The organism is Halomonas sp. HP20-15 (genome assembly GCF_033446685.1).
Classification (GTDB): domain Bacteria; phylum Pseudomonadota; class Gammaproteobacteria; order Pseudomonadales; family Halomonadaceae; genus Modicisalibacter.
The window spans coordinates 55274-110869 of the sequence record NZ_JAWQLY010000010.1; the positions used below are offsets into that span (position 1 = coordinate 55274).

A 55596-nucleotide genomic window follows, 5' to 3' on the forward strand; every position below is an offset into this window, starting at 1 on the left:
CACACGGCACGAACAAACGCACCACCTTGCCGGTGCGCTGTCTGGCGGCGTTGGTCATGGCCGTCGCGATAACCGGCATGCATTACATCGGCATGGCGGCCGCGGACGTCGCGATGGTACCGGCGCCGTCGAGCGAGCCGGCATTTTCGTCGGTCGCGTTTTCCGTGGCGATCGCGACCGTCGTAGCGTCGATTCTGCTGCTGGCGTTGCTGATGGCGATCTACGATGGCCACTTGGCGACGAAGAACGCGTTGTTGGCCGCGTCCCTTAAGGAAGCCAACCACGAGCTGCAGTCGTTGGTGACGCTGGACGTGTTGACCCGGCTACCCAACCGGTTGTTTCTGGAGCAGCGCCTGCAGGAGGTGCTCGGGCGTTCGGAGCGCAATCAGCAGCCATTCTCCGTGTTGTTCGTCAATCTCGACCGCTTCAAGACGGTCAACGACTCGCTGGGTCATCATATCGGCGACACGCTGATCAAGCGCGCGGCGCAGCGGCTTGCCGATGCGGTGCGCAATCAGGATGCTGCGGCCCGGGTGGGAGGCGACGAATTCATGATCGTGACCGGCGAGGGCACCTGCCGGCGGGGCAGCGAGACGCTGGCGCAACGCATCGTCAGTTCGCTGGGCGAACCCTTCCAGCTCGGCGAGCAGATCGTGTGTATTTCGTGCAGCGTCGGCATCAGTTGCTACCCGGGGCATGGCGACACGCCTCACGAACTGATGACCCATGCCGATGCTGCCATGCATCACGCCAAGAGCCTGGGACGCAACAATTACCAATGCTACGAGCCGGGGTTGAGCTCCGTCGCCGAGCGTCGCAACCACCTCGAACGTCGTCTGCGTCTGGCGCTCGTCAACGACAGCCTGAGCCTCGCCTACCAGCCCAAGGTCGATGTGCTCAGCGGTGAGGTCACCGGGGTAGAGGCGCTGCTGCGCTGGAACGACGAGGAACTGGGTCAGGTGACGCCGGACGAGATCATCCCCGTCGCCGAGGAGACCGGCTTGATCCTGCCGGTGGGTGAGTGGGTGCTGCGCACCGCCTGCCAGCAGGTGCAGCGCTGGCATGCCAAGGGCATGGCGATGCTGCCGGTGGCCGTCAACCTGTCGGCCATTCAACTCAACAACCAGCATTTCGTCGGCATGGTCGAGAAAATTCTGCTCGAGACGCAACTGCCTGCGGGCTATCTCGAGTTCGAGCTCACCGAGAGCGCGATCATGCAGAATCCCGACAATGCATTGCGCATCCTGCTGCGCTTGCGCAAGTTGGGCGTGATGTTGTCGATCGACGACTTCGGTACCGGCTATTCGAACCTTTCGCAGCTCAAGCGGTTCCCGATCAACCGCTTGAAGATCGACCGTTCGTTCACCGCGGGCGTGACCAGCGACCCGCAGGATGCCGCCATCGTCAAGGCGGTCAGCATGCTGGCGCACTCGCTCGATCTGGACATCGTGGCCGAGGGCGTCGAGACGGACGAACAGTTGGCCTTCATCCGTGAACTCAAGGGGCACCAGTACCAGGGCTACCTGTGCAGCAAGGCGCTACCGGCGACGCAACTGGAGCGCTTCCTGCAGGCACGCGTGGCACTGCCCGCCTGAGACGGCGGCGACCCCGCATTGCGCCAGGGCCTGGCGCAATGCGGGGCGAGAGCGCCGGCCACGACCCTGGCTACCACAAGGCCGGTCATGCGCGCTATGCTGCGCCCCGGCCGAGTGCCGTGGCGTGGCGTGGCGACTCGCACGCTGGCGCCAAGCCGTCTCCGGTACTCCAACACCTTGTGGCCCCGACCGGCCCCGCCTCAGGAGGCTTCATGCTGGAAATCTCCCGCCAGGTCAGCCTGGCCGACAGTGAATTCGAGGTTCAAGCCGTGCGCGCCCAGGGCGCGGGTGGCCAGAATGTCAACAAGGTCGCTTCGGCGGTGCACTTACGCTTCGACATCCGGGCCTCGTCGCTGCCCGACCTCTACAAGGAACGCTTGTTGGCGCTGGCCGATCAACGCGTCACCCAGCAGGGCGTGATCGTGATCAAGGCGCAGCGCTACCGGACCCAGGAACAAAACCGTGAGGATGCCCGGGCGCGGCTGCGCGAGCTCATTCGTAGCGTGGCGCGCGAGCAGCGCAAAAGAGTACCCACCCGCCCCAGCAAGGCGGCCAAACGCCGGCGCATGGACGCCAAGACGCGCAAGGGCAAGCACAAGGCGCTGCGCGGCAAGGTCAAGGGCGAGTGAATGATCGTTGCTTACTAGGCGATGTTGAATTTTCGGTCTACTCAATTAGTGAATTCGTCTTGCTCATCGGGCCGTTCATGGCCATGGTAAATCGGTACGCAGCCGAACATAGGAGATGATTCATGGCCGAAACACCGTCGGAGCAGCCCCAGAATACGCCTCAGAGCCCTTTCAAGGATAACCGGGTACGCATCGTGGTGGTGGTCGCGGTCATCGCGGTGATCGTGGCTATCTTCGTGGCATCCAACGCCAGCTCGCAGAAGGAGGAGTGGCAGGCCCAGCGAGAGTCGATGCAGGCGCAGATCGCCCAGTTGCAGAACGAGCGGCAATCGCTGCAACAGCGCAACGCCGATTTCGAGGAGGCCTATTCCAGCGTCGAGGCGGCCCAGCAAGAACAGCAGTCGCTCGAGAAACAGAACAGTCAGTCGCAGGAGCAGCTCAGTCAGTTGCAATCGCAGATCAAGGACGTGCAGGCCCAGCTCGAGGAGCAACAGACTCAGCTGGCACAGCGCACCCAGCAGCTGAATGCCCTGCAGGATCAGGTCGGTCAGGCCCAGACCAAGCTCGAGGATCTCAACGGCCAGGCCCAGCAGGCCGAGGAGCGGCTCGACAGCGCCCAGTCCGAGCTGCAGCAGGCGCAGCAGGAAGTCGCGGATGCCGAAGGCCGTCACGCCGAGCTCGAGGAAAAGGTCAAGGCGCAGCAGTCACGGCTCGAGGAGTTGGGCGAGCAGGTCGATACGCGGCAATCGGAACTCGCCGATATCCAGGGCGAGACGGCCACCGCCAAGGAAAACCTCGAGCAGGCCAAGCAATCGCTGGCCGAAGCGCAGCAGCGCGAACAGTCGATAAGCGCTCAGGTCGAGTCCGCGGAGCAGCGTCTAGGCGAGCTGCAAGCGCAGATTCAGACGCGCATCCAGCGTCTGGGCAGCCTCCAGGCCCACATCGCCAACGTCCAGCAGGAGCTTTCCAGCATCGCCGCGATGCAGAAGACGCTGAACGAACTCTCCCAGCGCATCGGTTCCGCTACGTCAGCCGAGGGCGAGGCGTCCTCATCAGGCGCGCAGGACGCTTCGGGCCAACCGCAGAGCGGCTCCGGCTCCGGGCAGACCGATGGCGGCCAGCAAAGCAATGGCGGCCAGAGCGGCGATTCGCAAGGCTCGCAAGGCCAGGCTCAGCCCTCCGACCAAGGGGGCCCGCAGCAGGGCGATCAGCCACAGGGCGGTTCCGGGAGCCAGAGCGAACAGGGTGAGGAAGCATCCACGCAACCCTGATCATGCCTCACGCCGCTGATCTCATTTCGCCCGGCCAATGGCCGGGCGTTCTCGTCGATGCCTGCCGAAGCGCAAGCTAGACGCCGAACGGATAGGTCTCGGGGATGAGTTCCGGACGCCATAGTTCGCTTTGTTCGAAGGGCTCGACGGCACTGCTGGTGTCGACGTGGAAGACGGCATCGAACTGGCGCGGTAGCGAGGCCTGGAAGTAATGACTATGGCGTTCGCTTTCGGGGCGATAGATCACGCCGATCGCGCGTTCGAGCCGCAACTCCTGAAGGGGTGCTACCCGTTCGCTATCGAGCGGCAAGTAGAAGCGTTCCAGACCGCTGTCGTGGAACAGTCGCTCGTAACTGCCTTCCAGCGAGGGACGCACCCAGCGCTGCTCGACGGGTTCGTTCCAGTCGTAGGCGGCTGAGACGTGGCCGGTGTGCGTCGTGAAACCGACCAGTAACGCCGCATCGTTGCCGAAGCGTTCGCGAACCAGCTGGCCGATGTTGTGCTGATGCCGGTGCCAGCCCATTTCGGCCCCGCGTGCGTCGCCGAGATGCGAGTTGTGTGCCGACCTGCTTGATCAGCCGGTCGTAGTCGCCGGGCTGGCCTTCCAGGCGCGAAGCCAGCGCTTGCACGCAATCCAGGGGCGTCATGATGGGTCACCTCCTGCTCTCCTGATGCCGATACGTTGACTGTAGCCAAGCCGTGCCCGAGGCGCATGGGCAGCGCAGCGGCCGATTGGGAGCGAGAAGGGCGGCAGCGTGTACTAGGCTGGTTGCAAAGTCATCGCGCCAATGGGCAGGGAGATAGCCACCATGCAACACGACGAATATCGTCACCACCTCGCGCCGCTGGCCGGCAGCGAGTGTGCCTTCGAGGAAGCGGAGCTACAGCGGCGGCAGGACGCCGTCGTCAAGGCGATGAGGGGCGCCGACATCGATGCGCTGCTGCTGACCGCGCCGGCCGACATCTTCTACCTGACCGGTTACAGCACCTTCGAGGTTTCGGTCCATTCGGCGCTGGTGGTGACCGCCGATCATTTGATGCTGCAGGTGCCCTCGATCGAAGTGGGGCCGGCGGTGACCTGCACCCGCATCGAGGATATTCGCAGCTACCGCTGGGAGGGCCTCGCCGAGGTGCTCGATCCATTGACCGAGGTGCTGGGCGAGGTGGGCGAACACATCGGCATCGATCCATGGCATGGCTCGATGCGCCAGGGCGTGCTCGATGCGCTGCGCCAGCGGCTGCCGAATCATGAGTTCGTCGATGCCTCGTCGCTCCTGCACGGCATCAGAATCGTCAAATCGTCGGCCGAGATCGAGTGCCTGACCGAGAGCGCGCGGGTCACCGGGCTGGGCATCGCGGCGGCGGCCGACGCGGTACGTGCCGGTGCCACCGATAGCGAGGTCGCCGCGGTAGGCGCGCAGGCCCTGCATCAGGCGGGCAGCGAATTCATGAGCATGCAGCCGATCGTGGTGGCCGGCGCGCGCAGTAGCGTCGGTCATCTCAATCATCGCCGCCGGACGATCGCCGCCGACGAGTCGGTGTTCCTCGAATTCGGCTCGGCCTGGAATCGCTACACCGCGCCGATGATGCGCACCGTGGTCGCCGGTCGGCCATCGTCGCGGATGGTCGAGGTGTTCGATAACTGCCGGCGTATCTACGATGCGCTGCTGTCCGCGATGCGCCCCGGCGTCAGCTTCGACAGTGCGGCCCGCGACGCCGAGGCGGCCTTCGATGCGCTGGCCGGGCGGGCCTATTTCTCCGGGGTGTTCGGTTACGCGGTGGGCGCCCAGTTCCCGCCGTCCTGGGTCGAGGGCTCGGGGTTCATCGCCCGCGGCCAGAGCCGCTGCTTCGAGGAAGACATGGTCTTCCACCTGCCGCTGTGCCTGCGCCTGCCCGGCGAGTGGGGTATCGGTTGCAGCGACACGGTGCGGGTCACCGCCGATGGCGGCGTGCCGTTGACCGCCAACCCGTGGTCGCTGACCGTCCGCTAGATGGTCGGTATTGGGCGCGTCGCACGCTTGGTTATCACCGCTCGGCGCGCGTTATACTGCGGGCAAGCTGGACGCCGGCCGAACCCGGTGTCGAGACATTAAAGGAAAGGAGTCAGCCGTGATCGAGGGTGTGAAGCATATCGTGGCCGTTGCGTCGGGCAAGGGCGGAGTCGGCAAATCCACCGTGACCGCCAACCTGGCCCTGGCGATGGCCGCCGAAGGCTACCGGGTAGGCCTGCTGGATGCCGACATCTATGGCCCCAGCCAGGCGCAGATGCTGGGCATCCCTGAGGGCACGCGTCCCGAGGTGGTCAGTGAAAACAGCTTCAAGCCGATCATCGCCCATGGCCTGCAGGCGATGTCGATGGCGCTGATGGTCGATGTTAACGAGCCCATGGTGTGGCGCGGCCCGATGGTTACCGGGGCCTTCCAGCAGCTGCTCAACCAGACGCTGTGGGACGACCTGGATTATCTGTTCATCGACATGCCGCCGGGTACCGGCGACATTCAATTGACGCTGGCGCAGAAGGTGCCGGTTTCCGGCGCAGTGATCGTCACCACACCCCAGGACATCGCGCTGCTCGATGCGCGTAAGGGCATCGAGATGTTCCGCAAGGTCAATGTACCGGTGCTGGGCGTGGTCGAGAACATGAGCCTGCATATCTGCTCCAATTGCGGGCACAGCGAGCCGATCTTCGGTGCCGGTGGCGGCGAGCGGATCGCCGAGCAGTACGACACTCGCCTGCTGGGGCAATTGCCGCTGCAACTGTCGATTCGCGAGCAGGCCGACGGCGGCCGGCCCAGCGTGGTCGCCGAGCCCGATGGCGGGATCGCCGCGACGTTCCGTGAAGTGGCGCGGGCCGTGGCCGAAGGCGTCGAGGGCCAGAGCGAGGAGGGGCCGAGCATTTCATTCGGCGAATGACGCGCTGTCGAAAGCGACGCGCTTTTGAAACGCTGCGGGGGCCGTTATGATGACGGCCCCTTTTTATCGATCCCGAACATGATCGCGTTTCGATCCCGATCACGATCGCGTTTCGACCCCAACCATGATCGCGTTTGGATTCATTTTACGATCGCGTGAACCCGAGGACGCCCGATGAGCATCAAATCCGATAACTGGATTCGCCGCATGGCCGAGCAGCAAGGCATGATCGAGCCATTCGAGTTCGATCAGGTCCGTCACGTCGACGGGCAGCGGGTGATCTCCTACGGCACGTCCAGCTACGGTTACGATGTGCGTTGCGCCGACGAGTTCAAGGTGTTCACCAACATCCATTCGGCGGTGGTCGATCCCAAGAGCTTCGACGAGAAGAGCTTCGTCGACGTCAAGGGCGATGCCTGCGTGATCCCACCCAACTCCTTCGCGCTGGCGCGCACCGTCGAGTACTTCCGCATCCCGCGCAGCGTGCTGACCATCTGCCTGGGCAAGTCGACCTATGCGCGCTGCGGAATCATCGTCAACGTCACCCCGCTGGAACCGGAATGGGAAGGTCACGTGACCCTGGAGTTCTCCAACACCACCAACCTGCCGGCGCGCATCTACGCCAACGAGGGGGTGGCGCAGATGCTGTTCCTGGAATCCGACGAGGAGTGCGCGATCTCCTACAAGGACCGCGGCGGCAAGTACATGGGCCAGCGCGGCGTGACCCTGCCGCGGACCTGAGGCGGGCAAGTACCGGAGGCGCGCCGCTGCATTCACGGCCGAGCCAGTAGGGCTCGGCCGTGTCGTTTCAGCTTGATGAACGCTACGCTCGTACGCCAAAGCAGGTTAGCGTCGACTACGCTGGGAAGACATGGCTCGGTTGGTCGGATGCCATGTCCCTGTCGATCCTGCGAGGCGCTGAGTCATGGCCAACTCTTCCGCAACCCATCGGCCCGTTATCGGGGCAACCCATCGTATGCGCTATTGGCCGGTCATCCTGACCGCCTGGCTGTTTTCGACGGGGGCCGCCGGGTATTCCGGGCTGGTCGTGTTCGGCGATAGTCTCAGTGATTCGGGGCAGTTTCCCGATCCGGAGCGCCTCGCTCAGGGGGAGCTCGGCAGCCTGCGCTTTACCAACCGGGTGGGGCCCGAGTATCGGGCGCCTGCGCCTTACGGAGAAGTCAGCACCCAGCGCCTGGCCGATGCCCTGGGGTTGGCACCGTTGCTGCCTTCCACCTCGGTCATTCGCGACCAGTTGGGGTTGCCGGACGGCACCAATTACGCCACGGGCGGCTATACCACCGCCGATATCGTCGCTTCCATCACCCAGCCGGACGGCTCCGTCGTCAGCCAGTCGGGGCTGACGCTGCGTACCCGCGACGGTTACCTGGTGACCACGGGTGGCAGTGCCGCCCCCGAGGCGCTGTATTACGTCAATGGCGGCGGCAACGATTTTCTCGATGGCCTGGTTACCCAGACGGCCGATGCCATCGACAGTGCCGACACGCTGGCCCGGGGCATCGATGCCTTGGTCGCGGCCGGCGCCCGAACCATCGTGGTCTCGAATCTGCCGGACGTGGGGCAATCGCCGGCCGGGTTGGTCTCGGGCCAGCGCGAAGCGTTCTCGTCACTGGTCCAGGTTTACAACCAAGCCTTGGGCGAGCACCTGGCCCGCTACGATGGAAAGCTCGACATCATTCGGCTGGATGTTCCCGGTCTGTTCGCCGACGTGACGAGCTCGCCTGCCGAGTTCGGGCTGGCGACGGATATCCCCTTGGCCAATGTCTGCTTCAGCGATCCCCTTTGCGATACCTCTGCCTATGGCCTGGCGTCGGGCAATCCGGATCCGTCTCGCCTGCTGTTCTACGACACGGTGCACCCGACCACGGCGGGCCAGCAAATACTCGCCGATTATGCCTATGCGCTGATCAGGGCACCGCAGCTACTATCCCTGAGTGGCGAGTTGGCCGTGGGATCGCTGGCGGCACAACAGCAGGCCATCGCCAGCGAATTGCGCCCGGGTATGCAGGGGCGGGGCTTACGGCTGTTCGTGCAGGGCGATCATCAGGGAGGTGCATCGCGAGGTTTCGTCGCTGAGCCACAACTCGACGCCTCGCACAGCGCGGCGAGTGTCGGGGCAGTAATGCCGCTCGCTCGGGGCTGGGTGGGCGTGGCTGCCGCCCAGCGCGAGGCCTCACTCGACCATCCCATGGATAGCGAGCTCGACGGTCAGGCCTTCAGCCTGTTCGCGCGACAGCAGTTCGGGCGGGTCGGGGTGCAGGCGATCGCCAGCCGGGGCGATTTCGATCTCGATCTGCAGCGCCGAATTGCGCTGGGGTCGGCGGTTCGCGTGCTCGATGGAACCACCCAGGCGGATGGTTGGGCCGGCGATCTGCGCCTCGATTATCGACTGACGGCCAGCGACTCACCCTGGTACACCGCACCGTTCATCGGCTATCGGCATGTCGAGGTCGAGATCGAGGGCTATCGCGAGCAGGGCTCGGCTGCCAATGCCTTGATCGTCTCCGAGCAATCGGTGACCGAACGCCAAGCGGAAGCCGGCTTTCTGGTGGACCGAGCCCCGGCGGGCGGTCTTGGGTTCTTTGCGGAACTGGCCGGAGGGCGCTATCTCGACGGGACCCGTGAAGGCGCCGAGGTCAGACTGGCATCGCTGCCGACCAATCGCTGGTCGGGCGAGGAGCGTGAGCGCGAGGATCAGGGTTACCTTCGTCTCGATGCGGGGCTGCGCATGCGGCTAGGGGATTTCACCGTTCAGGCGGGGGGCGGCGTGCAAGGCTGGAGCGAGGCGGCAACGCATGTGCAATTGAGTGCGGGCTTCTCGTTCTGAGTATCAATGGCCGGGAAGCCATGGCCCGCTGACAATTGCGATATGTAGACTCCAGAAAGTCATCTGTGACTATCCTGACTCAGTCATCGAGCTCTTCGTCCAGCTCTTCAGCTGCATCCTCATGCGACAGCCGCATGCCATGCGGCGGTAGTGCCGCGCCGTCGAGCAGCGGGCCTTCGGCGCCGAGCTGCAGCCGGCCCTCGAGAAACCAGCGCACGGCGATCGGGTAGATCAGATGCTCGCGGGCGTGGATGCGCTCGACCACCTGCTCCTCGCTGTCGCCGGGGCGCACCTTGAGGGCGGCCTGCATCACCACCGGTCCGCCGTCGAGGTCCTCGGTGACGAAATGCACGCTGACGCCGTGCTCCTCGACGCCGTCGGCGAGCGCCCGTGCATGGGTGTCCAGGCCAGGGTAGGCAGGCAACAGCGAGGGATGGATGTTCAGCAGGCGGCCGTAGTAGCGCTGCACGAAGCGCGGCGTGAGGATGCGCATGAAGCCGGCCAGCACCACCAGGTCGGGCTGGTGGCGCTCGATCACCTTGATCAGCGCGCCGTCGAAGGCCTCGCGGCTGTCGTACTCGCGGTGCGGCAGGGCGACCGCTTCGATGCCCGCGTCATGGGCGCGCTTGAGGCCATACGCATCGGCCTTGTTGGAGATCACCGCGACGATCTCGCCGCCCAGCTCGTCGTACGACTGGGCGTCGATCAGCGCCTGCAGGTTGCTGCCGTTGCCGGAAATCAGCACCACCACGCGGCGGGGCTCGGCGGCCTCGGCGGTGAAATCGTTGAGCGTGTCGCTGCTCGCGTCGTCCTGGCTCATGCCTCGAGATTCTCCATGCGGACCTGTTCCTCGTCGCCCTGGCGAGCCTCGATGGCGCCCAGCCGAACGACGGTCTCGCCGACGTCGGACAGATGCTGCGCGGCGGCATCGGCCTGGTCGGCGGGTACCACCACCACCATGCCGATGCCGCAATTGAGTACGCGATACATCTCGCGCTCGGCGACGTTGCCCTGACGCTGCAGCCAGTCGAAGACCGCCGGGCGCTGCCAGGCGCCGGCGTCGACGCGCGCGGTGAGATGCGTGGGCAGCACGCGGGGCAGGTTCTCGAGCAGGCCGCCGCCGGTGATGTGCGACAGCGCGTGCACGGCGAGGCCGCTATCCCTGATCAGCGAGAGCAGCGGCTTGACGTAGATGCGCGTCGGCGCGAGCAGGGCGTCGCCGAGGCTGCGGCCGTCGATGTCTGTCGCCAGGTCGGCAGCGCTGACCTCGAGGATCTTGCGGATCAGCGAATAGCCGTTGGAGTGCGGACCCGACGAGGCCAGGCCGAGCAGCACGTCGCCCTCGGCGACCCGGCTACCGTCGAGGATCTCGGACTTCTCGACCACGCCCACGCAAAAGCCCGCCAGGTCGTAGTCGCTGCCTTCGTACATGCCGGGCATCTCGGCGGTCTCGCCGCCCACCAGTGCGCAACCGGCCTGCAGGCAGCCTTCGCCGATGCCGGTGACCACGTCGGCGGCGATATCCACATCGAGCTTGCCCGTGGCATAGTAGTCGAGGAATTGCAGCGGTTCGGCGCCGGCGACGACGAGGTCGTTGACGCACATCGCCACCAGGTCGATACCGATGGTGTCGTGACGGCCCAGCTCCATCGCCAGACGCAGTTTGGTGCCCACGCCATCGGTGCCGGTGACCAGGACCGGTTGACGATAGCCGGCCGGCAATTCGCACAGCGCGCCGAAGCCACCCAGCCCGCCCAGCACTTCGGGGCGATGCGTCCGCTTGGCGACGCCCTTGATGCGGTCGACCAGCGCGTTGCCGGCGTCGATGTCCACCCCGGCGTCCTTGTAGCTCAGCGAAGGGGGCGTAGGTTTGTCGGAGGCGCTGCGGGTCATGGCGTGTCCTGTCTTAGAGAGCCTGGCGTAATAGCCTGTCGAGAATGACCTAGAGGAGAAAGCGCGCGCATTGTAGCATCGCGCCTGCCGCGGTGCATCGGCGTGCCGACGCGCATGATGGAGTGATACGCATGACACGATTGCAAGTCTGGACGCTGCTGGGCGTGGCCGCCATGGTCTGGCTGCTGGTATTGCTCGAGCCGATCCTGATGCCGTTCTTCGTCAGCATGATCCTGGCCTACCTGGGCGATCCGCTGACCGACTGGCTGGAAGCCAAGGGCCTGTCGCGGCGCCTGGCGGTGAGCGTGGTGTTCCTGGTGCTGTCGCTTTTCCTGATAGTCGCCTTCGTGATCCTCATCCCGCTGATGGGTCGCCAGCTGGGGCAGTTGATCGAGGCCCTGCCGGACATGTTCAACTGGGTGCAGGCCACGGTCCTTCCCTGGGTGCGCGAGGTCTCGGGGCTCGACTTCAGCACCGATTTCGACCAGCTGCGCCAGGGCCTGATGGCCAACTGGAAGGAGACCAGCACCTTCGCCGCGGGCATCCTCGCCCAGGTATCGCGTTCGGGGTTGGCACTGGCGATCTGGATCGGCAATCTGGCGTTGATTCCGGTCGTGACCTTCTATCTGCTGCTCGACTGGGATCGCCTCAAGCGGCGCGTCCGCGACCTGCTGCCGCGCCGCTACGAGCCGACGGTGACACGCCTGGCAATGCAGTGCGACGAGGTGCTGTCGGCCTTCCTGCGCGGTCAATTGCTGGTGATGCTGAGTCTGGGCATCGTCTATGCCGTGGGGCTGACGCTGCTGGGCATCCAGTTCGGCGTGCTGATCGGCCTCGTGGCGGGTCTGGCGAGCATCGTCCCCTATCTGGGCGTAATCGTCGGCCTGGCGATCGCCGCGATCGTGGCCTTCTTCCAGTATGGCGACGTGGTGCATCTACTTGGTGTGGCGGCGGTCTTCGGCATCGGCCAGATGCTCGAGGGTATGCTGCTGCAGCCGCTGTTGCTGGGCGACAAGATCGGGCTGCATCCGGTTGCGGTGATATTCGCCGTGCTTGCCGGCGGCCAGCTGTTCGGCTTCACCGGCATCCTGCTGGCGTTGCCGGTGGCGGCGATGGTCATGGTATTATTGCGTTACCTGTATGAACGCTATAAAAACAGCCACTTGTATGAGGCCGAGGGCCCGCCCCGCGGCAACGAGGATAGCCAATGAGCACCGGGCCGACGCAGCTGCCGTTGGGCGTAGGGCTACGCGACGACGCAACCTTCGGCAACTTTCTGCCGGGCGACAATGCCGCCCTGGTGGCCAAGTTGCGTGCCCAGCTCGACGACGACGGCGAGGCCTTCATCTACCTATGGGGCGCGCCTGGATCGGGGCGCAGCCATCTGTTGCAGGCCGCCTGTCACGAGGCCAGCGCACGTGACCGGCGGGCGCTGTATCTGCCGCTCGACGACTTGGGCCATTTCCCCCCGCACATGCTCGAAGAGATCGAACGCCTCGACCTGGTGGTGATCGACGATCTCGACGCGGTGGTCGGGCGCAAGCGCTGGGAAGAGGGCCTCTTCCATGGCTTCAATCGCCTGCGCGATGCCGGCAAGCGGCTGGTGATCGCCGCCTCGGCGGCGCCCCGGCAGCTCGATATCCAACTGCCCGATCTGGCTTCCCGGTTGAGCTGGGGCATGACCTTCCATCTGCAGCGGCTCGACGACGTGCAGCGCTTCGAGGCCTTGCAACTGCGCGCACGCAGTCGCGGAATGCAGCTTCCCGATGAGGTTGCGCGCTACATCCTGCACCGTGGGCCACGCCAGCTCAACGAGCTGTTCGCGACCCTCGAGCGGCTCGATCGCGCCTCGCTCACCGCCCAACGCAAGCTGACCATCCCCTTCGTGAAGCAATCGCTGGGCTGGTAATTCAAGCTCTGCCTGAAACTGGCTGTGCTCGCTCATACGGCGTTAAATATTATCTCAAAAGACTCATTTACAGCTGTAAGCTCCGATTTTTCGGCAATATTTGCCTTGTCTGGCCTTTGCTCGCCGAGCTTCAGGTACGAGCTTGCTCGCCGTTCAGCGTGGCGATGAGCTTGCGCGACCCGCCGTGATCGCGGTGCTCGCCCAGCCAGATACCTTGCCAGGTACCCAGTGCCAGCCGCCCCTTGTGGACCGCGATCGTCAGCTGCGTGCCGAACAGGCTGGCGCCGATGTGCGCGGGCATGTCGTCGGGACCCTCGGCGGTATGGCGAAAATAGGGCAGGTCGCCGGGGGCGAGATCGCGCAGGAAGGCATCCATGTCGTGGCGCACGTCGGGGTCGGCGTTCTCGTTGAGGGTCAGCGACGCCGAGGTATGCAGCAACTGCAGATGCAGCAGCCCGACAGTGCACTCGCCGAGACGCGGCAGGGCGTCGACGACGTCGTCGGTGATTAGGTGAAAGCCGCGAGGCCGCGGCTCGAGGGTGATCCGTTGCTGGTCCCACATGGACATCTCCTTGTCTTGGACAGCCGGGGCCGATAAACCGACTCAGGGAGGCACCTCGGCGCGCAGGGTCCGGTGACTCGACAGTATCAGACCCGACACGACCGTCATCAACCATCTCGGCATCGTCGTCTCCATGGGGCCCGGCCCGCTATTCTGCGATCGCGCGCCGCATCGCGGCGACCATGTCCGCGAGCCGACCGGTGCCCCGGATGTCCGGCGTGCGGGTGGCCGGATCGGCGAGGGCGGCATGAATGCCGGTCGCCATCAACTCGGCGGCTTCGCGTGCCGGGGCGATGTCGTGGCGCTGCCCCAGCCACTCGAGCAGCATGCGGGTGGACTCGATCATTGCGTAGGGGTTGGCCAGGCCGGTACCGGCGATGTCCGGCGCCGAACCGTGGGTCGCTTGCGCCATGGCGATGTTGCCGCGGCCGATGCATAGTCCTGGCGCCATGCCCAGCCCGCCGACCAGCCCAGCCGCTTCGTCGGTGAGGATGTCGCCGAACATGTTGGTGGTCACCACCACATCGTACTGTTGGGGATGACGGATCAGCCGCATGGCGAAAGTATCGACGATCGCCTCGTCGACCTCGACGTCCGGAAAGGCCTCGGCGGCCCGGTAGCACTCCTCGACGAACATGCCGCATCCCAGCTTGAACACGGTGTTCTTGTGCACGATGGTCAGCTTCTTGCGTCGCGACCGGGCGAGCGCCAGGGCGGCTTCGGCGACCTTGCGGCTGCCCTCGCGAGTGATCACGCGCACCGAGATCGTGGTGTCGTGGGTTGGGCGGAACTCGCCCGAGCCGGCGACGACGTTGCGATCGGGCTGAAAGCCTTCGTTGTTTTCGCGCACGATGATCAGGTCGATATCGTCGTAGATGCAGCCGATATCGGGAAAGGAGCGGGTCGGGCGCACATTGGCGAACAGATCGAAGGTCTTGCGCAAGATCGGATGGGGATTGATCGCACCTTCGACTTTTGGATACTCGCGGTGCCCTATCGGCCCGAGGATGAAACCGTCGAGTCGCGCCAGCGTGTCGAGCGTGCCGTCAGGCATGGTGGTGCCGTACTCGTCCAGTGCCTTGCGGCCGATCGGCATGGGCCGCCAGTCGACGCGCAAGCCGCTACGCTCGGCAGCGGCCTGGGCCAGTTCGACGGCGGCAGGAACGATTTCGTGGCCGATATCGTCGCCGTTGAGCACGCCTAGAGTGAGGTGGGGGGTAGCCATAAGATCTCCCTGCATTGATGGGCGTTGTCGGATTCGAGACTGAATACTGGCCTATTGCCTGGAAGCGCCCGGCGCACAAGCTCGGGCCAGCGCCCCGACATCGTCCATGGCGGCGATTTGCCAGGCCGCCCGGATCAAGGCTTCACAGGCCTGTTCGCCGATCACGGCGGCGGCCTGGTCGCGGAACTTGGCCTCGATCTGGGCATCGCTCAATGGGCGCTCACGCGAGCCGATCGCCCGATCGATATGCTTCTCGATACGCCGGCCATCCTCGAGGGTGACGGCGATGGTGACCGAAGCCTCGTTACAGGCGGGGTCGGTGGTCACGTGGATGGTGCGACGCATATCGATGAGTGCGCGGTCGTTGACTGCCTCGTCGGTGAAGGCGGTGGGCGAGCCGTCGCCACGCAGCAGGGCGCTGGCAGCAGCATGAAAGACACTGAACTTGCCTTCGAGGCCGGTGCGGGGCTCGGTCTTGCCGGTGAGCTCGAGCACCAGCGGATGGGCGGTCAGTTCGACCTTGGCGATGCGGCCGACATCATCGCCCAACTCGTTTCTGAGCTGGATGCAGCCGTCGATCGTGGGATGGATGACGATCCCGCAGGCAAACGGTTTGTAGGAGTTCAGTGCGGCTTCCCAGTGAGTGCCCAGGCCGTCCAGGATCTCGCCATAGTCCTGCTTGTCGGACATGACGTTGGCGAAACCTCGCGGCGCCTCGATGGCACGTTCCGAGGAGTCGAAGCCCGCCTGGGCGAGAAAGGCGGCGAAGGCGCCGTTCTGGGCCGCCCGTCCGGGGTGGAAGCTCTTGCACATGGTGCCGAACATCTCGCGAAAGCCCGACGATTGCGTCGCGGCGATACCCAGTGCCCAGGTCGTTGCCTGGGCGTCGAGGCCGAGCAGGCGGCTCGTTGCGGCGGCTGCGCCGAACACCCCGGCGGTCCCGGTGATGTGCCAGCCACGGTCGTAATGGTCCGGATAGACCGCATTGCCAATGCGGCACTCCGTCTCGACGCCGATAATCAAGGCGTCGAGGAAGGCGGCTCCACTCACGGGGCGTGTCTCGGCAATTGCGAGCAGGGCGGACGCAACAGGACCGGCCGGATGGATGATCGTCTTCAAGTGGGTGTCGTCATAATCGAGGACATGCGAGCTGATGCCGTTGAGCAGAGCGGCATGCAGCGGATCGAGGCGCTCGCTACGACCCAGCACGCTGGATTCGGGGGAGCCGGAGAATGGCGCGACGGCGGCAAGGGCGCAATCGACCGTCTCGTGCGTGGCACCACCGATGGCGCAGCCCAGCCAGTTGACGAAAGTGCGTACAGCTTCGGTGCGAATCTCCTCGGGAATGTCATTCGACCGGCAGTCGACGATCCATTCCGCCAGGGCACGTGTGACATCGTTTCTCTGGGACATCGCTTATCTCCTAACTGAAATTGAAAACTGTAAACAATGTATTTCAATTGAAATTGGCTTGTGATTGCTGTGATAGCCCGGTTTGTCGGGCTACAATGGCTCTAACGTCAGATATTTATTTGACGACTGTTGACAGAATAAAGTGTCATTTCCGTCAACACCGTGGCGCGATGGGCCGCCATGGCACCCCAAACATGAGCCAAGGCTAATGACAATGGCCGACAAAGACATCGACTCCTCCGGTTTCCTGCGCGCTCAATCGCTGACCAGCATGGCGCAGCGTGAAATCGAACGCTTGGTCATCGAGGGACATTACTCGCCGGGCGAAAGAATCAACGAGAATGCCCTGGCCACGCGCCTCGGCATCAGTCGGGGGCCGGTGAGGGAGGCCTGCCGCGCCCTGGCGGCGCAGGGGCTCGTCCAGTTGATCCCCAACCGCGGCGTATTCATTCGGGTGATCACCGAAGAGGATGCAAAGTCCGTCTATGAGGTGCGTGCCGGTCTGTTCGGTTACTGCGGCATGCTGCTGGCGGCTCGTATCACCAAGCTTCAACTGGATCACCTGGAACTGCTGGTCGAGCAGATGGAGGCGGCAGCCAATGCCAACGACTTCGACCGGTACTACCCGGCGAACCTGACCTTTCACGACTTCCTGATTTCTTCCTCTGGCAACGAGCGATTGGTCAAGACCTATCACGATCTCGTTCGCCAATTGCATCTCTTCCGCACGCGCGGCCTGGTCTCGGGGGACGGCATGAAGGCTTCCAACCGGGAACATCGCGAGATCGTCGCAGGGCTCGCCTCGCGGGATGCCCAGCGTGCGTTCAACGCCATGCACGATCATGTGTTGGCCGGGCGAGACCGCGCCATGAGCGCGCTGGCCCGAGTTGGTTCGTAAGGCACGGCCGGCCGGCAATGGTGGTTGGGGCATGTCTCGCCTCCTGACGCATTCGAAGATCGTCCCGTGACGTTCGCCGGCCTGGGCCGGCGGTTCATTCCGGGTCATGGGGTCGTCGGGCGGCGCTTGTCGAGCAGACGCTTGATGACCGGCTTGAGGAACGGGCTGGACAGGCTCATGGCCGTCATGATGAAGAAAAGATTGCAGACCGGGCTGTCGAAGAAGCGCAGCCAGTCGCTGTTGAAGATGATCATCGACTGCGACCAGTTCTTCTCGATCAAGTCGCCGAGCACCAATCCCATCACGAAGGGCGCCGGCCCGAAGCCGTGGCGCAGGGCGAAGAAGCCCACCAGACCGGCGATCAGCATGACCCAGACGTCGAACATCTGCTGCTGATAGGCATAGGCCCCCACCACCGCGAAGCAGAATACCGACGGCCAGAGAAACGTCCGGGGGATCAGTGTGATCATGGAAAACACCTTGGCCCCCAAGAGGCCGACGAACAGAAAAGCGAAGTTGGCGATCAGCATGGCCGTGAAAATGGCATAGAGGATCTCCGGGTTCTCGCGCATGAGAAACGGGCCGGGGCGGAACCCGTGCATGATCAGAGCGGCGAGAATGACCGCGGTGGTACCGCTTCCGGGAATCCCCAGCGCTAGCGTCGGTACCATCGCGCCGCTGGTACCCGCATTGTTGGCGGCTTCCGGGCCCGCCACGCCTTCGATCGATCCTTTGCCGAACTCTTCGGGATGCTTCGACCAGCGTTTGGCCTCGTTGTAACCCATGATCGCGGCAACTGTCGTGCCCTCGGCGGGCAGGATGCCGATGATCGTACCAATACCCGTCGAGCGAAGAATGGTCGCCCAGATCTGTCGTAGATCTTTCCGGCTGGGCAGTCGCAATGCCACCGAGCGAATGCGTTCCATGACTTCATCGCCGGCCTGGGATTGCCTGAGCATTTCGGCGATGGCGAAGATGCCGATCAGTACGGGAACGAAATCGATGCCTTCGTAGAGCACCGAGGTACCGAAGGTGAAACGCTCAATTCCGGTAACCATATGGATGCCAACGGTACTCACCAGCACCCCGAAGAAGCCGGCGATCAAGTTGCGCAGTGAGGACTTGCCGCTGATCGAAGCCAGCATGGAGAGCCCGAACAGCGTCAGGGCGAAATACTCCTGGGGGCGAAAGCTAAGCGCGACCGATGCCAGCAGCGGCGCGGCTGCAATGAAGATGAAGAGACTCAGAATGCCGCCGCAGACGCTGGCGATAGCTGCCACACCCAGCGCGCGACCCGCCTCGCCGCGCTGGGCGAGAGGGTAGCCATCGAGTGCGGTGGCCACCGCCGGTGGCGCGCCGGGAGCATTGATCAGGATCGCCGTGATCGAGCCGCCAAAGGTCCCAGCGCAGTAAAGAGCCGCCATCATGGCGATCGCCACGACCGGCTCGAGCCCCAGTGTGAAGGGCAGAAGCAAGGCAACCGCCATGGTCGAGCTGAGACCGGGCAGGGCGCCGACGATCACCCCGAGCAGCACGGAAACGAGGATGAGGAGAATACTGGTTGGCGTCAGGATCAATTGGACGCCGGTCAAGACTGCATCGATGTTCAAGGGTGCTTTCCCCCGAGTCGAGTGATGAATTCAGCCGTTCTTCGCGCTTGTCGGCTCGTAGACCATGGTCAGCGAAAAATATGGCCGAGGATGCCCGGTAGGAACGTCACCTGCAGCCCGCTGGCGAATAACCAGAACAGCGCCGTTGGGAACAGCAGGGCATAGGGCACCAGGATCTTCCAGCGACGTTCGCCCCACAGCATGGGCAATGCCACAGCGGCGAGGACTAGACCGATATAGGTCCCCAACCAGGGCATGACGCCGACCACGGTCAAGAGCACCACGGCGGTGATGAAGACGATGGGTTTGGGACGTTCGCGTCGATCGCTGTCGATATCGATGCCCTGCTTGCGTTTTTGCAGGTGTTCGAAGGGCAATAACAGGGCCAGGGCGACGATCAGATAGAGCAGCAGCCTGGGAAATGTGCCGGGTTGAACGTTCTGCGCGAGCGAGGCAGGGACCTGGTCGAAGAGATAGGTTCGCCAGACCAGAAACGCGCAGATGGCCAGGACGATCAAGGCGACGACTCGATCCACCGGGTGAAGAAGCGAGGAGGCGGGGCGATGCCCCGCTTTCTCGCCAGCACGGCGTGCCGACGGATGTCTCATTTCAGGGTCCTCTGGATGACTCGCTTACTTTTCGGTTAGACCGAGTTTGCGCATGGTTTTAAGCGAGGTCTGATACTCCTCCTTGATCTGCTGGTCCCATACATCGCTGCCGGCGATGTTCTTTTCGGGATCCAGGCCGTTATTCTTGAGATAGTTCTGGAACCGCTCGCTCTTCATGGCGGTGAGAATCCAGTTCTCGATCTTGTCGACCATCTCCGGTGGCGTGTCGGCATGAACGTAGTAACCGCGGGTGGTGGAAACAGTAACATCGTCGCCCTTCTCGGCTGCGGTGGGTACGTCGGGGAGATCCTTGACGCGCTCACCAGCCAGGACTGCCAGCGCCCGGAGGTCGCCTTCCTTGATCTGATCCAGAGATTCGCTGACGTTGGCGATCGTCGCATCGACCGCGCCGGAGCGTAGCCCGGTGACCATGTCGCCGCCACCGCCGAACGGCACGACTCTGACCTTGGCGCCGGCAGCTTCGGCCCAGCGTTCGATACCGATGTGCTCGGTGCCGCCGACCTGCGCCACGCCCCAAGTGAGCGGTTCTTCCTGCGAAGCCTTGAGCAGTTCTTCGTAGTTCTTGTAGGGGCTGTCCTCGCGAACCACGATCACCGAAGGGTCGTCCATGGCCCGCGCCACGCCCTTGAGGTCATCGATCTCGAGCGGCGAGTTGCCGCGAGCGATGGTGTACAGGTGGGTCTGTGTCAAGGCCATGATGGTATGGCAGTCGGGCCCGCGTTTCTTGAAGTATTCGTGGGCGGCACGCGCGCCACCGCCCAGCTTGTAGACCACGGTGACATTCTCGTCGATCTCGGCCGCGGCAGCGTCCATCCACATGCGCATTGTGGTGTCGGTGCCGCCGCCAGCGGATGAGTGGGAAACGAGTTCGATCGTCTTGGTCGGCCACTGTTCGGGGTCGCAGGGGTTTTCCTGGGCCAGTGAACTGAGAGGCGCGACTAGGGCAGCGGCCATCAGGCCGGCCCGCAACAGGCGACCGTTCGGTGCGGATGCGGTAGTGAGCTTGGGGATCATGTAAGCCTTCCTTCCTTTTTATGGCGTCTTGTCATCGAAATGGGCTCGGATTCTCAAAGTTGTTGTTCTTCGACTCGTGCGGCACTTCTAGGGCGTCTTCGCCCTGCTTACGGGTATCAGTGTTCGTATCTAAACTGAAAACTGTCAACAAAAAAGCCGGTATTCTTCTTAGCCTTTGGTCGAATTGGTGCGCTTCATGTTGAGCGAAACCGCGCCCGGCTCCCTTTATAAACCTATTTAGTTAGATGAATTAATGAGCTTTTTAATGAGGGATGGCTCGTCCTTGGCAGCGATTGATCGCGTGCCGCTTCATGCGGGCGAACTCTCGATTTGACATAATCGTTAACAGTTTTCAATACTGAGGCGTGGCCGAACCCACAGCCTGCAAGGGTGAGCCATCTGACCGAATTCCATCCCATCGGTGAGAGGGCTTCGGTACGGCAGACGGATTTCCTCCCCGCCTCGGGTGTGATCAGTCGGAGAACGACAACAATGAAAATCAAGGACATCAGGGCGAGCTTGCACACCACCTCCATCGAAATTCCGCTGCTGAGCGGCAAGGTGGCCGGCTATGGTCGCGAAGAGCAGAAGCTGTTTGTCTTCTGCGAGGTGGAGACCGACGAAGGCATCGTCGGCTATGGCCTGACCGGGCATTTTCTCGCTCATGCCGTGGTCGTTGCCCTGGAGAAGCACTTTCTGCCCGTGGTCAGGGACATGGATCCTGGCGATGTCGAGGCCATTCATCAGCGCGTAGCCGCCAAGCTCAACCCGCGTGCGATGACCGGTACGGTCTCCATGGCGCTGTCCTGCCTGGACATCGCCCTCTGGGATATCCAGGGCAAGCAGGCGGGCCGCACGGTCGCCCGTTTGCTGGGCGGCTGCCGCGAACGGGTTCCCGCCTACGTCACCTTCGGCTTTCCCCAGTACGATCGCGACCAGTTGGCCGAGGCGGCCCGGTTGCATGTCGAAGGCGGCTTTCGGGCGCTCAAGACGGTCGTGGGGGTCGACAAGGGCGGCTGGCGCGAGGATGCCGCCCGGGTGAGGGCGATCCGCGAGGCGGTAGGCGACGACATCGACCTGATGATGGACGCCAATTATCTATTCAGTCCGGTGGAGGCCAAGCTGCTGTGCCGCGCCGTCGAGGAGTGCAACATTACCTGGTTCGAGGAACCGCTCTATCAGAACGATGCGCGGGCACTGGCCGATCTGCGCCAATCGACGCGAATCCCGCTCGCCGCCGGCCAGATGGAAGGCCACCGCTGGCGCCTGCGCGAGCTGGTCGAGCATCAGGCAATCGATATCCTTCAGCCCAACTGCACCTATTGCGGCGGCTATACCGAGGCGCGCAAGGCCGCGCACCTGGCTCAGACCTACAACCTGCCGATCGCCAATGGCGGCGGCTGGCCGCTGTTCAACATGCACACCATGGCGGGGCTGGCGAACGGTTGGCTGGTCGAATGGCACCTGGGCATGGTCTCGGTCGGCGAAACCATCTTCGTCGATCCTCCGCGTCCCGAGAACGGCATTCTCAGCATTCCCGATCGCCCGGGCCTGGGGCTCGAGGTCGACCGCGACGGCTTGAAGGATACCCGCGTCACGGAGTGAAGCAGCATTCGACAACCGCAGTGGCTGGGGAGATTCCTATGAAGATCGTCGAAATTCGCGATGCCGTCGTGCCGATCGCCTCCGACATCCGCAACGCCTTTATCGATTTCAGCAAGATGAACGCCAGTGTCGTCGCCGTGATCACCGATGTGATGCGCGACGGCAAGCCGGTGGTGGGCTACGGCTTCAATTCCAACGGGCGCTACGCTGCCAGCGGGTTGCTGCGAGAACGCTTCATGCCCCGTCTGCGCTCGGCCGAGCCCGAGTCGCTGATCAACGATGCCGGTGACAACCTGGATCCGGCGCGTATCTGGGCGCAGCTGATGGCTAACGAAAAACCTGGTGGCCATGGGGAGCGTTCCGTCGCTGTGGGCGTCATCGACATGGCCGTGTGGGATGCTGTCGCCAAGATCGCCGATGTTCCATTATACCGTTATCTTGCCAATGCCTATCGCGGCGGCGAGGCCGATGAACGGGTCTTCGTCTATGCCGCAGGCGGCTACTACTATCCGGGCAAGGCGCTTGTCCATCTACAACGAGAGATGCGCAGCTACCTCGAACGTGGCTACACCATGGTCAAGATGAAGATCGGTGGCGCCTCGCTCGACGAAGACCTGGCTCGCATCGAAGCGGCACTCGAGGTGGTCGGCGAAGGGCGGTGCCTGGCGGTCGATGCCAATGGCCGCTTCGACCTGAAGACCGCATTGCGCTATGCCGAGGCGCTCGAGCCCTATGGCTTGGCCTGGTACGAGGAGGCCGGTGACCCGCTTGACTACGCCCTGCAGGCGACGCTCGGCGAGACTTATGCCGGGCCGATGGCCACCGGCGAGAACCTGTTCTCCTGCCAGGACGCCCGCAACCTCATCCGCCATGGCGGGATGCGGGCGGACCGAGACGTCCTGCAGTTCGACTGTGCCTTGAGCTACGGTCTGGTGGAGTATCGGCGAACGCTGGCGATGCTCGCCCAGCATGGCTGGAGCGCGCGCCGGGTCATCCCGCATGGCGGTCACCAGATGTCTTTGAACATCGCCGCCGGTCTGGGCCTGGGCGGCAACGAATCGTATCCGGACGTCTTTCAACCCTTTGGCGGCTTCGCCGACGACACGCCGGTCGAAGACGGTTACGTCGCTTTGCTGCAGGTGCCCGGTATCGGCTTCGAGGCGAAGGCCGAGTTGCTGCGCACGATGCGCGAGGTCACCGAAACCTGAGCGAGACACGGCGTGCCGGCACTCGGCACTTCCTTTAAATCTCGACGCGCTGCCTTGCAGGCGTCTATCAGCGTGGCGTCAGACGACGACAAGGAGAGAGCATGGCCGATAAGCGGAAAGCCACCATCGAGAAGTTCACCCCCGACATCGACTCCCGGCGTGGCGAAGGCCTGACACGCGAGGTCGCTGCATTCATTCTGGGAACCGAGTACACCGACCTGCCCGACGATCTGCTCGCTATCGGCAAGAAATCCATCCTGGATGGTTTCGGGCTGGCCCTGTCGGGTTCGGTGGCGGAGTCCGGGCGGATCGTCCAGGCCTATCTCAAGCGCTTGGGCGGCGTTGGCCAGGCCAGTGTCATCGGCACCGACATGCGCGTTCCGGAGCGCTTCGCGGCGTTCGCCAACGGCGTGGGCATTCATGCCGACGACTTCGACGATACCCAGCTGGCGGTGGGGCCGGATCGCGTCTACGGTCTGCTGACCCATCCCACCGCACCGTGCCTGCCGGCCGCGCTGGCGGTCGCCGAGGTTCACGATCTGTCCGGGCGCGAGCTGATGCTGGCCTATCATCTCGGGGTGGAGGTCGAGACCAAGATCGCCGAGGCGATCTCGCCGCGCCATTATCAGCATGGCTTCCATGCCACGGCGACCTGCGGCACCTTCGCCGCTGCCGCCGCGGCCGGGCGTCTGCAGGGGCTCGATGAGCCGACGTTGCTGCGTGCGCTGGCCATAGCCGCCAGCCAATCGGCCGGCCTGCGCGAAAACTTCGGCACCATGACCAAGCCTTTCCACGCCGGCCGTTCGTCGGAATCGGGTGTCGTCGCGGTGGATTTCGCCCAGTCCGGGTGGAGCGCCACCGACAAGATTCTCGAGTCGCCGCGCGGCTTCTTCCAGGCTCACGGTGGCGGCTACCTGCTCGAGGCGATCTCCGGCAAGCTGGGCCGCCCCTGGACCTTCATCGAGCCCGGCGTCTCGATCAAGCCCAACCCCTCGGGATCGCTGACCCACCCGGGCATGACCCGCATGCTCGAGCTGATCCTCGAGCATGACATCAAGCCCGGCGATGTCGACCGGGTAAACGTGGGAACCAACCACAACATGCCCAATGCGCTGATTCACCATCGCCCGGTCAACGAGCTACAGGCCAAGTTCTCGATGGAGTTCTGCATGGCGATCCTGCTGCTCGAGCGGCGCGGCGGCTTGCCGGAGTTCACCGATGAAGTGGTCAATCGCAGCGACGTCCAGGAAATGCTCGGACGCGTTCACTTCGGCGTGCATCCCGAAGCGGAGGCTGCCGGCTACGACAAGATGACCACCATCATCGACATCCATCTCAAGGACGGGCAGACGATCTCGGGACGCGCCGATTTTGGCAAGGGCAGTCCCGCCAACCCGATGAGCTACGACGAGGTGGCCGACAAGTTCCGCGGCTGTGCCGAGTTCGCCGGCTGGGACGCGAGCAAGACAGAATCGCTGATCGAGACGGTGCGCCATCTCGAGGATCTAGCATCGGTCCGTGAATTGACGCGCTGGCTCAGCGCGTAACGCCCGGGTGCCGGCCAACGCCGGCACTCTCACCTTGTTTGGCAGGGAAACGCACGCCATGTCGAATCAATGGACGCCCGATCTGCGCGGCGAATGCGCCATCATCACCGGCGGAACGCGCAACATCGGGCTGGCAATAGCAGGTGCGCTGCATGCTTGCGGCGCCGGCGTCTGTCTCGTCGGCGCCTCGGATCATCAGGCGCTGGCCGATGCGCTTAAGGCGCTCGGTGGGGAGAGTGATCGGGTTACCGGTCTGCTCGCCTCGGTGGCCGAGGAAATATCGGTCGATGGCATCTTCACTCACGCCGAGAAACGGCTTGGCGCGGTTTCGATCCTCGTCAACGGCGCCGCGGAACGCCCCCACAGTCCATTCCTGTCGATCTCCCGGCAGGAATGGGACGCCGTTGTCGGGGTCATTCTCACGGGTGCGTTCTTGACTTCGCAGCGGCTATTCCGAAACCTGCCCGAGGCGCGTCAGGGGGCGATCGTCAATCTGGGCGGACTCAGCGCACATCGGCCGGCCGTCGAGCGTCCTCACGTCATCGCCGCCAAGGCCGGGCTGGTGGGGCTGACCCGGGCGCTGGCCGAGGAGGGGCTGGGACGGGTACGCGTCAATTGCGTGGTGCCCGGCGCGATCGATACCGCGCGCAAGCCCGGTCAGTCGGTACCGCATCAGGTCGAGAAAGGCCCATATCGAGCGCTGGGCACCAGCGAAACCGTGGCTCGGGCAGTGTTGCCGTTCGCCGATCCGCGGGAGAGCTATGTCACCGGGCAGACGCTGCACGTCAACGGCGGTCGGTTCATGCCGTGATGAGCAAGGGCCATGTTTTCACGGCGCTGGTCATTGCCGCTGCGGCAGCCACCGGTCATGCGGCGAACCTCGCTGGAATACCGCTGCCGTGGATCCTCGGCCCGATGCTGGTCAGCGCGGTTGCCGCGCTGAGCGGTCTGGGCGTTCCCGAATCGCTGACGGTGCGGCGTGGCGCCCAGGTCGTCGTGGGCACCTCGGTCGGCCACGGCTTTACCGCGGCTGTGCTGCTCTCGCTGGCCTGGCAGGTGCCGTGGATGGTGCTGTTCGCGCTCTGGTCGCTATGCATCGCGGCGGTCTGCTCGCTGCTGCTGGCACGCTGGGGCGGCCTGGATCGGCGCACCGCGTTGCTCGCCAACCTGCCCGGCGGGGTCGCCGAGATGGCCTTTCTGGGCGACGATAGCCAATCGCGCGGGGCGAGCACGGCGATTTCATTGATCCAGGCGATGCGCGTCACCTCGCTGGTGATTCTGTTGCCGTTGTTGCTGAGCCTGTTCCTCGACGGTTCGGGCGGTGCCGGCACGGCGGCGGGCGGTGCCGAGCTGGGCGCTGAAACGCTGTTGATCCTGGCGATCGGTTTCGCAGCCGGCTGGTGCATGAATCGCGTGGGGATTCAGAACGCCTTCATCGTCGGTGCGCTACTGGTCTCGGTCGTCGACACGCTGACCGGGGCGCTGGGCGGCAGGGTGCCGCAATGGCTATTCATCGTTGCCCAGATCGCCATCGGCCTGACCCTGGGGGCGCGTTTCAAGCGCGAAGAGATCGCCCGCCTGCCGCGAATCCTGGCTGTCGGGCTGGGCGTTTCGCTGATCACTTCCACGCTGATCATTCTCTCGGCCTGGTCGATCGCGAGCCCCCTGGATATCCCGTTGTCGATAATGACGCTGGCCGGCTCGCCGGGTGGTATCGCCGAGATGATGATCACGGCGACGTCGTTGGGGTTGGGCGTGGCCGAAGTGGTGGCGTTCCAGATGGTGCGGATCATCGTCGTCAACCTGTCGGCCTCGCCAGTGGCCCGTCTATGGCTGCGGGTGACCTCTTGAAGGGTCGGCACCGGCGTGGACCGGGCTGGGTGTTGCTCCTATGCTGTGGCTGAGTTATCGGCTCCCCGAGGGTTTTATTTTTCTTGTCAGAGATCAGAGGTTGCCATGAGCGAGACCCGTATCGAACGCGACAGCATGGGCGAGCTGGAAGTGCCTGCCGACGCACTGTATGGCGCGCAGACCCAGCGCGCCGTGAATAACTTTCCGGTCAGCGGACAGCCGATGCCGGTGGCCTTCATCGCCGCGGTGGCGCGGATCAAGCAGGCCGCCGCCGAGGTCAATCGCGACCTCGAGCTGCTCGACTCGCCGCGCGCCGAGGCGATCATCGCCGCCGCCCAGCAGTTGATCGATGGCGAGCATGCCGACCAGTTCCCCATCGACGTCTTCCAGACCGGTTCGGGCACCTCGACCAACATGAACGTCAACGAGGTGATCTCGCACCTGGCGTCGCAGGAGGGGCTCGAGGTCGGCCCCAACGACCACGTCAACATGGGCCAGTCGAGCAACGACGTGATCCCCACGGCGATCCACCTGTCCGCTGCCTTGAGCGTCAAGGAGCGGCTGCTGCCGTCGCTGGAGTACCTGAAGGCGACGATCGAGCGCAAGGCCGGCGAACTCGATGGCGTGGTCAAGACCGGGCGCACGCACCTGATGGACGCCATGCCGGTGCGCATGAGCCAGGAACTCGGCGGCTGGGCGAGCCAGGTGGGGCAGGCCATCGAACGCCTGCAGAGCGGCCAGCAGCGGCTCTCGCGGCTGGCACAGGGCGGCACGGCGGTGGGTACCGGGGTCAACGCCCATCCCGAATTCGCCGACCGCATGGCCAAGGTACTGAGTCGGCAGACCGGCCTGGAGCTGCGCCCCAACGACAGCTTCTTCGCCAGTCTGGGCTCGCAGGATGCCGCGGTCGAGCTTTCGGGGCATCTGCGCACCTACGCCTGCACGGTGATGAAGATCAGCAATGACCTGCGCTGGATGAACTCGGGGCCGCTGGCCGGGCTCGGCGAGATCGAGCTCGAGGCGTTGCAGCCGGGCAGCTCGATCATGCCCGGCAAGGTCAATCCGGTGATTCCCGAATCCGCCGCCCAGGTCGCGGCCCAGGTGATCGGCCTGGATAGCGCGATCGGCGTCGCCGGTCAGAGCGGCAACTTCCAGCTCAACGTCATGCTGCCGCTGATCGCCAACAACCTGCTGACCTCGTTGACGTTGATGACCAATATCAGTCGCTTGCTCGCCGATCGCGCCATAGCCACATTCAACGTGCGCCGCGACAACATCGACGCGCCGTTGTCGCGCAATCCGATCCTGGTCACCGCGCTGAACTCGGTGATCGGTTACAACGCCGCTGCCGCGGTGGCCAAGAAGGCCTACCAGGCCGGGCGGCCGATCCTCGACGTCGCCGAGGAGGAGACCGATCTGGCGCGTGACGAACTCGAACGCCTGCTCGACCCGGCCAAGCTCACCGAGGGCGGCATCCCCGGCTGACCGATATGCGACGCGCCGGCAACCGCTTGGCGCCATTGGGAGAACAAAAAAGCCGGCGCTCAGCGCCGGCTTTTTTGGGGCTCGCAATCGGATTCACGCTTGTTTGGTGGCCTCACCGTCGCCTTCCTCGCGGGCCTCGGCGATGGTTTCCGCGGCCTGTCGACGTTCTTCGCGATCGGCCTCGGGAGAGTCGTTCTCGTCGGCGCGGGCCGGGCGGTAGCAGAGCGTGGCGAGGATCGGAAAATGATCGGAGCCGAAACTCTTGAGCCGGCGCATGCCGCCCAACGTGAAGTGCTCGCTGACGAAGATATGGTCGAGCGGCCAGCGCAGCAGGAAATGGTCGGCGTGGAAGGTGCTGAACATGCCACGCCCGCGGCGCGGATCGAGCATGCCGCTGACGCGACAGAAGAGCCGGGTGGTACGCGACCAGGCGACGTCGTTGAGATCGCCGAACAGCAGGGTCGGTTGCTCGTGCTGGTGGATGCCCTTGGCGACCAGCAGCAGTTCGGCGTCGCGCCAAAGCGACTCCTCGCTTTCGCTGGGCGCCGGCGGGCGCGGATGTACGGCATGAATGCGGATCCTGATGCCGCACTCCATGCGCAACCAGGCATGAATCGAGGGGATATCGCTCTGGATCAGCCACTTGACGTCGACATCCTCGAGCGGCTCGCGCGAAAACAGATGCATGCCGTAAAGATTGTCGAGCGGCACCTTGACGCTGTGCGGCCAGTCGGCTTGAAGCGAACGGGTCAGCTGCTCGCCCCACCATTCGTCGGACTCGAGTGTCAGCACCAGATTGGGCTGGGCCGCGTGGATCTGCTTGAGCAGATCCTGAGCGTTGCGATTGGGCGTCAGCACGTTGGCGACCAGCACGGTCAGGTAGCGCCACTCGCCGTCGGCATTGGCATCGGCGACCTTCTTCGTCGCCAGCGGCGTCCAGGGGCGAATGTGCGTCCCTTGAACGAGGACTACCACGGCGCTGGCGGCGATCGCCCACCAGCGCCACTCGGCGCTGCCGAACAGCCAGAGCAGCAGGCCTACGGCCAGCGCCAGGCTGGCAATCTGCAGCCGCGGGAAGTCGAAGCCACGCACCCACCAGTAGCGCAGGCGCAAGAAGGGAACCAGGGTGGCAACCAGCAGTAATGCAGCCGCGATGCTCAGGCCGATGTCGATCATGCTTACTCCAGGGACAGGAGGGGCAAGCCGCTCATCGTCAGCCGGGCAAGACCCGGCGCCCGAGGCGTCGGTCGGCTAGATCGTGAGCGGTCAGAAAATGCGCCCACTAATAACATGAACGGCAAGCGCGGCGTAAGCGTCGCGCCCGAATCGGACGATTCATGGCGTACCCGCGCCGATCAATCGACCACGGCACGCGCCGTCTGTTGATGCTGCCCGAGATAGCCGGCGAGCCGCTCGCGCTGCGCGTTGTCGAGGCGTAGGTAACGCTTGGTGCGCCGCCACAGGATATCGTCGGCGTCACGCGCCCATTCGTGTTCGATCAGGTAATCGACCTCGCGCTGTGACAGGCCGCCGCCGAAATCCTGGCCCAGCGCCTCGCTGCTGGTGCAACCCTGGAGGAAGCGCAGGCAGAGCGTGCCATAGCTGCTGGCGAAGCGCCGCGCGCGGGCTTCGCCGAGAAACGGGTAGTCGCGCAATAGTCGAGCCTGGAAGGCCGCCTGGCTGTCGATATCGCCGCCGGGCAAGCGTGCCTCGGCCGTCCATGCCGGCCGCATGGCGGGAAACAGCGGGGCGAGCGTCTTGAGGGCGGTTTCGGCGAGCTTGCGGTAGGTGGTGATCTTGCCGCCGAACACGGAGAGCAGCGGGGCGCCCTGACGGTCCAGGTCGAGCGTGTAGTCGCGGGTCATCGCCGCCGGATCGGTGGATTCGTCATCGCACAGCGGGCGTACCCCGGAGAACGTGGTGACCACGTCGTCGCGGGTCAGCGGCGTACGGAAGTGCGCGTTGACCACCTCGAGCAGATAGTCGATCTCGTCGTCGCTGGCCCGGATGCCGGCGGGATCGCCCCGGTAACGCACGTCGGTGGTGCCGATCAGGCTGAAGTCCTGCTCGTAGGGCAGCACGAAGACGATGCGACCGTCGCGGTTCTGCAGGATGTAGGCGCGCTCGTCGGCGTTGATGCGTGGCACCACCACGTGGCTGCCCTGAATCATGCGAATGCCATAGCGTGAGCGGTGCGAGGTGCGTTCGCTGATGAAACGTTCGACCCATGGGCCGGCCGCGTTGACCAGCACCCGGGCGCGGCGCTCGAAGCGTCGTCCGCCAGGCTGCTCCTCGAGCACCAGCCGCCAATGGCCGTCTTCATCATGGGCTTCGACGCAGCGCGTGCGGACCAGGATCTCGGCGCCGTTGTCGCGGGCCTGCAGGGCGTTGAGCACTACCAGCCGGGCATCGTCGACCCAGCAATCGGAATACTCGAAACCGTGGGTGATCTCTGCGCGCAGCGGGTTGGCGTCGGCGAAGCGCAAGCCCTTCGAGCCCGGCAGGCTGTCGCGCTTGCCCAGATGGTCATAGAGGAACAGTCCGGCGCGAACCATCCACGTCGGGCGCAGGTGCGGCTGATGGGGCAGGATGAAGCGCAGCGGCCAGATGATGTGCGGGGCTTTCCTGAGCAGGACTTCGCGCTCGCGCAGGGCCTCGCGAACCAACCGAAACTCGTAGTACTCGAGATAGCGCAGGCCGCCGTGGATCAGCTTGCTACTCGCCGAGGAAGTCGCCTGGGCCAGGTCGGCCTGCTCGCAAAGGGATACCGAAAGGCCGCGACCGGCGGCATCGTTGGCGATTCCCGTACCGTTGATGCCCCCACCGACGACGAATAGATCGAGTAGCGGTGGGGTTGATGACGTTGCGCCCATGTCGGCTCCTTCGGGACACCCCGAGTGCGATAATGAAAACGATGGGCTTCATTATCGGCGATATTTTCGATTATGAAAACACCGTGGGCGCAAACGAACATCATCGCGACTGCTGAACCGGTCCCCTATCGTCTTCGAGCGGGCAGGCAATGGCCGGTTCTTCGGCGATATGCAGGGCGACGTCGTGGGTCTCGATCAACTGCATCAGCCGTTCGGGCGGCTGGCGGTCGGTGAACAGGGCATCGATCTGAGCGATGTTGCCCTGACGTACCACGGCGTTGCGGTGGAACTTGGAATGATCGGCGAGCAGCATCACCTGGCGCGAGTTGTGGATGATCGCCTGGGCGACGCGCACTTCCTGGTAGTCGAACTCCAGCAGCGAGCCGTCATCGTCGATACCGCTGATGCCGATGATGCCGTAGTCGACCTTGAACTGGTTGATGAAGTCGATCGTCGCCTCGCCGATGATGCCACCATCCCGCGAGCGCACCTGGCCGCCGGCGACGATGACGTTGAAGTCCTCCTGGTGCTGGAGGATGGCCGCGACGTTGAGATTGTTGGTGATGACTTCCAGGCCGTGATGGTCGCACAGCGCCTCGGCGAAGATCTCGTTGGTGGTGCCGATGTTGATGAACAGCGAGGTGTTGTCGGGAATCTGTCGGGCCAGCAGGCGTGCGATGCGCTGCTTGGCGTCGAGGTTAAGGGTCTTGCGCGTCTGATAGGCGGTGTTGACGGTGCTCGATTCGAGCCCGGCGCCGCCGTGGACGCGGCGAACCCGGCCCTCGTTGGCCAGCAGGTTGAGGTCGCGACGAATGGTCTGCGGGGTGACCCCGAAATCGCCGGCCAGTTGCTCGATGGAGGCGTAACCCTGGCGCTTGACGAGGGCGATGATGGCGTCGTGGCGGTTGCGCTGGATCATTAAGCGTTCCGTGAGTTATCGGTGCGGTGCGTACTGATGGCATGCCGTCATATTACCAGTTTGCGCGAAAGGCGCGGTTGCGCCCGGCGAATGCGACGATGGTTGTAGAGCGATCGGCTCACGATGGTTTGTTGTTATGTGAAAAGCGGTTTAGCCTCCCTTTAGCGATAACGAACATGTGCAACAGGCATCGGCGTCACCCACCCGATCGGGCAGAGGGACGGCGCGAGCCGGATAACCGCCAACAATACGAGTACGCCATGGCTTCCTACCTGCTTTCAATCGACCAGGGCACCACCAGTTCGCGGGCCATCCTTTTCGATCGCGACGGCCAGAGCGTGGCGATCGCCCAGGAGGAATTCCCGCAGCACTTTCCCCACGACGGCTGGGTGGAGCATCACCCGGAAGACCTCTGGCAGTCGGTACTGCGTACCTGCCGGCAGGTCCTGGACAAGGCCGGGGCGGACGCCTCGGCGGTGGCGGCCATCGGCATCACCAACCAGCGGGAGACCACGCTGGTATGGGACCGCCACACCGGCGAGCCGGTGTACAACGCGATCGTCTGGCAGGATCGGCGTACTGCAGACGCCTGCCAGGCGTTGACCGATGCCGGCCACGATACGCTGATTCGTGAGCGCAGCGGGCTGGTGATCGATCCCTACTTCTCGGCGACCAAGCTCAAGTGGCTGCTCGACAACGTCGCGGGCGCACGTGAGCGCGCCGAACGCGGCGAGCTGGCTTTCGGCACCGTCGACAGCTTTCTGCTGTGGCGCCTGACCGGCGGTCAGGTGCATGCCACCGACGCCACCAACGCCTCGCGCACGGCGCTATTCAACATCCATGAGCAGCGCTGGGACGAGGACCTGCTGGCGCTGTTCGAGATACCCGCAAGCCTGTTGCCCGAGGTGCGCGACTGCAGCGGCGATTTCGGCACCACCCAGCGCGAGTGGCTGGGCGAAGCGGTACCGATCCGCGGCGTGGCCGGTGATCAGCAGGCGGCCCTGGTCGGCCAGGCATGCTTTACGCCGGGCATGGCCAAGAGTACCTACGGCACCGGCTGTTTCATGATCCTCAACACCGGGGATCGTGCGGAGACCTCGCGTAACCGGCTGCTGACCACCGTCGCCTACCGCCTCGACGGGCGGGTGACCTACGCCATGGAGGGCAGCATCTTCGTCGCCGGGGCGACGGTGCAATGGTTACGTGATGGGCTCAAGCTGTTCGCCGAGGCCTCGGAGAGCGAACAGCTGGCGCGCAGTACCCGCAAGGGGCACGGCGTCTATCTGGTGCCGGCTTTCACCGGGCTGGGTGCGCCGCACTGGGACCCGCAGGCGCGCGGGGCGATCTTCGGCCTGACCCGCGACACCGGCATTGCCGAGATCGTCGCCGCCGGCCTGCAATCGGTGTGCTATCAGACCCGCGACTTGCAGACCTGCATGAACGACGACTTCGCCGGCCGTGCCGGCACCCTGCGTGTCGATGGCGGCATGGTCAGCAACAATTGGGTCATGCAGTTTCTCGCCGACATGCTGGGGGTGCCGGTGGACCGCCCGCAGACACTCGAGACCACCGCGCTGGGTGCGGCCTACCTGGCCGGACTGGCGATCGGCTGGTACGCCGACCTCGACGAGATCGCCCGGTTGTGGCACTGCGAGCGCACCTTCGAGCCGCAGATGGCCGAGGAGGAGCGCGAGACGCTGTATGCCGGCTGGCAGGATGCGGTGGATCGCGTCAAATGCCGCTAGGCATGGTGTATCAGCGATGCCTTGAAGGCGGGTGCGCGGGAAGGTCGCCGGGGCGTTCGATAGCCTGGAATTGTCCGCCGAATCAAGCACAAGGGGAGGGCGTTTCGCGGCGAAAAGTGGCTGTCGGGGGTTGCATTCGCTGCCGCCGAGGGTAGAATACGCATCCGTTGCCGGCCAGCATCTATGTGTAAGCGCCGTCGCCAACGCCTGCAGGACCGTAGCTCAGTTGGTTAGAGCGCCACGTTGACATCGTGGAGGTCAGCGGTTCAAATCCGCTCGGTCCTACCAGCAGCAGGCTATAGCAGCAACAGCAGGACCATAGCTCAGTTGGTTAGAGCGCCACGTTGACATCGTGGAGGTCAGCGGTTCAAATCCGCTTGGTCCTACCAGCTTTCAGACGCCCGACTCGCTTGCCGAGTCGGGCGTCTTTCGTTGCGCGCTCGTTGGCGTGAAGCGGCGTCAGTCGCCGGCGGCCGGCACGTGCTCGTCGACGAAGCGGGCGATCTCCTCGAGAGCCCGGTTGGCCGCGCCGAGCAGCGGTGCGAAGCCGACGAACACGTGCGGCATGTCGGCCCACAGGCTGAGCTTGACGGGGCTGCCGCTCTGATGCGCCTGTTCGGCATAGCGCCGGCTGTCGTCGAGCAGCACCTCCGCTTCGCCGCACTGAATCAGCATTGGTGGCAAGCCGCTCGGATCGCCCTCGATCGGCGATACTCGGGAATCGTCGGCCTGGGCCACCGGCGAGCGGCCGAGATACAGCTGCGTCAACTGCGGCAGCAGGCCGGCATCGAGGATCGGATCGACAGTGGCCTTGCGCGTCAGCGAGTCGCTCTCCCAACTTTGATCGGTGGCCGGCGAGAAGGCGAGTACCGTCTCGGGCAGGCGAAGTCCGTTGCGCTTGAGGACGTCCACGCAGGCCAGGGCCAGATTGCCGCCGGCACTGTCACCGGCGAGCAGCAGCCCATCATCGGGGTATTCGTCACACAGCCATTGCCAGGCGTCGAGGCAGTCCTCGAGCCCTGCGGGGAAAGGCGCCTCGGGAGCCAGCCGGTAATCGATGGCGATCACCTCGGCTTTGCAGGCTCGCGCCAGGCGTGTCGCCAGCGGGCGATGGCTGGCCGGGCTGCCGGCGATCCAGCTACCGCCATGAATGTACAGCAGGCGGCGGCGTGGCTCGTCGTCGCGCTCCCCCGGGCGCACCCGCTCGGCGGCGATGACCCCGGCGCGGGTCGGCATCAGTAGCGGTTCGACCCGGCTGTGAGCGTCGAGGATCGCCGGGTCGGCCGCGAAGTACAAATCGAGCAGGCTACGCTTGACGGTGAGGTTGTTACCGCTGGCGATATTGAGCGACTTGAGTCGTTCGAGATGGGTGAGCACGGCGTCCAACCCCTCGTGGGCGGCGCCGGGCGAGGGCGTGTGATGCATGAATGAGCCTCCCGGAATCCACTGAGGCCCTAGCATGGCGTCAGCGAGAGGCGGCGGCAATGGCTAGCCGGTGAAGTCGCTGGCGGCGACGAACGTTGCGACCAGGCGTTCGATCCCGGCTTGATCGTCGCTGGTAAAGCGCGCCGGGCGTGGGCTGTCGAGATCGAGTACGCCCCACAGCGCGCCATCGACGATGATCGGCACCACCAGCTCGGCGCGCGAATCCGCGTCGCAGGCGATGTGGTCGGCGACCGCGTGGACGTCATCGACGCGCTGGGTCTGGCGCGTGCGCGCCGCGGCGCCGCACACGCCCTTGCCGAAAGGAATCGGGTTGCAGGCCGGTTTGCCCTGAAACGGGCCGAGGATCAGCGTCTCGGGCTGGCGCTGCAGGTAGAAGCCCGCCCAGTTGAGATCGGGGATCTCCTGCATGACGAAGGCGCAGGCCTGGGCCGCATTGGTCAGCCAGTCGCGGCTGTCGAGCAGCGCTTCGAGCTGGCGCGCGAGTCGTGGATAATCGCTCATGAGCACTTCCTTTAAGCAGGCTTGAAAGCAGACGGGCCGACCCTTTCAGGCCGGCCCGTCGTTCATGCAGGGTGAGGCTTATTTCCAGCCGGGGACGGCGCCGCCCTTGAACAGCTCGGCGGCCTTGTCGATCACCGGCTGGCTCTGGTAGGCGTCGACCAGCTGCTGGATCGCTTCGCGGTCTTCATCGCCGCCGCGCACCACGATCAGGTTGACGTAGGGCGATTCGGGGCCTTCCTTGATCAGCGCGTCGTCCAGGCTCAGGCCGGCCGGCTGGGCGAAGGTGTTGTTGATGAACGCCATATCGACGTCGGGAAGCACCCGCGGCAGCTGGGCCGCGTCGATTTCGCGGAACTCGAAATCGTGCGGATTCTCGGCGATGTCGATCGGTGTGGCTTCGAGGTTTTCCGGATCGTTGAGCTCGAGCAGGCCCTTGTTGTGCATCAGGATCAGCGCCCGTCCTTCGTTCGACGGATCATTGGGCAGGGCGATGGTCGCGCCGTCGGGTAGCTCCTCGATGCTGTCGTACTTCTCGGAATAGGCGCCGATCGGGTAGACGAAGGTGCGCCCGGCGATCGCGAAATCGTAGCCACGGTCGCGGACCATCGACTTCATGTACGGCTCGTGCTGATAGGCGTTGGCGTCGAGGCTGCCATCGGCCAGCGCGGCGTTGGGGGTGACGTAGTCGGTGAACTCGATGATCTCGACGTCGAGCCCATACTTGTCCTTGGCGATCTGCTTGGCGACCTGCATGACGTCGGTTTCGGGACCGGCCACGGTGCCGACCTTGATCTGATCGTCGGCGGCGCTGGCGGGGCCACCGATCAGGCCGAGGCCGAGCAGGGCGGTGCCGAGTGTCTTGGCGATGGCGTGCTTCATGGTGTGTCTCCTTGCGATGATGCCCGATGCCGCTAAACCGCGCGGCGGGTTGAGGCGTATTTTAAGCTATAAGCGGAAAAATAATAATGCTTTTTAGTTATTAGGCTGATGCGGCTACTTGTGATCGGTACGCCGCACCAGGTAGTCGCCGAGCATCTGAAAGCCCTGCACCAGAACGACCAGGATGACCACCGTGATCAGCATCACGGTGGGGTTGAAGCGGTTGTAGCCGTAGCGGATGCCCAGGTCGCCGAGACCGCCGCCGCCCACTGCGCCGGCCATCGCCGAATAGCTGATCAGGGTCACCACGGTGATGGTCAGGCCGGTGATGATGCCGCCGCGTGCCTCGGGCAACAGCACCTTGGTGATGATCTGCAGCGGCGTGGCGCCCATCGATTGGGCGGCCTCGACCAGCCCCGGCGGGACCTCGTTGAGCGCGCCCTCGACCAGCCGTGCGACGAACGGGATGGCGGCGATGGTCAGCGGCACGGCGGCGGCGCTGGTGCCGATCGAGCTGCCCACCAGCATGCGCGTGAAGGGGATGATCGCGACCAGCAGGATGATGAAGGGAATCGAGCGACCGATGTTGGTGACGATCCCCAGTATGCGGTTGCTCAGCGGCTGGGCGAGGATCTGCCCGGGGCGGGTCGCGTAGAGCAATACACCCAGCGGCACGCCCAGCGCCGCGGCGATCACGCCGGAGATGGCGACCATGTACAGGGTGTCGAGGGTCGCCTCGAGAATCAGTTCAAGCATCGCGCTGGACATGGCCGAGTACCTCCACTTGCAGGTCGTGGGATTCGAGATAGGCGAGCGCCTTGCGGGTCTGCTCGGCCGTGCCGATCAGTTCGGCGATCATCAGCCCCAGGGTGCGATCCTGGATCGACTCGACCTTGGCCTCGAGGATGCTGACGTCGATGTCGCAGTCGCGGGCCAGGCGCGAGATCAGCGGGGTCGATACGGCATCGCCCTTGAATGCCAGGCGCACCACCGGATGACTGTTGTCGCCGGGGCGCGCCTCGAGCCGGTCGACCAGCGCCTGGGGTGGCTCGAGTTCGAGGAAGGCGTTGAGGAAATCGCGGCCCAGCCGGGTCGTGGGCGTGGTGAAGAAGTCGCCGACGTCGGCTTCCTCGACCAGTTCGCCGGCGGAAATCAGCCCCACGCGGTGACAGATGGTCTTGACCACTTCCATCTCGTGAGTGATCAGCAGAATGGTCAGCCCCAGCTTGCGGTTGATGTCCTGCAGCAGTTCGAGGATCGAGACGGTGGTCTGCGGATCGAGCGCCGAGGTGGCCTCGTCGCACAGCAGTACCTTGGGACGGCTGGCCAGCGCCCGGGCGATCGCCACGCGCTGCTTCTGGCCGCCGGAGAGCTCGGCCGGGTACTTGTCGCGCTTGTCGGAGAGCCCGGTCAGCTCGAGCAGGGGCTCGACCCGCTCGCGGATATCGCGCCTGGCCACGCCCATCAGCTCCAGTGGCAGGGCGACATTGGCGAAGACCGTGCGCGATGAAAGCAGGTTGAAGTGCTGGAAGATCATGCCGACCCGATGGCGGGCGCGATTGAGCGCGGCGGCGTCGAGGGCGGTGAGCTCCTCGCCGTCGACGAACACGCGACCGGTAGTCGGACGCTCGAGCAGGTTGACGCAGCGAATCAGCGTCGACTTGCCGGCACCGGACAGGCCGATGACGCCGTGAATGGCGCCCTGGGGTACGTGCAGGTCGGTCGGTTTGAGCGCGTGCACCGAGTCGGCGCCGCTGCCGTAGGTCTTGGAAACGTGGTCGAGTGTGATCATGGTCCCGGTCGAGTCGGGGCGACGATCGGAGCGGAAGAACGGGCGGAGCGAACCAGGTGGCGGCACAAAAAAAGGCCACCCTGGCGGGTGGCCATCAACGCTGGACACACCCTTTTAGCTGCACTTTCCAGCGCCTTGCGGCTCTGGAGGCGCCCGCAATCCGGGAACAAATCGGCGCCTTAAAGAAGATGCGCGGAAGTCTAGAGAGCCCTTCGGAGGCTGTCAACGACTTTGGTATATGCTGTAAGAACAAGCACTCCTGTGCAGAAAATTGCCATATAAAAACTTCTCCATGCAGAGGAAAAGTCTGAAAACACCAGCGATGACTCCGGCCGCGCATGTTGATCCTCCACGCGTAGTGTCGATGGACGCGACAATCGGCTTTTCTCTAGGCTCGGCTTTTCTCTAGACTAGGCGCCTCGCCACGCGGCGATTATCGAGAGGGCGTCATGTTTACCGGAATCGTACAGGCGGCTGCCGAATTGGTGGCCATCGAGGAGAAACAGGATTTTCGCAGCCATGTACTGGCCATGCCGGGTGCGCTGTGCGAAGGGCTGGAGATCGGCGCCTCGGTGGCTCACAACGGCTGTTGTCTGACCGTGACCGGGATCGAAGGCGAGCGGGTCAGCTTCGACCTGATGCGCGAGACGCTGCGCCTGACGAATCTCGGCGAGCTGGCGATTGGTGATCGGGTCAATGTCGAGCGCGCGGCGCGCTTCGGCGACGAGATCGGCGGCCACGCCATGTCGGGTCACATCATCTGCATGGCCGAACTGATCGAGATCGACGAGGCGCCCAACAATCGCCGGTTGTGGTTCGAACTGCCGGCTTCCTATGCACGCTTCTTGTTCGAGAAGGGCTATATCGGGGTCGACGGTATCAGCCTGACGATCGGCGAGGTGCGAGGACGGCGCTTCTGCGTCAATCTGATTCCCGAAACGCTGGCGCGTACCACGCTGGGCGCGCGGATCCCGGGCGATCGCGTCAATATCGAGGTCGACCCCCAGACCCAGGCCATCGTCGAAACCGTCGAGCGGGTCCTGGCGGCGCGTTCGACTTCCTGAACGAGGCAGCGGCAGGCATCCGGTCGGCTCGCGTCGGTCGGGTGCTTTGGGTACCATTAGCGGCTTTTCGACATCTCCCTATCATAAGAACGCGCAGGGTTAAGGCTGAGGGCTATGGCATGCTGAAACGGCAATTGAATAACTACTTCAAGCTGGACGAGCACAAGACCAACATACGCACCGAGGTGATCGCCGGGATCACCACCTTCCTGACGATGGCCTACATCATCTTCGTCAACCCCAGCGTGCTGGCCGAATCGGGCATGGATCATGGCGCGGTGTTCGTCGCCACCTGTCTGGCGGCGGCGATCGGCACGCTGATCATGGGACTGTGGGCGAATTATCCCATCGCACTGGCGCCGGGCATGGGGCTCAACGCGTTCTTCACCTACAGCGTGGTGTTGGGCATGGGCAAGAGCTGGGAGGTGGCGCTGGGCGCGGTATTCCTGTCCGGGGTGACATTCTTCCTGCTCAGCATCTTTCGCATTCGCGAGTGGGTGATCAACTCGATTCCCATGGCCTTGAGGCTGGGTATCGCGGCGGGCATCGGGTTGTTCCTGGCGATCATCGCCCTGCAGAACGCCGGCATCGTGGTCGACAATCCGGCGACCCTGGTATCGCTCGGCGATCTCTCGCAGCCTGCCGCGCTGTACACCCTGATCGGCTTTTTCGTGATCGCCGCACTGTCCTACCTGCGGGTCACCGGCGCGGTGATGATCGGCATTCTCGGGGTGACCGTGGTGTCGATACTGCTGGGCCACAATCAGTTCAACGGGGTGATGTCGGCGCCGCCGTCGCTGGCACCGACCTTTCTGCAGCTGGATATCGCCGGGGCGCTCGATGTGAGCATGCTCAGCGTGATCTTCGCCTTCCTGTTCGTCGACCTGTTCGATACGTCCGGCACGCTGATCGGCGTCGCCCACCGCGGCGGACTGCTCGACGAACAGGGCAAGCTACCACGCCTCAAGAATGCGCTGATGGCCGACAGCAGCGCCTCGATGAGCGGCGCGCTGCTCGGTACTTCCACTACCACCAGCTACATCGAGAGCGCCTCGGGTATCGCCTCGGGCGGGCGCACCGGGCTGACTGCCGTGGTCGTGGCTATGCTGTTTTTGATCAGCCTGTTCTTCTCGCCGCTGGCCGGTTCGGTACCGGCCTTCGCCACCGCCGGCGCGCTGCTCTACGTGGCGGTACTCATGGCCGGCAGCCTGGCGCATGCCAACTGGGACGACGTCACCGAGGCGGCGCCGGTGCTGATCGCCGCGCTGGTGATGCCGCTGACCTATTCCATCGCCAACGGTATCGCCTTGGGGTTCATCAGCTTCACGCTGATCAAGCTGCTTTCCGGACGCCGCAGCGATCTCAATCCGGCGGTCGTGCTGCTGTCGGTGTTGTTCATTTTCAAGTTTCTGTTCCTCGATGGAGGCCATTGATGAGTAGTGTCTACGGCGATTACATCAAGTCGGTGATTCGCACCGTGCCGGACTGGCCTCAAGCCGGTGTCAATTTTCGCGACATCACCCCGGTGCTGCAGAACAGCGGAGCCTTTCGCAAGCTGATCGACAGTTTCGTGCACCGCTACCAGGAAATGGACCTGGATGCGATCGCCGCCATCGATGCGCGTGGCTTCATCATCGGCGCACCGGTGGCCTACGAACTCGGCTGCAGCTTCGTGCCGGTGCGCAAGAAGGGCAAGCTGCCGTTCAAGACCATCAGCGAGACCTATACCCTCGAGTACGGCGAATCCACCGTCGAGCTGCACTCCGATGCCTTTCGCGAGGGCGACCGGATCCTGGTGATGGACGATCTGATCGCCACCGGCGGGACCATGCTCGCCGCCGCCAAGCTGATCCAGCGCAGCGGCGGCCAGGTGGTCGAGACCGCGACCATCATCGACCTGCCCGAGTTGGGCGGGTCGCAGAAGATCCGCGACGCCGGCCACGGCGTGTTCGCGGTGTGTTCCTTCCTCGAGAGCGACTGAGCTCGCCCCGCCGTGACAGCCGAGTGACCGACACCATGACCGCCAACCGTTATCAGCAGCACTTCACCGTTTCCTGGGATCAGTTGCATCGCGACGTGCGCGCGCTCTGCCATCAGCTCGTCGAGCGCGACTTCGCGGGCATCGTCGCGATCACCCGCGGTGGGCTGATTCCGGCCGCATTGATCGCCCGCGAGCTCAACGTGCGGCTGATCGACACGGTCTGCATAAAGAGTTACGACCACATGGACCAGGGCGGCCTGGCGGTGGTCAAGGGCGTCGAGCACGACGGTGACGGCTGGCTGCTGGTCGACGATCTGGTGGACACCGGCAGGACCGCTCGCGCGGTGCGCGACATGCTGCCCAAGGCGCATTTCGTCACCGTTTATGCCAAGCCTGAAGGCCGGCCGCTGGTCGATCAGTATCTCACCGAAGTCGCTCAGGACTGCTGGATCCAGTTCCCCTGGGACATGGGCATCGCCTATGTCGAACCGCTGGTCGATCAGGTACGCAGCCAGGACTGAGCCGGCCGCTCTATTCATCACCTCATCACGCAACCGCTCGAGGCGACATATGTCACAGGTCCCGCTACCCGAGAGTTGGGCGCATTACCTTGGCGGCGAGTTCGAGGCGCCTTACATGCACGCCCTGCGCGACTTCCTGGCGCGCGAGAAGGCGGCGCACAAGGTGATCTATCCGCACTCGTCGAACTGGTTCCGCGCCTTCGAGCTGACCCCGCTCGACCGGGTTCGGGTGGTGATACTCGGTCAGGACCCGTACCACGGACCCGGCCAGGCGCACGGCCTGTGCTTCTCGGTGCGCCCCGGCGTGGCCACGCCGCCCTCGTTGCAGAACATCTACAAGGAGCTCGCCCAGGACGTCGCGTTCTCCCCGGTGAACCACGGTTTCCTGGAAAGCTGGGCGCGCCAAGGCGTGCTGCTGCTCAACAGCGTATTGACCGTCGAACGGGGCAATGCCGGTTCGCACCGCAATCAGGGCTGGGAGACGTTCACCGATCGCGCCATCCAGGTAATCAACGAGCAGTGCAGTGGCGTGGTCTTCCTGCTGTGGGGCAGCTATGCCCAGAAGAAGGCCTCGTTCGTCGATCGCGACAAGCACTGCGTACTGCATGCGCCGCACCCATCGCCGTTGTCGGCCCATCGCGGATTCTTCGGTCAACGGCACTTCTCCAGGGCCAACGCGTTTCTCGTCGAGCGTGGCAGTCAGCCCATCGATTGGCAGTTGCCGGCCAGCGCGACAGCCTAGCGCCGGTCGGTCGCTGCTTAACCCGCGCGGCCCGGCGCGCTAGAATGCGCACATTTCGGGGCAGCCACGCCTCGCCATCCCACCGCCTAGCAAGGGTCCCCGTCATGAGCGTTCATGCCATCCAACATCCGCTGGTCAAGCACAAGCTGGGCCTGATGCGCACCGCCGATATCAGCACCAAGAGCTTTCGCGAGCTGGCCGGCGAGGTCGCCAAGCTGCTGACCTACGAAGCCACCCAGGATCTCGAACTCGAGGCACAGACCATCGAAGGCTGGAGCGGCGAGCCGATCGAGGTCGAGCAGCTCAAGGGCAAGAAGGTCACCATCGTGCCGATCCTGCGCGCCGGTCTGGGTATGCTCGAGGGTGTCACCGACCTGATCCCCAGTGCGCGGATCAGTGTGGTAGGGCTGTACCGCAACGAAGAGACGCTCGAGCCGGTGCCTTACTTCGAGAAGTTCACCAACGATCTCGACGAGCGCCTGGCAATCGTCATCGATCCGATGCTGGCTACCGGCGGCTCGATGGTCGCCACCCTGGACATGCTCAAGGAGCGCGGCTGCCCGCTGGTCAAGGTAATCGTGCTGGTTGCCGCGCCCGAGGGGCTGAAGCGGGTTCAGGAAGCCTACCCGGAGATCGACATCTACACCGCGTCGATCGACGAGCGTCTCGACGAGAACGGCTACATCGTCCCGGGCCTGGGTGATGCTGGGGACAAGATCTTCGGTACGCGCTGAGGTCCTGGTCGTTTGCTAGTTGGCAAGGGCTAGCGTTCAGCCATGGTGGCTGTCGCCGCCATCGGCGAAGCTCGGCGGGTTGTTGGCGCTGACGATCACGCAATCGCTGTCGCTGACATTGCGAAAGCGATGCGGCAGCCGCGAATCGAAGTAGTAGCCGTCGCCGGCGCTGAGCCGACGAACCTCGCCGTTGACCCACAGCTCGATGGTTCCGGCGACGATGATGCCGCCTTCCTCACCCTCGTGTTCGAGCATGTCGGCACCGGTATCAGAGCCCGGCGGGTAATGCTCGTGGATGATCGACATGCGCCGGTTGGGACGCCGGGCACCGACCAGGCGCCAGGAAAGGGTGCCGTCGCCGATTTCGGTGAGCTCCTCGGCGCGATAGAAGACCTGCTCCTGGGCCATTTCCTCGCCGGCGAAGAATTCGCTGATCGAGATCGGAATGGCGTCGAGGATCTTCTTCAGCGAACTTACCGACGGACTGACGTGGTTCTGCTCGACGAGCGAAATGGTACTGTTGGTCACCCCTGCGCGCTTGGCCAACTCACGTTGCGAGAGCCCGTGCTGCTGACGGAGTTGCTTGAGGCGTGCGCCGACGTCGAAACCGCTCATCGAGATTCCTTGTTGATCAACCTTGGCGCGATGATAGCGTGTTAGGCGGTTGAGGATAAGCGTCGCAGGCGCCCGGCGGGGGGCGGGTGATGGCCCGCCACGGCCGGTCGATGCTAGGCTGAATCATACCGGCGGTGGCGCGTATCGCACCGGCGAGACTGCATGGCAGGGTTGCGAGGCATGGTAATGAATGAAGCGATCACCGCGCTAGTGCTCGCCGGAGGACGGGGCCGCCGGATGGGCGGCATCGACAAGGGCTGGGCGATCTATCGCCAACGCCCGCTGATCGAGTGGGTGCTGTCACGGCTGTCGGGGCAGGTGGAGCATATCCTGATCAACGCCAACCGTTCGCGGGCGGCCTATGAAGCACTGGGCTGGCCGGTGGTCGGCGATCGCTCGGGCGGCTATCAAGGGCCGCTGATGGGCATCTGGAGCGGGCTATGTGCGGCCGAGACACCCTGGGTGCTGGTGGTGCCCTGCGACACGCCATGTCTGCCACAGGATCTTGTCGAGCGCCTGCGCGCTTCGCTCGGCGCTCACGACCACGACATCGCCGTGGCCCACGATGGCGAGCGCAGCCAACCGGTGGTCGCCCTGATGCGTCGCAGCCTGGCGGCCGATCTCGAACGGGCCCTGGCTGCCGGTGAGCGCAAGGTCGAGCGTTGGTATGCCCGGCATGCCTGTCTGAGCGTCGACTTCAGCGACTGCCCCGAGGCATTCGCCAACATCAATTCGCCGCACGATGCCGACAGCCTGTCAGTCTCGTGAGACTCGGTGCATGAGCTGACGGCGTGCGCCTCATGCCAATGGTGGCGGAACATTCCTATTAGCGGAGTCCGATGAAACTCGATCTGGACAGACAACCCGTGCCCCTGCTGGGAATCGCCGCCTGGAGTGGCGTGGGCAAGACCACGCTGCTGGAAGCCTTGTTGCCCCGGGTGCGTCAGGCGGGCCTCCGGGTGGCGGTGATCAAGCATGCCCATCATCGCTTCGATATCGACAAGCCGGGCAAGGACAGTTACCGCCTGCGCCAGGCTGGCGCCACGCCGATGCTGGTCGCCTCGCGCGAGCGGTTCGCGCTGATGATGGAAACGCCCAGTACGCTCAGTAATGAGACGTCCGAAGACGATGGGCCGGACCTGGCGGCACTGCTCGAGCATGTTCAATTGATGCACCCGGACCTGATAGTGATCGAGGGTTTCAAGAACTGGCCGCTGCCCAAGCTCGAACTGCACCGGCAATCACTCGGCAAGCCATTGCTGGCTGGCGACGATCCCTGGGTCCAGGCCGTGGCCAGCGATCTCCCGCTGAAGCTGCCCACTGGGGTGGCGGCTCTGGATCTCAATGATCTGGCGGCACTGACGACCTTCGTCCGCGACTGGCCGGCTGCCTGGGGGGCCTGCCGAGGACCGCGCCCCGGGGACGACTCTTCATGACGCTATCCTGCTTTGCGCTCGGCGAGCAGATGCTCGACGTCGACGAGGCGCTGGCGGCGTTGAGCGAGCTGGTTGCGACCCGCTTGTCCACCGAACGCCTGCCATTGACGGCGGCGGCCCGGCGGGTGCTGGCCGAAGATTGCGTCTCGCCGATCGATGTCCCGCAGAACACCAACGCGGCGATGGATGGCATCGCATTGGCCTGGCCCGCGCCGACGGAGCTGAGCCTGGTCGGCGAGGTGCTGGCCGGGCACCGTTTCGAGCGCCCGCTGAGCTACGGCGAGGCCGTCACGATCACCACCGGCGCGCCGCTGCCGCCGGGGGCGGATACGGTCATCATGCACGAGCAACTGGATCTCGATGCCAGGGCGCGGACAGCGAGGATCCATCAGGCGCAGCGGGTCAGTCACGGCCAGAACGTGCGTCACGCCGGCGAAGATATCGCCCGTGGCAGCCGGGCCGTGCGCGCGGGCACCCGGCTGCGGCCGCAGCACATGGGCCTGCTGGCCTCGCTGGGAATCGACGACCTCGAGGTGGTGCGGCGACCGCGAGTGGCGATCTTTTCCACCGGCGATGAAGTCACGATGCCGGGCGAAGCGCTCGGCGAGGCGGGCATCTACGATGCCAATCGCTATTCGTTACGCGGGCTGCTCGAGGCGCTGGGCTGCGAGGTCGACGACCTGGGCATTCTCGTCGACCGGCCCGAGGCGATTCGCGACGCGCTGGCGCATGCCGCCACGCGGGCCGACATGGTCATCACCAGCGGCGGCGTGTCCAGCGGTCAGGCCGATTGGGTCAAGCCGGCCTTGTCGAGCATTGGCCGCCTGGGATTCTGGCGAATCGCCATGCGCCCCGGCCGGCCGTTGGCCTTCGGGGTGCTGGGTGAGGACGGAGTGCCGTTCTTCGGCCTGCCGGGCAATCCGGTGGCGGTGATGGTGACCTTTCTACAATTCGTCCAGCCGCTGCTGCGTCGGCTTCAGGGGGAACATGCCTGGCAGCCAACGCGCTGGAAGGCGATTGCCGATGAAGCGATGCACAGTCGTAGCGGGCGCATCGATTTTCATCGCGGTATCTATAGGGTCGACGAGACCGGGCAAGTGCATGTGCGCACGACCGGGCAGCAGGGCTCGGGGATTCTATCCTCGATGGTAGCGGCCAATTGTCTGATCGAAATCGAGGCGTCCCGTGCCGACATCGGCGAGGGCGAAACCGTATTACTGCAACCCTTTGGTGAGCTGACATGAGTCTGACCCACATCAATGCGCGCGGCGAGGCCCACATGGTCGACGTCGGCGACAAGCAGACGACTCGCCGCGAGGCGCTGGCGAGCGGCCGCATTCGTATGCAACCGGCTACGCTGGCGCTACTCGCCGAGGGCGGCCTACCCAAGGGCGATGTCCTGGCGACGGCGCGCATCGCCGGCATTCAGGCCGCCAAGCGTACCCATGAACTGATTCCGTTATGCCACTTGCTGGCACTATCGAAGGTAACGGTCGATTTCGAGCTTGACGAGGCCGCCAGTTGCGTCAACGTCACCGCGCTGTGCCGACTTTCCGGCCAGACCGGCGTCGAAATGGAGGCGTTGACCGCGGTCTCGGTGGCATGTCTGACCCTCTACGATATGTGCAAGGCCGTCGACAAGACGATGGAAATCGGCGAGATACGCCTGCAGGCCAAGAGCGGCGGGCGCTCGGGCGACTATCGCTACGATGCCGTGCCGTCGTCAGGCGAAATGGCTCCGACCCAGCCGAGTGCGGTCCAACCGGATGCGGTCCAACCGAGCGCGGTCCAACCGATAGTGACCGGCGAATGCCAGGAGGGCTGTGTGGCTATCGCGCCGCGTGCCGAAGCGCCCTGCATTCATGTCAAATGTCTTGCCGAATTACGCGAACGCCTTGGGGTCAGCGATCTGGAAATCCCCTTCGAGACTCTGCCGACACCGGATATCGCGGGCCTCAAGTCGGCTCTGGTGGCACGCGACGAGCGGTTCTCGATGCTTGCCGAAAGCCGGGTGCTGTGCGCGATCAACCAGGTCATGAGTGGCGAGGACAGCCATCTGACCGATGGCGACGAGGTCGCTTTTTTCCCACCGGTCACCGGAGGCTGACATGATTCGTGTGCAGCACGAATGCTTCGATGTTGGCGTCGAACAGGCGGCTCTCGTTGCTCAGCGAAACGACATCGGTGCTGTGGTCTGCTTTACTGGACTGGTGCGCGATTTCAACGAGCGGCCCGACGTCACGGCGTTGACGCTGGAACACTATCCGGGCATGACCGAATCGGCTCTGGGCGAGATCGTCGCCGAGGCCGGGCGGCGCTGGTCGCTCAATGGCGTACGGCTCATACATCGCATCGGACGCCTGGAGCCGGGCGATCCGATCGTGCTGGTGGCGGTCGCCAGCGCCCATCGGCAGGCGGCGTTCGATGCCTGCCTTTTCATCATGGATTATCTTAAGACCCGCGCCCCTTTTTGGAAAAAGGAACACACCGCTGACGGAGACTATTGGGTCGCCGAGCGGGATACGGACAGGCAGGCAGCCGAGCGCTGGAGGTGATGATGACGCAATTGATCGACGACTATCAGCGTAGCGTCCGCTACGTGAGGATATCGGTGACCGATCGCTGCGATTTTCGCTGTGTCTATTGCATGAGCGAGGAGATGACTTTTCTGCCTCGCGCGCAGGTCTTGACCCTCGAGGAGTTATCGCAAGTCGCCCGGGCTTTCACGGAGCTGGGTGTCGAAAAGATCCGCCTGACCGGCGGCGAGCCTCTGGTTAGGCGAGGCATCGACGACCTGGTGAGGGAGATCGGCGCCCTCGATGGCCTCAAGGATTTCGCCATGACGACTAACGGGGCGGGGCTGGGCAAGCATGCCAAGGCGCTTCGCCAGAGCGGGCTGAAACGCCTCAACATCAGTCTCGATTCGCTGGACCCTGCGCGCTTCAAACGGTTGACGCGTACCGGCGATCTGCACCGGGTCATCGATGGCATTCACGCCGCCCAGGATGCCGGCTTCGAGCGGATCAAGCTCAACGCAGTGATTCTGCGCGGGCGCAATGACGATGAGGTCACCGATCTGGTCGATTTCGCCCGCGACGAGGGCATCGACATCAGTTTCATCGAGGAGATGCCGCTGGGCGATGTCTCCGATCATTCGCGGGCGGAAACCTACTGCTCCAGCGATGACGTGCAGCGCTTGATCGAGACACGGCATACCCTGCTGCCGACCACCGAAACGACGCTAGGCCCATCGCGCTACTATCGCATGCCGGACAGCGCGTCTCGCATCGGCTTCATTTCTCCACACAGTCATAACTTCTGCGCCAGCTGCAACCGCGTTCGGGTCACTGTGGAAGGGCGTTTGCTGCTGTGCCTGGGCAATGAGCATTCGGTGGACCTGCGAGAAGTACTGCGGCGTCATCCGGGCGATATCGCGGCCCTCAAGGAACGCATTATCGCCGCCATGCCGCTCAAGCCGGAACGTCATTATTTTTCGACCGACGGCGACGTTCAGGTGGTGCGTTTCATGAACATGACGGGTGGTTGAGTGCAGCTTGGCTCCGCCTCTTTTAACACTTCCTTGCGGCCTTTTTTACGAGGTTATTGGTAAATATCGGACGGTCATTATCGCGTAACTTTGCTTGCCAATCGGCCTTCAGAGCATATACTTTTTACATTCACACACCGTATGCAGCAACTGGCGCTTTGAATGGAGGAGGCCGATGTCTACCGAGTCCCTGGAAAAAATCGCTCGCAACAAGAATGTGGCGCGGGCAGCCGCTCGACAATTGAGCATGGAACAGCTCCATAAGCTCGCCGAAGTGATTAACGAGGTGATCGAGCAAAAGCAGGATGAAGATCGTCGCCGTCAGGAGGAGGAAACGGTCAAGGCGCGTAAGCTCGAGGAAATCCGTGAAGCGATCAACGACGCCGGGCTTTCTCTCGATGACTTGGTTGGCGAACAACCCAAGCGTCGCGGCCGTCCGCCCAAGAAGGACAAGCTCGAAAAGGCCTGAATGGCTTCGATCCGCCTTTAGACAGATCGCTCGGGTGGCCTCGTTCCAGAGAGCGGATGCTTTGCATCCGCTTTTCTTTTGTCAGTATCACCCACCATCGAGCGCTCTGTAATCGGTCGGGCAAGAGGATAGCCGTTGTCAGGAAGCCGTTTCCGCGGCGCTGATCTGCAGGTGCACGACCGGCAGGCGACGCAGATGATCGCTCAGCCACTGCACCAAGCGTGACTGTAGCTGGTTGCGCAATTGCGCAGGAGTTTCGGCATCGAGTTGTTCCAGCGTGTCGTCGAGCCAATCGGCGAAGGCCGTTTCGTCGAGTGGCGAAGCACCGGAATAATCGATCAGCAAGCGTCCCACGCGATGCCAGCCGCCACTCACCGTCATCACCGGCAAAACCAGATAGAAGCGTCCCTCGCGGGGCTGCCTGGATTGCGCTGCAGAATCCTCGAGACCTTGCAGGGCGTGGACCTGATCCTGATGGACGATATGCGGATTCTGTGCAATATGACGCTCGACGGTCAGCGTCGCGCGCTCGACACGGATCAGGTCGCCATTGCTGGGTGCGAGCGGTGCGTCGACTCCGCATGACTCGGCCAGCCGCTGGTGGGCTTCCTGGTGGCGGCGCTCACCATGAACCGGAAGCAACAGGCGCGGCTTGACCCACTCGTAGAAGGTCCGCAGTTCGTCCTGGGCCGGGTGGCCCGAGGCATGCAACTCGGGATGCCGGGTTTCCTCGAGTACCGCCACGTCCAGGCGTTTGAGCGCCAGTTGGAGGCGCTCGATCAACCGCTCGTTGCCAGGAATCGCCTTGGCCGAGAAGATCACCGTATCGCCGGCCTGTAGCTCCAGGTCGGGATGCCGACCCTGGGCGAGACGCGACAGGGCGGCCCGCGGCTCTCCCTGGCTGCCGGTGGCGATGATCAACACCTCCTCGGCAGGCAGGTAACCCAGATCGCGCACCGGCACCAATTGCGGGAAATCCTCCAGATAGCCCAGGTCACGCGCTGTGCGGACCATGCGTTCCATCGAGCGCCCCATCAGGCTGACACGGCGCCCGCAACGTGCGGCGGCGCGTCCCACGGCCAGCACACGCGCCAGGTTGCTGGCGAAGCAGGAGACGATGACGCGGCCTGTGCAGGCACCGATGGCGCTCTCCAGCGCCCGCGCGACGTCGCCTTCGCTACGCGACCAGCCGGGCAGGGTGGCATTGGTGGAATCGCCGACGAGCATGTCGACCGGTGCCAGCGAGGCATAGAGTCGCTCGTCGACCGGCCTGCCGATCAGCGGTTCGGGGTCGAGTTTCCAGTCGCCGGTATGCAGCACCCGATGATGGGGCGTGGTGAGCAGCAGCGCGCAGCTTTCGGGAATCGAGTGGGTCAGCGGCAGGTAGCGCAGCGTGAACGGCCCGCTCTCCAGCGCGTCGCCGGGCTCGACGATGCGGATTGCATCGACGGCCAGGCCGCGTTCCAGAAACTTGGCCCGCAGCAAACCGGCGGCCAGCGGGGTGGCGTAGATGGGGCAGTCCCAATGGGGCCACAGCCAGGCGGCGGCGCCGATATGGTCCTCGTGGCCATGGGTGATGATCAGCGCACGCGGACGAATGCCCAGCGGCGGCAGGCAACCCACGTCGGGCACCTGGAGTGGCGAATCGGGCAGATCCTGACGCAGCATCATCCCGCAATCGATGGCGATCCATTCATCGCCGTAGCCATAGAGGCTGAGGTTCATACCGATCTCGCCACAGCCTCCCAGCGGCAGGAAGTAGAGAGGCGGGCGTTTTCGGGGGCGGATCTGGACGCGAGATTGCAACATCAGTGACACGAGCTTGTGAGGGAGGCCCCACTATACGAGATGCGTTGCCCGGCCCACAACGAACGTAGCCAAGTCGGGGCAATTGGTTACAATGTGCGACCGTTCACGGTTTACCGAGAGTTCCCACCCCTTCATGTCGCATTCTTATCGCCTCATCGTGTCCTGTCCCGACCGGGTCGGCATCGTCGCCCGGGTGTCCAATTTCATCGCCGACCAGCATGGCTCGATCACCGAAGCCAATCAGCATTCGGACCTGGTCACCGGGCGCTTCTTCATGCGCTATGAGATCCGCTTCGACGCGGACGCGCCGGCGATCGAACATATCCGCGAGACGTTTCAGCCGATCGCCGAGACATTCGGCATGGATTGGTCGCTCCATGACAGCGCTCAGCGCAAGCGCATCGTACTGATGGTTTCCAAGGCCTCGCACTGCCTGGTGGATCTCCTGCATCGCTGGAATATCGGCGAGCTGGATTGTCAGATCCCCTGTGTGATCTCCAACCATGACGAACTGCGCTCGCTGGTCGAGTGGCACGGCATTCCCTTCCACCATGTGCCGGTCACGCCCGACGACAAGGCGACCGCTTTCGCCGAAACCGAGCGGCTGATCGCCGCGGCCCAGGCCGATGGCGTGGTCCTGGCGCGCTACATGCAGATCCTGCCGCCAGGGCTGTGCCAACGCTATGCCGGTCGGGTGATCAATATCCATCACAGCTTCCTGCCGTCATTCGCCGGCGCCAAGCCCTATCATCAGGCCTACGCCCGGGGCGTCAAGCTGATCGGGGCGACCTGTCATTACGTGACCGAAGAGCTGGATGCCGGGCCGATCATCGAGCAGGACGTGCATCGCATCACGCATTGCCACACCACCGAGGACCTGGTGCGCTTCGGCCGCGATATCGAGCGTGCAGTGCTCGCCCGGGGCTTGCGTTGGCATCTGCAGGATCGAGTACTGATCCACGGCAACAAGACGGTGGTGTTCGCCTGAGAAGGCGGCGTAGGGATCGTCGGGGGGCAGAGCGGGCGGTCAGGGAAACAGCGACAACTGGCGAGCGTCGTCGGGGGGCGCCAGACGCACGCCCACCCCGAGCAGGCGTACCGGCCGGCTGCCGCGCGCCCAGGCCTCGTCGAGCAGGGCGAGGCAGTGAGCGGCCTCGGGCCGTAGGCCGCCGCCCTCGAGCGTGGTCAATGTGAAGTCGTTGAAACGTACCTTGACGAATACGCCTTTGATCGCCGGGTTGCCGTGACGCGCCAGGCGTTCATGGAGGCGCTCGATCAGGGACGGCATCTGCGCGCGGCAGGCGGCGAGGTCGGGCAGGTCACGGTGGAAGGTGTTCTCGGCACTCACCGACTTGCGTTCGCGCTCGGTTCGCACCGGGCGATCGTCGATGCCGCGGGCGAGTTCGTAGAGCCGTCGGCCGAACTTGCCGAAGCGCTCGCTCAGCGCTTCCCGCGACCAATGCTGCAGGTCGGCGCAGGTGACGATGTTCAGCGAGGCCAGCTTGGCGGCGGTGGCCGGACCCACCCCATGCAGCTTGTTGACGGCTAGCGTGCTGATGAATGCCTCGACCTGGTCGGGCGCGATGACCGTCAGCCCGTCGGGCTTTTCCCAGTCGCTGGCGATCTTGGCGAGAAACTTGCTCGGCGCCACGCCCACCGAAACGCTGATGCCGGTACGCCGCATCGCCTCGCGCTTGATCCAGTCGGCCATCCAGGTCGCGCTGCCGCGAAAGCGGCGCACTTCGCTGACGTCGAGGAACGCTTCGTCGAGCGAGAGCGGCTCGACCAGCGGCGTCAGTTCGTGAAAGATCGCCTGGATGCGCTCGGAAACCGCCCGATAGCGCGGAAAATCAGGCGGCAGCAGCGTCAGGTCCGGACACAGACGCAGGGCCTGTCCGGTGGGCATGGCGGAGTGCACGCCGTAGCGTCGCGCCGGGTAATTGCAGGTGGCGATCACGCCGCGCTGCGCGGTACTGCCGCCGATCGCCAGCGGCACGTCGCGCAGCGCCGGGTTGTCGCGCATCTCCACCGCGGCGTAGAAGCAGTCACAGTCGGCATGCAGGATCTTGCGCATGGTTCATCCGTCAGACGGTGCCGATGTGGCGCGTCCTAACCCAGGGCCTGGCCATTGCCGCCGCGAATCACGCCGACGCCGACGCCCTCGATGTCCAGATGGTCATGGCGCAGATTGACCTCGATCGGTTCGAAGTCGGGGTTTTCGGCGATCAGCCATACGCGATGGCCCTCGCGCTTGAAGCGCTTGACGGTCACGTCATCCTCCAGGCGAGCCACCACGATCTGACCGTCGCGGACCCGATCGGTCCTGTGCACGGCGAGCAGATCACCCTCGAGGATTCCGGCGTCACGCATCGACAGCCCGCGTACGCGCAGCAGGTAATCGGCACGCGGCGAAAAGAAATCGGCGGGCAGCGGGCAGTAGCGATCGATATGCTCGGCGGCGAGCACCGGACTACCGGCAGCGACTTCACCGATGATCGGCAGGCCGCTTTCGTTGTCGGCGAGACCGGCTTCGTTCTCGAAGTTGGTCTGACCGGCCAGGCGTATGCCCCGCGAGGTGCCGGGGATCATGCGGATCACGCCCTTGCGGCTAAGCGCTCGCAGGTGCTCCTCGGCGGCGTTGGGCGAGCGGAAGCCCAGCGCACGAGCGATCTCGGCCCGGGTCGGCGGATAGCCCAGTTCATGCATGGTCTTGACGATGAAATCGTAGACGTTTTGCTGGCGCGGGGTAAGAGCGCGAGTCATGCGGCCTCCGCTGGTCGCTTAACGGGTTCGTGGTTAAGTATACAGCATGGAATTGCATCCAGTAATCGGCAAGTTTGCGCTCGGCTCGAATACCTACAGCGTGTACCAAGCGTTTGAAACGAGCCTGTTTGTTGAAGAAACGTTAACCGGGTAGAATCCCGGTTACGTTTTAAACAATCGTTTTCCAGCAGGCGGGATATGTCATGGCTCAGACCGACACAGTGACGCGGATACTCAATACCGCCGAAGTGCTGTTTGCCGAGCGCGGTTTTGCCGAGACGTCGTTGCGCAACATCACCAGCAAGGCCAAGGTCAACCTGGCGGCGGTGAACTACCATTTCGGCTCCAAGAAGGCGCTGATCCAGGCGGTCTTCGCGCGTTATCTGGACCCGTTCACGGAACGCTTCCATGCCACGCTCGACGAGCTCGAGACCCGCTACGGTGGCCAGCCGATCCCCCTGGAGGTGTTGCTGGAAAGCATGGCGCGCACCGTGCTCGAGGTGCCGGCCGAGCGCAACAGTCTCAAGGTGTTCATGCGCCTGCTGGGACTGGCCTACACTCAGGCCCAGGGGCATCTGCGCGGTTATATCCAGCAGCAGTACGGCAGCGTCTTCACGCGCTTCGCCGAACTGGTACGCAAGGCCACCCCCGAGCTTCCCGATAGCGAGCGTTTCTGGCGGCTGCACTTCATGCTGGGCACGGTGATCTTCACGCTTTCCGGGCTCGATGCGCTGCGCGACATCGCCGAACAGGACTATGGCGAGCATGTCAGCGTCCGTGAGCTGATCCGCCGCCTGCGGCCGGTGGTGGTTGCCGGGATGAACGCGCCGCTGCCCGAGGACCCACACGCAATGGCGGGGTAAGCATGCGAACACCGCGACTCAATGAATTGCCGCCGGCGGGCGCGCTATGGCTCGAGATCGATCTGGCGCGTCAGTCGCTGACCGTTTGGCAGGGCCGGGAAGCGCTGGCATGCCATGCCATCTCGTCGGGCGTCGCGGGTAACGGGCAGCGCGACGGCAGCGGCCAGACGCCGCTGGGCTGGCATTATGTACGTGCGGCGATCGGCGGTGGCGAGCCGCCGGGCACGGTGTTTCGCGGCCGCCGACCCACCGGCGAGGTGTTTGGCCCCGAACTGGCGGCGGCCCACCCCCAGCGCGACTGGATTCTCACGCGGATCCTCTGGTTGTGCGGGCTGGAGCGCGGTTTCAATCGCGGTGGTGCCGTCGACTCCCAGCGCCGCTATATTTACCTGCACGGCACGCCAGACACGGAGCCGATGGGGCGGCCCGCCTCGCACGGCTGCATACGGCTGCGCGACGAGGCGTTACTCAGCCTGTTCGAGCGGGCCGGGCCGGGTACGCCGGTGTGGCTGCACGACTGACCGTCAATGCCTGTTGTCGGGGCCGTCATTGGTCTAGAATCGGCCCCCCTCAAAGCCAAGGACTCCGACCATGACCCAACCGCTCGGCCCGGTGATGCTGGATCTCGAAGGGACTACTGTGAGTCGCGCCGAGCGCGAACTGCTGATGCGCCCCGAAGTCGGCGGCGTGATCCTGTTCGCGCGCAACGTCGTCGATGCGGCCCAGATCGGCGAGCTATGCGCCAGCCTGCGCCAGGTGCGTCCGGACCTGCTGTTGGGGATCGACCAGGAG

Annotated in this window: 54 protein-coding genes, 2 tRNA genes and 1 pseudogene (2 of these 57 only partly in view); 36 read left to right on the forward strand and 21 right to left on the reverse strand. The window is 64.2% G+C overall.

Going from position 1 to position 55596, the window contains the following annotated elements:
• The 3 genes from R6258_RS13885 to R6258_RS13895 form a co-directional block, all read left to right on the forward strand.
• Positions 1-1595: the 3' portion of a putative bifunctional diguanylate cyclase/phosphodiesterase gene (locus tag R6258_RS13885; RefSeq protein ID WP_318451268.1), read on the forward strand. The gene continues 496 nt to the left of window position 1, outside the view; only the last 1595 of its 2091 coding nucleotides appear in the window; its start codon lies beyond the left edge, outside the window; the stop codon is at positions 1593-1595.
• Positions 1596-1807: 212 nt separating this feature from the next.
• Entirely contained in the window at positions 1808-2224 is a 417-nt protein-coding gene (gene arfB / locus R6258_RS13890) for an alternative ribosome rescue aminoacyl-tRNA hydrolase ArfB (RefSeq protein WP_318451270.1), read from the forward strand.
• A 122-nt stretch (positions 2225-2346) separates the two neighbouring features.
• Positions 2347-3495 (forward strand): hypothetical protein, encoded by a 1149-nt coding sequence (locus R6258_RS13895; protein WP_318451272.1) that lies wholly within the window; start codon positions 2347-2349, stop codon positions 3493-3495.
• Between the two features lie 76 nt (positions 3496-3571).
• On the opposite strand, the pseudogene R6258_RS13900 reads toward R6258_RS13895, so the two are convergent.
• Positions 3572-4045: pseudogene (locus R6258_RS13900) on the reverse strand (erythromycin esterase family protein); the annotation flags it as partial.
• A 259-nt stretch (positions 4046-4304) separates the two neighbouring features.
• Here R6258_RS13900 and R6258_RS13905 point away from each other — a divergent pair.
• From R6258_RS13905 to R6258_RS13920, 4 genes are all read left to right on the forward strand, one after another.
• Entirely contained in the window at positions 4305-5486 is a 1182-nt protein-coding gene (locus R6258_RS13905; protein WP_318451274.1) for a Xaa-Pro peptidase family protein, read from the forward strand.
• A 118-nt stretch (positions 5487-5604) separates the two neighbouring features.
• A complete protein-coding gene (gene apbC, locus R6258_RS13910; RefSeq protein WP_318451276.1) occupies positions 5605-6408 on the forward strand; it encodes an iron-sulfur cluster carrier protein ApbC in 804 nt (267 codons plus the stop codon).
• Positions 6409-6582: 174 nt separating this feature from the next.
• The gene (gene dcd, locus R6258_RS13915) at positions 6583-7149 is read left to right on the forward strand and encodes a dCTP deaminase (protein ID WP_136064018.1); all 567 of its coding nucleotides are present in this window, start codon (positions 6583-6585) and stop codon (positions 7147-7149) included.
• Positions 7150-7333: 184 nt separating this feature from the next.
• Positions 7334-9256: an autotransporter domain-containing protein gene (locus tag R6258_RS13920; protein ID WP_318451279.1), complete on the forward strand. Its 1923-nt coding sequence runs from the start codon at positions 7334-7336 to the stop codon at positions 9254-9256.
• Positions 9257-9335: 79 nt separating this feature from the next.
• Here the strand turns inward: R6258_RS13920 and purN are convergent, their stop codons facing one another.
• Both purN and purM read right to left on the reverse strand, forming a co-directional pair.
• Positions 9336-10076 (reverse strand): phosphoribosylglycinamide formyltransferase, encoded by a 741-nt coding sequence (gene purN, locus R6258_RS13925; protein ID WP_318451281.1) that lies wholly within the window; start codon positions 10074-10076, stop codon positions 9336-9338.
• Positions 10073-11149 carry a phosphoribosylformylglycinamidine cyclo-ligase gene (gene purM, locus R6258_RS13930; RefSeq protein WP_318451283.1) on the reverse strand — a complete coding sequence of 359 codons (1077 nt, stop codon included), beginning with the start codon at positions 11147-11149 and terminating at the stop codon, positions 10073-10075. Before purM ends, purN begins: the two co-directional genes overlap by 4 nt.
• A gap of 131 nt (positions 11150-11280) precedes the next feature.
• Here purM and R6258_RS13935 point away from each other — a divergent pair, with 131 nt between their 5' ends.
• Both R6258_RS13935 and hda read left to right on the forward strand, forming a co-directional pair.
• Positions 11281-12360 (forward strand): AI-2E family transporter, encoded by a 1080-nt coding sequence (locus tag R6258_RS13935; RefSeq protein ID WP_318451285.1) that lies wholly within the window; start codon positions 11281-11283, stop codon positions 12358-12360.
• Positions 12357-13058, forward strand: coding sequence for a DnaA regulatory inactivator Hda (gene hda, locus R6258_RS13940; protein WP_318451287.1), 702 nt, complete (start codon positions 12357-12359; stop codon positions 13056-13058). The genes R6258_RS13935 and hda overlap by 4 nt, the downstream gene beginning before the upstream one ends.
• Before the next feature lie 130 nt (positions 13059-13188).
• Here hda and R6258_RS13945 read toward each other — a convergent pair whose 3' ends face one another.
• The 3 genes from R6258_RS13945 to R6258_RS13955 form a co-directional block, all read right to left on the reverse strand.
• Complete coding sequence (locus tag R6258_RS13945; RefSeq protein ID WP_318451289.1) at positions 13189-13620, reverse strand: secondary thiamine-phosphate synthase enzyme YjbQ; 432 nt, start codon at positions 13618-13620, stop codon at positions 13189-13191.
• 148 nt (positions 13621-13768) lie between these two features.
• Entirely contained in the window at positions 13769-14845 is a 1077-nt protein-coding gene (locus R6258_RS13950; RefSeq protein WP_318451291.1) for an isocitrate/isopropylmalate dehydrogenase family protein, read from the reverse strand.
• 51 nt (positions 14846-14896) lie between these two features.
• Positions 14897-16258: an MmgE/PrpD family protein gene (locus R6258_RS13955; RefSeq protein WP_318451293.1), complete on the reverse strand. Its 1362-nt coding sequence runs from the start codon at positions 16256-16258 to the stop codon at positions 14897-14899.
• 214 nt (positions 16259-16472) lie between these two features.
• Between R6258_RS13955 and R6258_RS13960 the strand changes: the two genes are divergently transcribed.
• Positions 16473-17156, forward strand: a complete 684-nt coding sequence (locus R6258_RS13960) for an FCD domain-containing protein (RefSeq protein WP_318451295.1) — start codon at positions 16473-16475, stop codon at positions 17154-17156.
• Between the two features lie 104 nt (positions 17157-17260).
• Here R6258_RS13960 and R6258_RS13965 read toward each other — a convergent pair whose 3' ends face one another.
• The 3 genes from R6258_RS13965 to R6258_RS13975 all read right to left on the reverse strand — a co-directional run bounded on the left by R6258_RS13965 (position 17261) and on the right by R6258_RS13975 (position 20409).
• The gene (locus R6258_RS13965) at positions 17261-18766 is read right to left on the reverse strand and encodes a tripartite tricarboxylate transporter permease (RefSeq protein WP_318451301.1); all 1506 of its coding nucleotides are present in this window, start codon (positions 18764-18766) and stop codon (positions 17261-17263) included.
• Between the two features lie 68 nt (positions 18767-18834).
• Complete coding sequence (locus tag R6258_RS13970) at positions 18835-19374, reverse strand: tripartite tricarboxylate transporter TctB family protein (RefSeq protein ID WP_318451306.1); 540 nt, start codon at positions 19372-19374, stop codon at positions 18835-18837.
• 24 nt (positions 19375-19398) lie between these two features.
• Positions 19399-20409, reverse strand: a complete 1011-nt coding sequence (locus tag R6258_RS13975) for a tripartite tricarboxylate transporter substrate binding protein (RefSeq protein WP_318451309.1) — start codon at positions 20407-20409, stop codon at positions 19399-19401.
• 492 nt (positions 20410-20901) lie between these two features.
• Between R6258_RS13975 and R6258_RS13980 the strand changes: the two genes are divergently transcribed.
• From R6258_RS13980 to R6258_RS14005, 6 genes are all read left to right on the forward strand, one after another.
• Positions 20902-22014, forward strand: a complete 1113-nt coding sequence (locus R6258_RS13980; RefSeq protein WP_318451311.1) for a mandelate racemase/muconate lactonizing enzyme family protein — start codon at positions 20902-20904, stop codon at positions 22012-22014.
• A gap of 38 nt (positions 22015-22052) precedes the next feature.
• Complete coding sequence (locus tag R6258_RS13985; protein WP_318451313.1) at positions 22053-23222, forward strand: mandelate racemase/muconate lactonizing enzyme family protein; 1170 nt, start codon at positions 22053-22055, stop codon at positions 23220-23222.
• Between the two features lie 101 nt (positions 23223-23323).
• A complete protein-coding gene (locus R6258_RS13990) occupies positions 23324-24769 on the forward strand; it encodes an MmgE/PrpD family protein (RefSeq protein WP_318451315.1) in 1446 nt (481 codons plus the stop codon).
• A 58-nt stretch (positions 24770-24827) separates the two neighbouring features.
• The gene (locus R6258_RS13995) at positions 24828-25580 is read left to right on the forward strand and encodes an SDR family NAD(P)-dependent oxidoreductase (RefSeq protein ID WP_318451317.1); all 753 of its coding nucleotides are present in this window, start codon (positions 24828-24830) and stop codon (positions 25578-25580) included.
• Complete coding sequence (locus tag R6258_RS14000) at positions 25580-26620, forward strand: AbrB family transcriptional regulator (RefSeq protein WP_318451319.1); 1041 nt, start codon at positions 25580-25582, stop codon at positions 26618-26620. The genes R6258_RS13995 and R6258_RS14000 overlap by 1 nt, the downstream gene beginning before the upstream one ends.
• Before the next feature lie 105 nt (positions 26621-26725).
• Positions 26726-28105 (forward strand): class II fumarate hydratase, encoded by a 1380-nt coding sequence (locus R6258_RS14005; protein ID WP_318451321.1) that lies wholly within the window; start codon positions 26726-26728, stop codon positions 28103-28105.
• 93 nt (positions 28106-28198) lie between these two features.
• On the opposite strand, the gene R6258_RS14010 is transcribed toward R6258_RS14005, so the two are convergent.
• The 3 genes from R6258_RS14010 to R6258_RS14020 all read right to left on the reverse strand — a co-directional run bounded on the left by R6258_RS14010 (position 28199) and on the right by R6258_RS14020 (position 31897).
• Positions 28199-29281, reverse strand: coding sequence for an endonuclease/exonuclease/phosphatase family protein (locus R6258_RS14010; RefSeq protein ID WP_318451323.1), 1083 nt, complete (start codon positions 29279-29281; stop codon positions 28199-28201).
• Between the two features lie 179 nt (positions 29282-29460).
• Positions 29461-30978: a glycerol-3-phosphate dehydrogenase gene (gene glpD, locus R6258_RS14015; RefSeq protein ID WP_318451325.1), complete on the reverse strand. Its 1518-nt coding sequence runs from the start codon at positions 30976-30978 to the stop codon at positions 29461-29463.
• Positions 30979-31078: 100 nt separating this feature from the next.
• A complete protein-coding gene (locus R6258_RS14020; RefSeq protein ID WP_318451327.1) occupies positions 31079-31897 on the reverse strand; it encodes a DeoR/GlpR family transcriptional regulator in 819 nt (272 codons plus the stop codon).
• Positions 31898-32157: 260 nt separating this feature from the next.
• On the opposite strand from R6258_RS14020, the gene glpK reads away from it, so the two are divergent.
• The 3 genes from glpK to R6258_RS14035 all read left to right on the forward strand — a co-directional run bounded on the left by glpK (position 32158) and on the right by R6258_RS14035 (position 34031).
• Positions 32158-33642 (forward strand): glycerol kinase GlpK, encoded by a 1485-nt coding sequence (gene glpK, locus R6258_RS14025; RefSeq protein WP_318451329.1) that lies wholly within the window; start codon positions 32158-32160, stop codon positions 33640-33642.
• Between the two features lie 211 nt (positions 33643-33853).
• Positions 33854-33930 (forward strand) — tRNA-Val (locus tag R6258_RS14030).
• A 24-nt stretch (positions 33931-33954) separates the two neighbouring features.
• Positions 33955-34031: transfer RNA gene (locus tag R6258_RS14035), tRNA-Val, on the forward strand.
• A 70-nt stretch (positions 34032-34101) separates the two neighbouring features.
• Here the strand turns inward: R6258_RS14035 and R6258_RS14040 are convergent.
• The 5 genes from R6258_RS14040 to R6258_RS14060 form a co-directional block, all read right to left on the reverse strand.
• Positions 34102-35067 (reverse strand): alpha/beta hydrolase, encoded by a 966-nt coding sequence (locus R6258_RS14040; protein ID WP_318451330.1) that lies wholly within the window; start codon positions 35065-35067, stop codon positions 34102-34104.
• A 63-nt stretch (positions 35068-35130) separates the two neighbouring features.
• On the reverse strand, positions 35131-35589 hold the full coding sequence (locus R6258_RS14045; RefSeq protein WP_318451335.1) for a GAF domain-containing protein: 459 nt from the start codon (positions 35587-35589) through the stop codon (positions 35131-35133).
• Between the two features lie 78 nt (positions 35590-35667).
• Complete coding sequence (locus R6258_RS14050) at positions 35668-36468, reverse strand: MetQ/NlpA family ABC transporter substrate-binding protein (RefSeq protein ID WP_318451342.1); 801 nt, start codon at positions 36466-36468, stop codon at positions 35668-35670.
• 114 nt (positions 36469-36582) lie between these two features.
• Positions 36583-37236 (reverse strand): methionine ABC transporter permease, encoded by a 654-nt coding sequence (locus R6258_RS14055; protein WP_318451348.1) that lies wholly within the window; start codon positions 37234-37236, stop codon positions 36583-36585.
• Entirely contained in the window at positions 37217-38260 is a 1044-nt protein-coding gene (locus R6258_RS14060) for a methionine ABC transporter ATP-binding protein (protein ID WP_318451355.1), read from the reverse strand. The genes R6258_RS14055 and R6258_RS14060 overlap by 20 nt, the downstream gene beginning before the upstream one ends.
• A gap of 449 nt (positions 38261-38709) precedes the next feature.
• On the opposite strand from R6258_RS14060, the gene R6258_RS14065 reads away from it, so the two are divergent.
• From R6258_RS14065 to upp, 6 genes are all read left to right on the forward strand, one after another.
• Positions 38710-39324, forward strand: a complete 615-nt coding sequence (locus R6258_RS14065; RefSeq protein WP_318451360.1) for a riboflavin synthase subunit alpha — start codon at positions 38710-38712, stop codon at positions 39322-39324.
• Between the two features lie 119 nt (positions 39325-39443).
• A complete protein-coding gene (locus R6258_RS14070) occupies positions 39444-40757 on the forward strand; it encodes an NCS2 family permease (protein ID WP_318451367.1) in 1314 nt (437 codons plus the stop codon).
• Positions 40757-41305: an adenine phosphoribosyltransferase gene (locus R6258_RS14075; RefSeq protein ID WP_318451371.1), complete on the forward strand. Its 549-nt coding sequence runs from the start codon at positions 40757-40759 to the stop codon at positions 41303-41305. The genes R6258_RS14070 and R6258_RS14075 overlap by 1 nt, the downstream gene beginning before the upstream one ends.
• A 35-nt stretch (positions 41306-41340) precedes the next feature.
• The gene (gpt, locus tag R6258_RS14080) at positions 41341-41826 is read left to right on the forward strand and encodes a xanthine phosphoribosyltransferase (RefSeq protein WP_318451377.1); all 486 of its coding nucleotides are present in this window, start codon (positions 41341-41343) and stop codon (positions 41824-41826) included.
• A gap of 49 nt (positions 41827-41875) precedes the next feature.
• A complete protein-coding gene (ung, locus tag R6258_RS14085) occupies positions 41876-42568 on the forward strand; it encodes a uracil-DNA glycosylase (protein ID WP_318451382.1) in 693 nt (230 codons plus the stop codon).
• Between the two features lie 104 nt (positions 42569-42672).
• Positions 42673-43302 carry a uracil phosphoribosyltransferase gene (gene upp, locus R6258_RS14090; RefSeq protein ID WP_318451389.1) on the forward strand — a complete coding sequence of 210 codons (630 nt, stop codon included), beginning with the start codon at positions 42673-42675 and terminating at the stop codon, positions 43300-43302.
• 36 nt (positions 43303-43338) lie between these two features.
• On the opposite strand, the gene R6258_RS14095 is transcribed toward upp, so the two are convergent.
• Positions 43339-43917 (reverse strand): cupin domain-containing protein, encoded by a 579-nt coding sequence (locus R6258_RS14095; RefSeq protein WP_318451397.1) that lies wholly within the window; start codon positions 43915-43917, stop codon positions 43339-43341.
• A gap of 186 nt (positions 43918-44103) precedes the next feature.
• Between R6258_RS14095 and mobA the strand changes: the two genes are divergently transcribed.
• From mobA to R6258_RS14130, 7 genes are all read left to right on the forward strand, one after another.
• The gene (gene mobA / locus R6258_RS14100) at positions 44104-44685 is read left to right on the forward strand and encodes a molybdenum cofactor guanylyltransferase MobA (RefSeq protein WP_318451405.1); all 582 of its coding nucleotides are present in this window, start codon (positions 44104-44106) and stop codon (positions 44683-44685) included.
• Positions 44686-44756: 71 nt separating this feature from the next.
• The gene (gene mobB, locus R6258_RS14105; protein ID WP_318451411.1) at positions 44757-45353 is read left to right on the forward strand and encodes a molybdopterin-guanine dinucleotide biosynthesis protein B; all 597 of its coding nucleotides are present in this window, start codon (positions 44757-44759) and stop codon (positions 45351-45353) included.
• Positions 45350-46597 (forward strand): bifunctional molybdopterin-guanine dinucleotide biosynthesis adaptor protein MobB/molybdopterin molybdotransferase MoeA, encoded by a 1248-nt coding sequence (locus tag R6258_RS14110; RefSeq protein ID WP_318451415.1) that lies wholly within the window; start codon positions 45350-45352, stop codon positions 46595-46597. The genes mobB and R6258_RS14110 overlap by 4 nt, the downstream gene beginning before the upstream one ends.
• On the forward strand, positions 46594-47460 hold the full coding sequence (gene moaC, locus R6258_RS14115; protein ID WP_318451421.1) for a cyclic pyranopterin monophosphate synthase MoaC: 867 nt from the start codon (positions 46594-46596) through the stop codon (positions 47458-47460). Before R6258_RS14110 ends, moaC begins: the two co-directional genes overlap by 4 nt.
• Position 47461: 1 nt before the next feature.
• Positions 47462-47908 carry a molybdopterin synthase catalytic subunit MoaE gene (gene moaE / locus R6258_RS14120; protein ID WP_318451423.1) on the forward strand — a complete coding sequence of 149 codons (447 nt, stop codon included), beginning with the start codon at positions 47462-47464 and terminating at the stop codon, positions 47906-47908.
• Complete coding sequence (gene moaA, locus R6258_RS14125) at positions 47908-48900, forward strand: GTP 3',8-cyclase MoaA (RefSeq protein WP_318451424.1); 993 nt, start codon at positions 47908-47910, stop codon at positions 48898-48900. Before moaE ends, moaA begins: the two co-directional genes overlap by 1 nt.
• 175 nt (positions 48901-49075) lie before the next feature.
• The gene (locus R6258_RS14130; RefSeq protein ID WP_318451427.1) at positions 49076-49369 is read left to right on the forward strand and encodes a hypothetical protein; all 294 of its coding nucleotides are present in this window, start codon (positions 49076-49078) and stop codon (positions 49367-49369) included.
• Positions 49370-49507: 138 nt separating this feature from the next.
• On the opposite strand, the gene R6258_RS14135 is transcribed toward R6258_RS14130, so the two are convergent.
• Entirely contained in the window at positions 49508-51094 is a 1587-nt protein-coding gene (locus R6258_RS14135; protein ID WP_318451567.1) for a ribonuclease J, read from the reverse strand.
• Between the two features lie 217 nt (positions 51095-51311).
• Between R6258_RS14135 and purU the strand changes: the two genes are divergently transcribed.
• Positions 51312-52166: a formyltetrahydrofolate deformylase gene (gene purU, locus R6258_RS14140; protein ID WP_318451429.1), complete on the forward strand. Its 855-nt coding sequence runs from the start codon at positions 51312-51314 to the stop codon at positions 52164-52166.
• A gap of 39 nt (positions 52167-52205) precedes the next feature.
• Here purU and dinB read toward each other — a convergent pair whose 3' ends face one another.
• Complete coding sequence (gene dinB / locus R6258_RS14145; protein WP_318451431.1) at positions 52206-53252, reverse strand: DNA polymerase IV; 1047 nt, start codon at positions 53250-53252, stop codon at positions 52206-52208.
• A 35-nt stretch (positions 53253-53287) separates the two neighbouring features.
• Positions 53288-53941: a transcriptional repressor LexA gene (gene lexA, locus R6258_RS14150; protein ID WP_318451433.1), complete on the reverse strand. Its 654-nt coding sequence runs from the start codon at positions 53939-53941 to the stop codon at positions 53288-53290.
• Positions 53942-54144: 203 nt separating this feature from the next.
• Here lexA and R6258_RS14155 point away from each other — a divergent pair, with 203 nt between their 5' ends.
• The 3 genes from R6258_RS14155 to nagZ form a co-directional block, all read left to right on the forward strand.
• Positions 54145-54804 (forward strand): TetR/AcrR family transcriptional regulator, encoded by a 660-nt coding sequence (locus tag R6258_RS14155; protein WP_318451435.1) that lies wholly within the window; start codon positions 54145-54147, stop codon positions 54802-54804.
• A gap of 2 nt (positions 54805-54806) precedes the next feature.
• Positions 54807-55325: a L,D-transpeptidase gene (locus tag R6258_RS14160; RefSeq protein WP_318451437.1), complete on the forward strand. Its 519-nt coding sequence runs from the start codon at positions 54807-54809 to the stop codon at positions 55323-55325.
• Positions 55326-55395: 70 nt separating this feature from the next.
• Positions 55396-55596, forward strand: partial view of a beta-N-acetylhexosaminidase gene (nagZ, locus tag R6258_RS14165; RefSeq protein WP_318451438.1) — the 5' portion only. Its footprint extends 837 nt past the window's final position; the window shows 201 of its 1038 coding nt (coding positions 1-201); its start codon is at positions 55396-55398; its stop codon lies beyond the right edge, outside the window.

What these genes read in the sequence shown, in the direction of transcription:
- arfB (WP_318451270.1), top strand. Translation starts at nt 1,808, where the DNA reads ATGCTGGAAATCTCCCGCCAGGTCAGCCTGGCCGACAGTGAATTCGAG.
- R6258_RS13895 (WP_318451272.1), top strand. Translation starts at nt 2,347, where the DNA reads ATGGCCGAAACACCGTCGGAGCAGCCCCAGAATACGCCTCAGAGCCCT.
- R6258_RS13905 (WP_318451274.1), top strand. Translation starts at nt 4,305, where the DNA reads ATGCAACACGACGAATATCGTCACCACCTCGCGCCGCTGGCCGGCAGC.
- dcd (WP_136064018.1), top strand. Translation starts at nt 6,583, where the DNA reads ATGAGCATCAAATCCGATAACTGGATTCGCCGCATGGCCGAGCAGCAA.
- R6258_RS13920 (WP_318451279.1), top strand. Translation starts at nt 7,334, where the DNA reads ATGGCCAACTCTTCCGCAACCCATCGGCCCGTTATCGGGGCAACCCAT.
- purN (WP_318451281.1), bottom strand. Translation starts at nt 10,076, where the DNA reads ATGAGCCAGGACGACGCGAGCAGCGACACGCTCAACGATTTCACCGCC.
- purM (WP_318451283.1), bottom strand. Translation starts at nt 11,149, where the DNA reads ATGACCCGCAGCGCCTCCGACAAACCTACGCCCCCTTCGCTGAGCTAC.
- R6258_RS13935 (WP_318451285.1), top strand. Translation starts at nt 11,281, where the DNA reads ATGACACGATTGCAAGTCTGGACGCTGCTGGGCGTGGCCGCCATGGTC.
- hda (WP_318451287.1), top strand. Translation starts at nt 12,357, where the DNA reads ATGAGCACCGGGCCGACGCAGCTGCCGTTGGGCGTAGGGCTACGCGAC.
- R6258_RS13945 (WP_318451289.1), bottom strand. Translation starts at nt 13,620, where the DNA reads ATGTGGGACCAGCAACGGATCACCCTCGAGCCGCGGCCTCGCGGCTTT.
- R6258_RS13950 (WP_318451291.1), bottom strand. Translation starts at nt 14,845, where the DNA reads ATGGCTACCCCCCACCTCACTCTAGGCGTGCTCAACGGCGACGATATC.
- R6258_RS13955 (WP_318451293.1), bottom strand. Translation starts at nt 16,258, where the DNA reads ATGTCCCAGAGAAACGATGTCACACGTGCCCTGGCGGAATGGATCGTC.
- R6258_RS13960 (WP_318451295.1), top strand. Translation starts at nt 16,473, where the DNA reads ATGGCCGACAAAGACATCGACTCCTCCGGTTTCCTGCGCGCTCAATCG.
- R6258_RS13970 (WP_318451306.1), bottom strand. Translation starts at nt 19,374, where the DNA reads ATGAGACATCCGTCGGCACGCCGTGCTGGCGAGAAAGCGGGGCATCGC.
- R6258_RS13975 (WP_318451309.1), bottom strand. Translation starts at nt 20,409, where the DNA reads ATGATCCCCAAGCTCACTACCGCATCCGCACCGAACGGTCGCCTGTTG.
- R6258_RS13980 (WP_318451311.1), top strand. Translation starts at nt 20,902, where the DNA reads ATGAAAATCAAGGACATCAGGGCGAGCTTGCACACCACCTCCATCGAA.
- R6258_RS13985 (WP_318451313.1), top strand. Translation starts at nt 22,053, where the DNA reads ATGAAGATCGTCGAAATTCGCGATGCCGTCGTGCCGATCGCCTCCGAC.
- R6258_RS13990 (WP_318451315.1), top strand. Translation starts at nt 23,324, where the DNA reads ATGGCCGATAAGCGGAAAGCCACCATCGAGAAGTTCACCCCCGACATC.
- R6258_RS13995 (WP_318451317.1), top strand. Translation starts at nt 24,828, where the DNA reads ATGTCGAATCAATGGACGCCCGATCTGCGCGGCGAATGCGCCATCATC.
- R6258_RS14000 (WP_318451319.1), top strand. Translation starts at nt 25,580, where the DNA reads ATGAGCAAGGGCCATGTTTTCACGGCGCTGGTCATTGCCGCTGCGGCA.
- R6258_RS14005 (WP_318451321.1), top strand. Translation starts at nt 26,726, where the DNA reads ATGAGCGAGACCCGTATCGAACGCGACAGCATGGGCGAGCTGGAAGTG.
- R6258_RS14010 (WP_318451323.1), bottom strand. Translation starts at nt 29,281, where the DNA reads ATGATCGACATCGGCCTGAGCATCGCGGCTGCATTACTGCTGGTTGCC.
- glpD (WP_318451325.1), bottom strand. Translation starts at nt 30,978, where the DNA reads ATGGGCGCAACGTCATCAACCCCACCGCTACTCGATCTATTCGTCGTC.
- R6258_RS14020 (WP_318451327.1), bottom strand. Translation starts at nt 31,897, where the DNA reads ATGATCCAGCGCAACCGCCACGACGCCATCATCGCCCTCGTCAAGCGC.
- glpK (WP_318451329.1), top strand. Translation starts at nt 32,158, where the DNA reads ATGGCTTCCTACCTGCTTTCAATCGACCAGGGCACCACCAGTTCGCGG.
- R6258_RS14040 (WP_318451330.1), bottom strand. Translation starts at nt 35,067, where the DNA reads ATGCATCACACGCCCTCGCCCGGCGCCGCCCACGAGGGGTTGGACGCC.
- R6258_RS14045 (WP_318451335.1), bottom strand. Translation starts at nt 35,589, where the DNA reads ATGAGCGATTATCCACGACTCGCGCGCCAGCTCGAAGCGCTGCTCGAC.
- R6258_RS14050 (WP_318451342.1), bottom strand. Translation starts at nt 36,468, where the DNA reads ATGAAGCACGCCATCGCCAAGACACTCGGCACCGCCCTGCTCGGCCTC.
- R6258_RS14055 (WP_318451348.1), bottom strand. Translation starts at nt 37,236, where the DNA reads ATGTCCAGCGCGATGCTTGAACTGATTCTCGAGGCGACCCTCGACACC.
- R6258_RS14060 (WP_318451355.1), bottom strand. Translation starts at nt 38,260, where the DNA reads ATGATCACACTCGACCACGTTTCCAAGACCTACGGCAGCGGCGCCGAC.
- R6258_RS14065 (WP_318451360.1), top strand. Translation starts at nt 38,710, where the DNA reads ATGTTTACCGGAATCGTACAGGCGGCTGCCGAATTGGTGGCCATCGAG.
- R6258_RS14070 (WP_318451367.1), top strand. Translation starts at nt 39,444, where the DNA reads ATGCTGAAACGGCAATTGAATAACTACTTCAAGCTGGACGAGCACAAG.
- R6258_RS14075 (WP_318451371.1), top strand. Translation starts at nt 40,757, where the DNA reads ATGAGTAGTGTCTACGGCGATTACATCAAGTCGGTGATTCGCACCGTG.
- gpt (WP_318451377.1), top strand. Translation starts at nt 41,341, where the DNA reads ATGACCGCCAACCGTTATCAGCAGCACTTCACCGTTTCCTGGGATCAG.
- ung (WP_318451382.1), top strand. Translation starts at nt 41,876, where the DNA reads ATGTCACAGGTCCCGCTACCCGAGAGTTGGGCGCATTACCTTGGCGGC.
- upp (WP_318451389.1), top strand. Translation starts at nt 42,673, where the DNA reads ATGAGCGTTCATGCCATCCAACATCCGCTGGTCAAGCACAAGCTGGGC.
- R6258_RS14095 (WP_318451397.1), bottom strand. Translation starts at nt 43,917, where the DNA reads ATGAGCGGTTTCGACGTCGGCGCACGCCTCAAGCAACTCCGTCAGCAG.
- mobA (WP_318451405.1), top strand. Translation starts at nt 44,104, where the DNA reads ATGAATGAAGCGATCACCGCGCTAGTGCTCGCCGGAGGACGGGGCCGC.
- mobB (WP_318451411.1), top strand. Translation starts at nt 44,757, where the DNA reads ATGAAACTCGATCTGGACAGACAACCCGTGCCCCTGCTGGGAATCGCC.
- R6258_RS14110 (WP_318451415.1), top strand. Translation starts at nt 45,350, where the DNA reads ATGACGCTATCCTGCTTTGCGCTCGGCGAGCAGATGCTCGACGTCGAC.
- moaC (WP_318451421.1), top strand. Translation starts at nt 46,594, where the DNA reads ATGAGTCTGACCCACATCAATGCGCGCGGCGAGGCCCACATGGTCGAC.
- moaE (WP_318451423.1), top strand. Translation starts at nt 47,462, where the DNA reads ATGATTCGTGTGCAGCACGAATGCTTCGATGTTGGCGTCGAACAGGCG.
- moaA (WP_318451424.1), top strand. Translation starts at nt 47,908, where the DNA reads ATGATGACGCAATTGATCGACGACTATCAGCGTAGCGTCCGCTACGTG.
- R6258_RS14130 (WP_318451427.1), top strand. Translation starts at nt 49,076, where the DNA reads ATGTCTACCGAGTCCCTGGAAAAAATCGCTCGCAACAAGAATGTGGCG.
- R6258_RS14135 (WP_318451567.1), bottom strand. Translation starts at nt 51,094, where the DNA reads ATGAACCTCAGCCTCTATGGCTACGGCGATGAATGGATCGCCATCGAT.
- purU (WP_318451429.1), top strand. Translation starts at nt 51,312, where the DNA reads ATGTCGCATTCTTATCGCCTCATCGTGTCCTGTCCCGACCGGGTCGGC.
- dinB (WP_318451431.1), bottom strand. Translation starts at nt 53,252, where the DNA reads ATGCGCAAGATCCTGCATGCCGACTGTGACTGCTTCTACGCCGCGGTG.
- lexA (WP_318451433.1), bottom strand. Translation starts at nt 53,941, where the DNA reads ATGACTCGCGCTCTTACCCCGCGCCAGCAAAACGTCTACGATTTCATC.
- R6258_RS14155 (WP_318451435.1), top strand. Translation starts at nt 54,145, where the DNA reads ATGGCTCAGACCGACACAGTGACGCGGATACTCAATACCGCCGAAGTG.
- R6258_RS14160 (WP_318451437.1), top strand. Translation starts at nt 54,807, where the DNA reads ATGCGAACACCGCGACTCAATGAATTGCCGCCGGCGGGCGCGCTATGG.